Genomic DNA, 57,671 nt, shown 5'->3' on the forward strand with positions numbered 1-57,671 from the left:
ACAATCTTCATCCCATCAGGGAACTTGATGCTGATGGAGATCTTTTTGCTGATGTTAGCCACCCGGTCAGCAGGATACTTAAAGGGATGCCTTACAGGATCATGCACCTTACTCTCCTCACTAACCTTTGCTGCTTCTGACTGAATCTCCGCCTCTTCTTCAGCGGGCATTCCAGTCACAGTTATCGGATAAACATTCTTATGCGTCTTTCTGTACCACTTGTCGAAAGTAGGGAAGTCAACTCCGTGCTTTGTGCAGAATTCCTCTATCGAGATATTCTTCGGGAGGCCCTCAGCCTGGTACAAAAACCAAAGGCTCTCAAAATCTTTACTGCTATATACCATTTGTCTCATTCTTAAAACGAGCCCAAAGGTATCATTTTCCCATTTCATGCACAATACGTCAAAATTGACAGTTTACAGGTATTTAAATATTTATACATAATATTATATATTATAATATATAATATTATGTATAAATATCAATAGGCTAGTTTAACGCAAACTTTTGATTTTCGAAATGGTACGATGGTACGATGGTACGAAACCAGGACAAGGCAGGTGGCAAACACAAAAAGTGCTTATAGAAAAATACATCAAAATAATTACCAAAACATTTGCGTATCTCATATATTTTTTGTACCTTTGTATTGTCATTAAGAAATAGTAAATCATGAGTTTTCTAGGGGCAAATGAGCGCTTTTCTGAGGGCAAACGAATCATTAACTTTCTAACCATTAAAAACACACGAAAAATTATGGCAAAACTTAGAATCAAAAAGTATGTGAACCAGGTGAAGAACTCGAAGATGTTCGGTAAGTGGTACGGACGCGTGAACTACAACGAGACGCTCTCTACCGACGACCTGTGCCGCCACATCTCCAAGCACGGTACCATCTACACCTCCGATGTGGTGAAGGGTGTCATCGAGTGCTTCGTGCTCTGCTTCGAGGAGCTGCTGCACGAGGGCTACAAGATCAAGCTCGACGGTCTGGGCACGTTCTCGCTGAAGATGAGTACCTCGGGTGCTGGATCGGCGGAAGAGTTCGGAGTGCAGAACATCAGGCACCTGCAGGTGAAGTTCAACGGCGACAAGAAGAAGTTCTCGGAGTACGCTAGTCCTACGTTCATGAAGAACGCTCGCTTCGAGATTGTGCCGGATGCTAGCGAAAATGAAAAGGAGCAGGGGGAGAATGAGGACTAACAGACCTCTCCCCATCCCTCCCAAGGGGAGGTTTGGCCTGCTTCGCAGGGAAATTTTTCAAAATTGAAAACAAAATTTCTCATTTTTATTTTCTTTCTCGCCTGACACAAGCCGAAGGGATATAAATCTCTGTTTAATTTTGAATCAAATTTTGAATAATTTGACTTTCCCTGTCGGCCGTCGAGCTAAACCTTCCCGCCGCAGGCGGCCCCAAATCGTAATTAACCAAATTAACCGAATAATACTATGAAGAAACTGGAAACTTGGAAGTTCGTATTGCAAACTGTTATCGCCATCCTTACGGCGATCGCCACCAGCCTCGGCGTGGCTAGTTGTATGAATTAGGAACCCCTCCCCATCCCTCCCAAGGGGAGGGGAGTGGCTGCGGAGTCCTTGGATTTTCAACCGCACAGTACGAAAGATTCCCTTTTGAGGTATGTTCTATAAATTGCATATATCATCTGCTGAACTCCCCTCCCTTCAAGGGGAGGGGCAGGGGTGGGGTCTGTAACTTCATTGGCAGTTAGAACAATACTGACCCCACACCCCGACCCCTCCCCTACATGGGAGGGGAGCGGCTGCGCAAGGTTCAAGCTAAGGAATTACCCCCACCCCGACCCTCCCAAGGGGAGGGGGGAAGTAAGAAAAGTCTCCCCCTTGGGGAGATTTAGAGGGGGTGCTTTGCGCCGCAGGCGCACCACTTCTCACCTCTCACTTCTCACTTTAAACAATAAACAGCGCACCGATTCAGGGGTGCGCTGTTTGTTGTTTAGGAGGGGGAGGGGGTTAAGTCTCCCCCTCGGGGAGATTTAGAGGGGGTTGCTCTTTTTGGAAATTTTGACAATGAAGATACTGATTTCGTAGAGCAGGGCGATGGGAAGTGATACAAGAAGAAGGGTGAAGACATCGGTAGTGGGGGTGATGATGGCTGCCACTACGAGGATGGCGACGATAGCATGGCGACGATAGTGGGTCATCAGGGTGGGGGAAATGACCCCCAGACGACCAAGGATGGCACAGACCACGGGCAACTCAAAGACGGCACCCATGACCAGACTCATGGATACGAGCGTGTCGGCATAGCTCTGAAGTGTGAGCATGTTGTCAACATCAGGGCTGACCTGGTAGGTGCCGAGGAAACGCACAGTGAGAGGGAATATGAGCATGTAGCACACGAGTGTGCCCAACATGAACATCAAATAGCCAGAGAGCGTGATCCACAGCGCAGCACGGCGCTCGTGGCGGTAGAGCCCTGGTGATATGAAACGGAAAAGCTCGAAAAGCACGTAGGGCGCAGCACATAGCAAGCCGGCATACAAGGCCATACGCATGTGTGTCATGAATTGTTCGGTGAGCCCCGTGTTGATTAGGTGGAGCGCAAACGGCTCGGTGTGCAGCCAGCGAAATGTGACAAACTGGCTGTTGCTCGGTGCCAGCACCAACGCAAAGAGCCAGTCCTTTAGGCAGAAGGCCACCGTGCCCACTGTTACTACCACGGCTAGCGAGCGCAGGATGACCCAGCGCAGAATGTCGAGATGCTGCCAGAAGGTGGCTGCCTCGTTATTTTTCATCCTTCTTGGCTTCGTCTTCGATGTCGGCTTTCATGTCGCCCACTTCGTTCATGCCCTCTTTGAAGCTTTTCACGCCTTTGCCCAGGCCGCGCATCAGTTCGGGAATCTTAGAGCCGCCAAAGAGCAGCAGTACAACGAGGGCGATGAACAGCAGCTCTGGTGCGCCCAGTCCTAAGAGCAGTAATGTTTTTGTTGCTAACATAAAAATTATGATTTAAATCATCGGGACAAAGGTACACATTTTAATTCTTTTTTCGTAACTTTGCAACCAAATTTTTAAGCTTTTAATCATGGGATTCAGGAAAACATTGTTGGGTGGGGTCGACGAAACCCCCGAGGAAGATAAGAAAAACGCCGATGCCAAGCAGTTTGATCTGCTGAAATACGACGGTGTGAAGGCTATGCGCATAGGGCAGTTTGACTATGCCGTGAAGTGCTATCGCGAGGCGCTGAAGATACAAGACGACCTGGAGGTGCGCGACTACCTGTCGCAGGCACTCATCCGCCAGGGGCAGTTGGCTGAAGCCATCACCGAGCTGAAAGCCCTCTACCAGCAGACCCCCGACAATGTAGAGGTGCTGCTGCAGGCCGCCCATGTGGCCTATATGCAGGAAGACTACGACGAGATGGATACCCTCTGTCAGCAGGCGCTGCAGGTGGACGAGACCCATCCTCGCGTACATTATTTATATGCACAGGCCTGCGCTGGTCGTGGCGACATCATTGGCGCCATAGCTCGCCTGACCAAAGCCGTGGTGCTAGACCCCGACTTTGCCGATGCCCGCCTGCTGCGCGCCCAGGTGCTGACCAAGATGGGCGAGGTGAAGGGTGCCAAGGAAGACGTGGACTGGCTGATGGCTCGCCACGCCGACCACGAAGACGTGGTACTGGCTGCCGCACGCCTGGCACAGGCCGAGGGACAGGCCGACGAGGCACTGCAGCTCTACACCCGCCTGATAGACATGAACCCCTTCCACCTGGAGGCCTACCACGAGCGCGGCCGACTGCGCTATGAGGCAGGCGACAAGCAGGGTGCCGAGGAAGACATGCAGAAACTGCTGGAGCTGAACCCCAATGAACTAGCTGACGTCAGCGGCGACTATTCTGCCGAAGGCGTAGAACAGCACATGAAACGCGTCTATTCAGCCATAAATCCATTTGGATTGTAAAAAAACTCGGAAAAAGTTTGGCTGTTTGACGAATTTGTTATACTTTTGCACCCGATAATTACAATTAGTAACAAAAATGACGAATTTTAATGCATACTTCTATTTTTATTATTACTTTACAAGCAATTGTGAAGCGGGTAGTCGTATGTAAAATTAAATAATTGAAAAATTGAAAAATTAAATAAGGCCCCGCTTCACGAAGAGTGAAAGTGGGGCTTCCTTTTTAGAACATGAAAAGAATAGCGATACAAGGCATCACAGGGTCGTTTCACGACATCGCCGCCCATCAGTATTTCGAGGGCGAACAACTGCAGTTGATCTGTTGCAATACGTTTGAACAGGTGTTTGAGAACGTGCGACAAGACCCCACCGTCATCGGTATGGCTGCCATCGAAAACACCATAGCCGGTTCGCTGCTGCACAACTACGAGTTGCTGCGCGACAGTGGCACCACCGTGGTGGGCGAGCACAAGTTGCACATCACCCACTGCATCTGCTGTCTGCCCGAGGATGACTGGGACACCATCACCGAGGTACACTCGCACCCTGTAGCACTGATGCAGACGCGCCACTACCTGGAGCACCACCCGCAGCTGCGCATCGTGGAGGGCGACGACACCGCAGGCTCTGCCAAGATGATAGCTGAAGGCCACCATCGCGGATGGGCCGCCATCTGTCATGCCGAGGCTGCCAAGCTTTATGGGCTGAAGGTGCTGGAGAACGGCATCGAGGACAATAAGCACAACTTCACCCGTTTCCTGGTGTGCTCGGCTCCGCAGAAGGCCGACATGCTGCGCCCTCTCGTAGAGAGCAACAAGGCCAGCATCGTGTTCTCGCTGCCCCACGAGGAGGGTTCGCTCTCGGCTGTGCTCGCCATCTTGTCGTTCTACAAGATCAACCTCACGAAGATACAGTCGCTGCCCATCATCGGCAAGGAGTGGGAGTATCTGTTCTATGTCGATGTGACCTATAGCGACCTCACGCGCTATCGTCAGGCCGTGGATGCCATCATCCCCCTGACGCGTGACCTGAAAATCTTAGGGGAATATAAGGCGATTTGAAAAATTGAAGGATTGAAGGATTGAAGGATTGAAGGATTGAAGGATTCTTGGCAGAGCCAAGCGGCGAAGCCGAGCGGAAAAATTGAAGAATTGAAATAGTATATGGAAACAAAAGTAAATACAGGTAGTGAAGAAATTGGAAAGGAGAAGAGAACTTCAACTCTTCAATCTTTCAATTCTTCAATTTTACCAGCCGACAGGCTGAACTTAGTTCAGGAATACTACTTCAGTAGAAAACTGAAAGAGGTGGCCCAACTAAACGCAGAAGGCAAGGATATCATTTCCTTGGCTATCGGCAGTCCCGATATGCCACCTTCTCAGCAAACCATTGAAAAACTTTGTGAGGTGGCCAACGAACCCTCGGCCCACGGCTATCAGCCCACGATGGGCACGCCTGAACTGCGCGAGGCTATGGCCCGCTTCTATAAGCGCTGGTACGGCGTGGATATAGACGGCAAGACAGAGGTGCTGCCACTGATCGGTTCGAAAGAAGGCATCCTGCACGTGACGCTGGCCTTCGTGAACCCTGGCGACGAGGTGCTGGTGCCCAATCCTGGTTATCCCACCTATACCTCGCTGTCGAAGATACTGGGCGCCAAGGTGGTGAACTATAATCTCTGCGAGGACAACGGATGGCAGCCCGATTTCGACGAGCTGGAGAAAATGGATCTGTCGAAGGTGAAACTGATGTGGACCAACTATCCCAACATGCCCACGGGTGGACGCGCCCAGCGAGCCACCTACGAGCGACTGGTGCAGTTTGCCAAAGCCCATAACATCGTCGTGGTGAACGACAATCCCTATAGCTTCATCCTCAGCGAAGAGCACCTCTCGCTGATGCAGGTGCCAGGCGCCAAAGACTGCTGCATAGAGTTCAACTCAATGTCGAAGAGCCACAATATGCCCGGCTGGCGTGTGGGCATGTGTGTGTCTAACCCGCAGTTCATACAGTGGGTGCTGAAAATCAAAAGCAACGTAGATAGTGGCACCTTCCGCGGCATCCAGTTGGCAGCTGCCCAGGCTCTGGACAATGACGAGGCCTGGCATCGCGAATACAACATCGAGACCTATCGTCGCCGTCGCCAGTGGGCCGAGAAGATCATGGAAGCACTGGGATGCACCTACGACAAGAACCAGGTGGGCATGTTCCTCTGGGGGCGCATACCCGATGGCGTGCAGAACGTAGAAGACCTGACCGAGCGTGTGCTCCACGAGGCCCGCGTCTTCATCACCCCAGGCTTCATCTTCGGCTCTAACGGCAATCGCTACATACGTATCTCGCTGTGTGCCAAGGAGGAAAAAATTAAACAAGCATTGGAAAGAATCAAAAAAGCAATATAATTATGGAACTAGAATTATCACCATTGAATTTGCCTAGTGACAACGAACGTCCCTTCGTGATTGCAGGACCTTGCTCTGCCGAGACCGAGGAGCAAGTAATGACCACAGCTAAACAGTTGGCTATGAAAGGCTGCCACAACTTCCGCGCTGGCGTGTGGAAACCACGCACCAAGCCTGGTGGCTTCGAGGGTCATGGCGAACCTGCCCTGAAATGGCTGAAGCAGGTTAAAGAGGAAACCAAGATGCTGGTATCTACCGAGGTGGCTACGCCCGAGCATGTGGAGCTGGCTTTGAAATATGGAATCGACATACTGTGGATTGGTGCCCGCACATCGGCCAACCCCTTTGCCATGCAGGCACTGGCCGACTCGCTTCAGGGCGTCGATGTACCCGTGTTTGTTAAGAATCCCGTGAACCCCGACTTGGAGCTTTGGATCGGAGCTCTGGAACGTCTTAATCAAGCTGGCGTGAAGCGACTGGGAGCCATCCATCGCGGTTTCTCGTCGTACGACAAGAAGATCTATCGCAACATGCCTATGTGGCAGATACCCATCGAGCTGCATCGCCGCATACCCGAGCTGCCAATCATCTGCGACCCATCGCACATCGGCGGACGTCGCGAACTTATAGCACCGCTATGTCAGCAGGCTATGGACCTGGGCTTCGACGGACTCATCGTAGAGAGCCACTGCGACCCAGACAAGGCATGGAGCGACGCCGCTCAGCAGGTGACACCCGATGTGCTCGACTACATCCTCTCGCTGCTGGTGATTCGCGATGAGCACACCACCACAGAAGGCATCCAGCAGTTGCGCAAACAGATTGACGAGCTCGATAACCAGTTGATGGACCTGCTGGCCAAGCGTATGCGCGTATGCCGCGAGATAGGTCAGTATAAGAAAGAGCACAACATGACCGTGCTGCAGACCTCGCGCTACAATGAGATCTTGGCCAAGCGTGGTGCTCAGGGTTCCCTGCTAGGCATGGGTTCCGACTTCGTGGCCAAGGTTTTCGAGGGTATCCACGAGGAGAGTGTTCGTCAACAGATAGAAATTATTAACAAATAAAATTGAAAGATTGAAAGATTGAAGGATTGAAGTCCATGCGGCTTGAAAAACTTCAATTTTTCAATTCTTAAATTCTATTTCTTTTTTATGAAAATATTAGTCATGGGAGCAGGTAAGATGGGAAGTTTCTTTATCGACCTGCTGAGCTTCGACCACGAGGTGGCTGTATTCGAACGCGATGCCAAGCGCATGCGCTTCACCTACAACTGCCAACGGTTTACAACCTACGAGGAAATAAAGGCTTTCGAGCCAGAACTGCTGATCAATGCCGTCACGCTGAAATACACCATTCCAGTGTTCAAAGAGGTGATACCCTATCTGCCCAAAGAGTGCATCATCAGCGATATCGCCAGCGTGAAAACCGATTTGAAAGACTTTTACGAACAGACTGGCATGCGCTACGTCTCTACACACCCGATGTTTGGACCCACGTTTGCCAATCTGCAGCAGCTCTCTGAGGAGAACGCCATCATCATCCAGGAAGGCGACTGCATGGGGCGCTGCTTCTTCAAGGACCTGTATAACAAGTTGGGACTCAATATCTATGAGTACACCTTTGAGGAGCACGACAAGACGGTGGCCTACTCGCTGAGTATTCCTTTCGTATCTACCTTCGTCTTTGCAGCCGTGATGAAACATCAGGATGCACCAGGCACCACCTTCAAGCGCCACATGCGCATAGCCAAGGGCGTGCTGAACGAAGACGATTATCTGTTGCAGGAAATTCTGTTCAACCCCTATACCCACGACCAGGTGGCGCAGATACGCACAGAGCTGAAAGAACTGCTGGAGATTATCGACCAGAAAGATGCTGTCGGCATGAAGGCCTACCTGAACAAGATTCGTGATAATGTGCGAGGGGATATCGAGATAAAGCGATAGCTTTTTAACGCAAAATAGAATGAAAGATTCGTCGTGAATATGATGGGTCTTTCATTTTTTTTTAGTACCTTTGACTGCGTCTAAGGTACTTGCACTCGAAAGAAAAAATAAAAAGCGAGCTTTTATTTTGTTCTTTGCTCGTTTATTCGTACCTTTGACTTTGTCGAAGGTACTTGCATTCGGAAATGAAAAGAAAAACGAGTTTTCCTTTCTCATTTCACTCATTTTTTGTACCTTTGCAGCCGAATTCGAATTTAAACAATTGTTTTAGGAATGAATATTTCTTATAAATGGCTGAAAGAATACGTTGATTTCGACCTTTCGCCGCAGCAGGTATGCGATGCACTGACCTCTACGGGACTCGAAGTTGACGCTCTCGAAGAAGTACAATCCATACGTGGTGGATTGAAAGGACTCTATGTGGGCAAGGTGCTCACTTGCGAATTGCATCCCAATTCTGATCACCTTCATGTAACGACTGTTGACCTGGGCAAGGGCGAACCCTCACAGATTGTATGTGGCGCTCCTAATGTGGCTGCTGGTCAGAAGGTTATCGTGGCCGATCTGGGCTGCGTGCTCTACGATGGCGATCAGGAATTTGTTATCAAGAAATCAAAACTGCGTGGCGTTGAGTCTAACGGTATGATCTGCGCCGAAGACGAGATCGGAATCGGCAGCAGTCACGATGGCATCATTGTGCTGCCCGAGGATGCCGTGGTAGGTACACCAGCTGCCGAGTACTACAACCTGGAGAGCGACTGGCTCATCGAGGTAGATATCACTGCCAACCGTGCTGATGCACTGTCGCACTGGGGTGTGGCACGCGATCTCTATGCATGGTTGAAGCAGAACGGCTACGAGACAGCACTGCATCGCCCTGGCGTAGAAGACTTCGCAGTGGATAATAACGACCTGCCCATTGAGGTGGAGATTGCTAATACAGACGCTTGCAAGCGCTATGCTTGTGTCAGCGTGACTGGCTGCGAGGTGAAAGAGTCGCCCGACTGGCTGAAGAACAAGCTGACCACCATCGGTCTGCGCCCAATAAATAATATTGTGGACATCACCAACTATGTGATGATGGCCTACGGACAGCCTCTGCACACCTTCGATGCCGATATGGTGAAGGGCCACAAGATCGTGGTGAAGACTATGCCCGAGGGTACTCCCTTCGTCACACTCGATGGCGAGGAGCACAAGCTCTCTGACCGAGACCTGGCTATCTGCAACGCTGAGGAGCCTATGTGCATCGCAGGCGTGTTTGGCGGAAAGGGTAGTGGAACCTACGAGACCACTCGTAACGTGGTGCTGGAGAGTGCCTATTTCCACCCCACCTGGATTCGTAAGTCGGCTCGTCGTCACGGTCTGAGCACCGATGCTTCGTTCCGCTTTGAGCGTGGCATCGACCCCAATGGCGTCATCTATGCCCTGAAGCAGGCTGCCCTGCTCTGCAAGGAGCTGGCAGGCGGTAAGGTTTCTATGGAAATCTGTGATGTTTACCCAGAGAAGATAGAGAATGCTGTGGTTGACCTGCAGTATAGCTATGTGCACAATCTGGTGGGTAAGGACATCCCCGTAGAGACCATCAAGAGTATCTGTGACACACTGGAGATGAAGGTGCTGGAGGAGAATGCTGAAGGCCTGAAACTGGAAGTACCTGCTTATCGTGTGGACGTGCAGCGCCCCTGCGATGTGGTAGAGGATATCCTGCGCATCTATGGATATAATAATGTGGAGATTCCCACACAGTTGAAGTCGAGCCTCGTGATCAAGGCCGAGGAAGACCGCAAGCACAAACTGCAGAATGTGGTCTCTGAGCAACTGGTGGGTGCTGGCTTCAACGAGATACTGAACAACTCGCTGACCAAGACGGCTTACTATGGCGAGGACGAGACGGTGGTGAAGATCATGAACCCGCTGTCAAGCGATCTCGGCGTGATGCGTCAGACACTGTTGTATGGCGGTTTGGAAAGCGTAGAGCACAACGTGAAGCGTAAGAATGCAAACCTGCGCTTCTTTGAGTTTGGCAACTGCTACTTCTTCGACCCAGAGAAGAAGAACGAGGAGAACCCCATGCAGGCCTATAAGGAGGAGAATTTCATGGGTCTTTGGGTGACAGGTAAGCGCGTGGAAGGCTCATGGGCGCATCCTAACGAAGATACTACCTACTACGAACTGGCAGCACACGTGCAGAACATCCTGAGCCGCATAGGCATGAAGCAGGGATTGATGGTGCAGAAAAAGAGCGAGAATCCAAACTTCTCGGCTGGCATTGTGATCGAGAATCGTGGTGGAAAGAAACTCATCGAGATGGGTATCCTGTCGAAGAAGCTCCTGAAGCAGTTCGACCTGCAGCAGCCTGTCTATTTCGCAGAGCTCAACTGGACGCAGTTGATGAAGGCTACGAAGAAGAATGAGGTGACATTCACTGAGATTTCTAAGCATCCTGCTGTAAGTCGTGACCTGGCTCTGCTGGTAGATAATGCCGTTGAGTTTGCACAGATTGAGCAGATAGCACGTCAGACGGAGAAGAAGCTGCTGAAGAAAGTGGAGCTGTTCGACGTTTACGAGGGTAAGAATCTGCCTGAAGGCAAGAAGTCGTATGCTGTCAACTTCATTCTGCAAGACACAGAGAAGACAATGAACGACAAGCAGATCGACGCCATCATGCAGAAGCTGATTGCTCAGCTAAAGAAGCAGCTTGGTGCAGAATTGCGTTAACCCTTGTCCCCTAAGTTCTTTGCAAAAGCAAAGCGGCATAGCCGAGCGAGGGGACGACAGGGGTCTGAACGAGATAATTAATAGAATAATAATAACAATGGGGCAATGAACATGTGTTCAGACCCCCAACCCCCTAACTTAGGGGGCAAAAAAATATAAACAATGGGAAGAGCATTTGAATATCGTAAAGCTACAAAGCTGAAAAGATGGGGCCACATGGCCAAGACATTCACAAAGATTGGTAAGCAGATTGCCATCGCTGTAAAGGCTGGCGGTCCAGAGCCTGAGAACAACCCCGCACTGCGTGCTATCATTGCCAACGCTAAGCGCGAGAACATGCCGAAGGATAACATCGAGCGTGCTATCAAGAACGCTATGGGTAAGGACCAGAGCGACTATAAGGAGGTAACATACGAGGGATATGGCCCTCACGGCATTGCTATCTTCGTAGAGACACTGACCGACAACACCACTCGTACCGTGGGTGACGTTCGCTCAGTATTCAATAAGTTCAATGGTAACCTGGGTACCCAGGGCTCACTGAGCTTCCTCTTCGACCACAAGAGTGTGTTCACTTTCAAGAAAAAGGACGGACTGGATATGGACGAGATGATTCTCGACCTGATTGACTACGGCGTAGAGGACGAGTACGACGAGGACGAGGAGGAGAACAGCATCACTATCTATGCCGATCCTTCAAGCTTCAGCGCTGTGCAGAAGCACCTGGAGGAGAACGGTTTCGAGGTGACTGGTGCTGAGTTCACTCGTATTCCTAACGACCTGAAAGATGTAACACCTGAGGAGCGCGAAACTATCGACAAGATGGTAGAGAAGCTCGAGGACTTCGACGACGTTCAGACCGTCTATACCAACATGAAGCCAGAAGAGGCATAAGTGTTGAGCTAAGACCATAAAAATAGCGAAGCTTTTCTCAGAGCTTCGCTATTTTTTTATTTCAATTTTTTTCTATCTTTTTGTTTCTTATCTCTTTATTCCTGGCTGTGTTTTCTTATTGATAGTCTTCCTTGACGATCGTCGTTTCGAAAAGCACACTGTCAGGATTGTTCAAATGACGATAGATGTAGTGAAAGCTATAGCCCTTCTCGCGATGTGCTTTGTATTTAGGTTCTTGTCTCAACTCGCTGATCAGTGCCTGACGTAGCTGGTCAGTGGGAATAGCAAAGTCGTTGATACGGAAATACTGACTCTGGGTCAGTGTGGGAATGTCGAAAACTATGCTGTCTAGATACATAGTGCTTTCAGTATTCAACGGCATCGGACATTTTGTTTGGGTGAACTCTTTGTTCTCGCGAGCAATACGCTCTTCGAGCGACTCCTGACAAGACATCAGGATAAGGGCAGAAATAGCAAGTAATAGAAGATGCTTCATATTTGTAACTATTTTGAATTATTTTGCGTGCAAAATTACGAAAAAAAAGCAAAAATGCGGTTCGTTTGATGTTTTTTTTGTACTTTTGCAGTTTAAAGAGAAGAACATTAGAATGAAGAATATCCGAAATTTCTGTATCATCGCACATATAGACCACGGTAAATCAACCTTGGCCGACAGATTGTTGGAACGTACGAAGACCATTCAGGTGACAGAAGGGCAGATGCTCGACGATATGGACCTGGAGCGTGAACGTGGTATCACCATCAAGAGTCACGCTATTCAGATGGAGTATGAACGCAATGGAGAAAAATATATATTAAACTTGATTGACACCCCAGGACACGTGGACTTCTCGTACGAGGTGTCAAGAAGTATTGCAGCTTGCGAAGGCGCACTGCTGGTGGTAGATGCTACACAGGGTGTGCAGGCACAGACCATCTCAAACCTTTATATGGCTATCGATAACAATCTGGAGATTATTCCAGTTATCAACAAAATCGATATGCCTAGCGCTATGCCTGATGAGGTTGAGGACGAGATTGTAGATCTGATAGGTTGCGACCCAGAAGATATTATTCGTGCAAGCGGAAAGACTGGTGAGGGTGTTGACGAGATTCTAAATGCCGTCGTAGATCGTATTCCTCATCCTGTAGGCGACGAAAAAGCACCGCTGCAAGCATTGATATTCGACTCGGTATTCAATTCATTCCGTGGCATTATTGCCTACTTTAAGATAACCAATGGCGTTATCCGCAAGGGTGACAAGGTGAAGTTCTTTAATACCGGCATGGAGTATGACGCTGATGAGGTGGGCGTATTGAAGATGGATATGATACCTCGTAACGAGTTGCGCACTGGCGATGTAGGCTATATCATTAGTGGTATCAAGAACTCAAAAGAGGTGAAGGTGGGTGATACTATTACCCACGTAGAGCACCCCTGCGAGAAAGCTATCGAAGGATTCCAGGAGGTGAAGCCTATGGTGTTTGCCGGTGTTTATCCCATTGATCCTGCCGACTACGAGAACTTGCGTGCATCGTTAGAGAAATTGCAACTGAATGATGCTTCGCTGACTTTCCAACCAGAGTCTTCAGTAGCCCTGGGCTTCGGATTCCGTTGCGGCTTCTTGGGCTTGCTCCATATGGAGATCGTGCAGGAACGACTGGATCGTGAGTTCGATATGGATGTCATCACCACTGTGCCCAACGTGTCGTATATGTGCTACACCAAGCAGGGTGAGGTGAAAGAGGTGCATAACCCATCGGGATTACCCGATCAAACGCTTATTGATCATATCGAGGAACCATATATCCGCGCTTCTATCATTACGGCTGCAGACTTTATTGGTCCTATCATGACGCTCTGTCTGGACAAACGTGGCGAACTGCTTGATCAACAGTATGTCAGCGGAAATCGTGTGGAACTGCATTTTATGTTGCCTCTGGGCGAAATCGTTATTGACTTCTACGATAAGCTGAAGAGTATCTCTAAGGGATATGCTTCGTTCGATTATCATATCGATTCGTTCCGTCCGTCGAAGCTGGTGAAGCTGGATATCCTGCTCAACGGTGAGCCTGTGGATGCACTCTCTACGCTGACGCATCAGGACAATGCAGTTACTTTTGGACGTAGGATGTGCGAAAAGCTGAAAGAGTTGATACCGCGCCAGCAGTTTGATATTGCCATTCAAGCAGCTATCGGTGCAAAGATTATTGCACGCGAGACGGTCAAGCAGGTTCGTAAGGATGTGCTGGCCAAGTGCTATGGCGGTGACGTAAGTCGTAAGCGCAAACTGCTGGAGAAGCAGAAACGAGGTAAGAAGCGTATGAAGCAAATTGGTAATGTTGAGGTGCCTCAAAAGGCATTCTTGGCAGTATTGAAACTTGACTAAAGACTATCTACTAGAACTATAATTAAAGAAAGGAGTAAAAGAAACAATGCCAACGAACCTAAGTTTAACCACCAGAGACGTAGCTCGCGAGTTAGCACGTCGTTACAGTACGATGACCCACGATGAACTAGACATCCTGGAGAGTATCCTTGTGCCGATGAAGTTCTCAAAAGGAGAAAAGATTCTGGACGAAGGACAAGTGTGTCGTCATATCTTTTGGATAGTAAAGGGCCTTGTACGCCAGTTCTATTATAAGAACAATAAGGAACTGACCGAGTATATGGCCACAGAGAATACTATTTGTATGAGTATTGAGAGTCTTTTTAAAGAGGCTCCTTCTCTGCAGATTATTCAGGCTCTTGAACCAACCATTATCTTTGCTATTCCTATGCACGAGCTGGAGATGGCTGCCATGAAGAGCGTGAACATACAGATGCTATATCGTAAGATATTGGAGGAATCGCTTATCATCAGTCAGCAGCATGCGGATATGCTGCGTTTTGAGAGCGCACAAGATCGTTATCAGAAGTTGGTGAAGACTGCTCCACAGCTGGTGTTGCGTGCTCCTCTGGTTTATATCGCTAGCTATCTGCAGATGACTCCTGAAACACTGAGCCGAGTAAGAACCGCCACCCTGTTGAATGGATAAGCAGCACACCAGTGTTGCAATAAATAGCACTATAATCATCGCTATAATCAGTGCTAAAATTAGCTGTAATTAGTGCTATAATCAGTTGTAATTAGAGGCGCAATCAGCGGTATAATAAGCTATAACCAGCGCTATAAAATAGGATAGGTTCTAACAGAATTTAGAATGGTACCCTCAAAAAAATAAGTCCCGAAAGTAGTTGCGTAACTTTCGGGACTCTTTTTATCTCTGTTTGGCGCCTTTTATTTGTATAGGTATCGTTTAATACTCTTCTTTGGCGTCTTTTCAAACTCTTCTTCTCTGATCTCTACCTCGGCAATCTTCTCGTAGGCAGGCAATTGCTCATTGAGGGTCTGACGGTTTTGCTCCATAATTCCCATCAAGTCCTCCTTGGTGAAGTTCATTGCCTTTGCTTCTTCTAGATCGGGGTGTATCAATGCTACCAGTTTGGTATCGCGCTGAACGACGATGCTCTCAACCACCATAGTCATTGAGTTCAGCTTGTCCTCAATCTCCTCAGGGTAGATGTTCTGTCCGTTAGCACCAAGCAACATGTTCTTTGAGCGTCCGTTGATAAAGACATTACCCTCAAAGTCCATCGTGCCCAGGTCGCCAGTATGATACCAGCCGTCCTTGTCGATTGTTTCTGCAGTCGCTTCAGGATTCTTGTAGTAACCCAGCATAACGTTAAGTCCGCGAGCCAATATCTCACCAGGAATATGTTCTGGATCGGGAGAGTCAATCTTTACTTCCATGTGGAGTACGGCCTTACCGCATGAGCCCGGCTTGAAGTCGTGATAATCCTCGTAGCAGATGATGGGAGCACACTCTGTGGCTCCATAACCAACGGTGTAGGGGAAATTGATGCGCTTCAAGAACTGCTCTACTTCCTGATTGAAGGCAGCACCTCCAATGATAACCTCATACATCTCACCACCAAAGGCATTCACCACTTCTTTGCAAATCATGTCGCGTACCTTAGCTGAGATGATAGGCATCTGCAGCAGCAAGCGCATGCGGTTGTTCTGTATCTTGGGGAATACCTTCTTACGGATAATCTTTTCGATGACCAGAGGTACAGCAATAATGATCTTTGGCTTCACCTCAGCAAAAGCTTGTGCGATGATGGCAGGTGATGGCGTGCGATTCAGATAGAACACGTGGCAGCCGTGCAGGAATTCGAATAGGAATTCGAAAGCCATACCATACATGTGGGCCATTGGCAGGATAGAGATAACGTTATCTCCCTTCTTGATGGTGTTGCCCAGCACGTTTCCTGCGAAATCGTAGTTTGACCAAATGGCGCGATAGGGAATCATCACACCCTTAGAGAAACCGGTTGTACCGCTGGTATAGTTGATGAGAGCCAACTCGTCGCCATTCTCTTCGTGGTAATAGTGAATGTGCTCTTTGCGGAAATACTTGGGATATTTCTGTCCATAGAGTGCATTCAGGTTCTCGCGGGCATAGGTCAACTTTTCAGAACGTGATACGATGAGCGAGTAATCGGTGTTGCGAATAATACCTTCCAATCCGGGCATCTGTTCTGCATCAATCGTTCCTGCAACGTGGTCACCGGCAAACAAAAGTTTTGCATCCGAATGATTCACTATATTGTGTATCTGATCTGGCATGAATTCATGCAGAATAGGTACTGCGATTGCTCCATACGTTAGTGTGGCAAGGAAAGCTACAGCCCATTGGCTGCTATTGCGGCCACAGAGTGCAATCTTGTCGCCTTTCTTAACGCCAGAGTTCTCAAATAGTATATGAACCTTCTCAATTTTACGGGCTACATCATGATATTGCAGTGTCTGACCCTTATAGTCAGTAAGTGCATCAAGATCCCAGTTGTCCAGGATGCTTTTTTCAATCAGTTCGTTAAAACTTGGTATGTGTTCCATAATTGTATTTTATTCTTGGTAGAGATAGCGTTTGATGCTCTTCTTAGGTGTCTTCTGGAATTCCTCCTTGCGCAACTCGATGCTGCTGATGCGACTGAACGGAGGCAACTGTGCGTTGAGGTTCTCACGGTTCTGGTCCATGACAGCTTCCAGCTCTTCCTCACTGAAGTTTACTATTTCATCCTGATCGGGATATACGAGCGCAATGAGTTTTTCGTCTCTCTGGATGACAAGACACTCGCTGACCATTGGCATTGAAGAGAGCTTGTCTTCAATCTCCTCTGGATAAATGTTTTGTCCGCTTGCTCCCAGCAACATGTTCTTGATGCGTCCGCGAATGAAAATGTGGCCCTCTTCGCCCAAGGTGCCCAGGTCGCCTGTGTGATACCATCCATCTTTGTCGAGAGCCTGATTGGTTGCCTCCTCATTCTTGTAGTATCCCAGCATGACATTTTGTCCGCGTGTAATAATCTCACCAGGGGTGTTGAAGGGGTCGTCGCTCACGATACGCACTTCCATTCCGTCAACAGGTTTGCCACAAGAGCTGGGTGCAAATTCTTTCCAGTCGCAGTAGCTGATAAGTGGAGCGCACTCTGTGGCTCCGTAGCCTACGGTAATGGGGAAGTTGATGCTCATGAGGAATTCTTCCACTTCTTTCGAAAGTGCTGCTCCGCCCACAATCACCTCGTAGGCACGTCCGCCAAAGGCTGCATATACCTGTTCGTAGATGCGACGTTTTACCTTCTGCGATACGATGGGCATTGCCATCAGTAGCTTCATGCGGTTGGTCTGTATGATGGGGAATACCTTCTTGCGGATAATCTTCTCAATGATGAGTGGCACAGAGACAACCAGAGTGGGACGTATGTCTGTGAATGCCTTCGCGATGAGCGATGGTGAGGGCAGACGATTGAGGAAGAAGGTGTGGCTACCATTACAGAAGGGGAAGATGAACTCAACCGTCATTCCATACATGTGAGCCATTGGCAGAATAGAGAGCAATGGGTCTCCTGGCTTAATCTTGTCTCCCAGGTGCTTAATACAGAACACCATGTTGCCCATGATGGCGCGATAGGGTAGCATGACACCCTTTGAGAATCCTGTTGTTCCGCTGGTGTAGTTGATGAGTGCCAGTTCCTCGGGTTGGTCCTCGTGATAATGCACGTCTTCCTGTCGGAAAGCGCGTGGATACTTACTACCAAACATCATGTTCAGATGTTCGCGTGCGTAGGTCAGCTTCTCAGAGCGCGAGAGCATAAGTGAGAAATCGGGCAGGTTGACGATGCCTTCCAAGTTGGGCATCTCGTCGGGATTGATTTCCTTTGCCACGAAGTCACCTACGAAAAGCACGCGCGAACCAGAATGGTTCACGATGTTGTGAATCTGCTCAGCGTTGAACTCATGTAGTATGGGGACTGCTACTGCGCCATAGGTCAGCGTGGCCAGAAAAGCTACTGCCCAGTGAGCAGAGTTGCGACCGCAAATGGCTATTTTATCACCTTTTTGTATATTGCAACTCTCAAATGCAATATGCAATTTTTCTATCTTTCGAGCTACGTCGTGAAACTGTAGGGTGGCTCCTTGATAATCAGTTAAGGCGTCTTGATCCCAGTATTTGACGATAGTCTCTTGTAAGTATTTGTTAAAACTTGAACAGTTGTTCATTGCACAATTTTCAAAATTTTGTGCAAAGATACATCATTTCATGCACAATCCCAAATTTTTTGTGCAGATTTTTATATTTATGCTATTTTTATTTCCTTTAGGTGTTAAATCGACCAAATAATAGGAAATAACGAGTTTAATTCTTATTCGTATCTCATCGAGCGAGCTGGGTGAATTCTGGAAACAAGATAGCTGGGAGCTATCAGTACGAGAACGCTGATAATCAGTGTGCTCAGGTTGAGCGCAATGATGATGGGCATGTTGATTTCCATGGGTGCTTCGTTGACGTAGTAGGTCTGTGGATCGAGTGAAACGAGGCCCGTCTTCATTTGCAGGATTACGATACCTAGGCCAATGATGTTGCCCCAAAACAATCCTTTGCCGATGATAAAGGCCGCAAACCATAAGAAGGTGTGGCGGATGGTGTTGTTGCGTGCACCCAGTGCTTTTAGGATGCCTATCATCTGCGTACGCTCCAATATGATTATCAGTAGGCCGCTGATCATGGTGAAGCCGGCAACTGCAGTCATGAGAGCTAGGACAATCCATACGTTGATGTCAAGTAGTCCTAACCAAGAGAACACCTGTGGATAGGCCTGCATAATGGTTTGGGCAGCCAGTGTCTGCTCGTCCTTGTCGTGTGTCTTGTTGGCAATCTCTGCAATTTGAGGATAGATTTGCTCCAGCTGCGTAAAGTCGTTGATCAAAAGTTCTGCTCCAGAGCATTGGTCCGTGCGCCAACCATTCAGTTTGTTGGTGACATAGATGTCTGTCAGGCAGAAGATGTCATCAAAGCGCTTCATGTTTGTCTGGTAGATACCCTTGATGGTGAAGCGACGAGCCTTAATGTCGTCGTTGTTGATGAAGTAGGCAAACAGTCGGTCGCCAACTCTCAACTGTAGTTTGTCGGCCATCGTCTTCGATATTACCAATGGGTATTTCGAGGCGGAATCGCAGAATTGGGGCAGTTCTCCCTCTATCATACTTTCTTTCAGAAACTGCGTATCGTATTCAGCACCAAGTCCTTTCAGTACGACTCCCATGAAGTCATCGTCCGTTTTCAGGATGCCTTGTGTGTGGGTGTAGCGCTGGATATAGCGCACCTCCTTGACTTGTTTGAATGCAGTTGTCAAAGTGTCTCCAAGGCAAATGGGGAAGTTGCCTGCCTGTGTGTAGGCAAAGATGTTTTGTATTTGAATATGGCTTCCAAAGCCAGCCACTTTGTCGCGTATGGTATGCTTGAATCCCAACACTACGCTAACGGTCACAATCATGACTGCCAAACCGATGGCTACACCAATGGTGGCAATACGAATAGCAGGGCGGCTAACTTTTTTCTTGTCGCCCTTCTCGTCGTAGATATGACGCGCTAGAAATAGTGGAAGATTACTCATTCACTCTGCCAGGATAGGCTTCCAATGCCTTTTGTAGCACAACCAATGCCTTCGTCAGGTCTTCCTTCTTCAGTACGTAGGCTATACGTACCTGGTTGATGCCGGCACCAGGTGTGGTGTAGAAACCTGCTGCTGGGGCCATCATCACGGTGGCGCCTTCGTATTCAAACTCGCTCAGGCACCAACGACAGAATTTCTCGCTGTCGTCCACGGGCAGTTTGGCTACGGTGTAGAAGGCTCCCATGGGTATTGGAGAATAAACTCCAGGTATGCGGTTCAGTCCGTCTATCAGGCACTTACGGCGTTCTACGTACTCATCGTACACATCACGATAGTAATCTTCGGGGGCATCCAGCGATGCCTCTGCCACAATCTGTCCGATGAGGGGAGGTGAGAGGCGCGCCTGACAGAATTTCATGACGGCAGCTCTGACGTCTTTGTTCTTGGTGATGAGGGCGCCTATGCGGATTCCGCACTCTGAATAGCGCTTAGACACAGAGTCAATCAGTATGACGTTCTGTTCGATACCTTCCAAATGGCAAGCTGAGATATAGGGCGAACCAGTGTAGATGTACTCGCGATAAACTTCGTCGGAGAAGAGATACAGGTCGTATTTCTTCACCAAGTCACGAATCTGGTTCATTTCGCGACGAGTGTAAAGGTAGCCAGTAGGGTTGTTGGGGTTGCAAATCATGATGGCGCGTGTGCGCTCGTTGATCAGTTCCTCGAACTTCTCTACCTTTGGCAGCGAGAAGCCCTCTTCAATAGTGGTTGCGATGGTGCGTATCTTTGCGCCAGCAGAGATGGCAAAAGCCATATAGTTGGCATAAGCAGGCTCTGGAACAATGATTTCATCGCCAGGATTCAGACACGACATGAACGCAAAGAGTACCGCCTCGCTACCGCCACTTGTGATGATGATGTCGTCGGCAGTAACGTTGATGTTGTATTTGGCGTAATAGTTTACCAGCTTTTCACGATAGCTCTGATATCCCTGCGAAGGTGAGTATTCCAGGATCTCACGGTCGATGGTCTTCAGGGCATCAAGTCCCACTTGAGGCGTGGGCAGGTCAGGCTGACCAATATTTAGATGGTATACGTGTGTACCTCTTTTCTTTGCGGCAGCTGCCAAAGGAGCCAATTTTCTGATTGGCGATTCTGGCATTTCAAGTCCGCGTACTGATATCTCAGGCATTTTTTATCGAATTTTTTCTGTTTCAGAGTGCAAAGATACTAAAATAGTCCAAAAAACTTCATTCGTCAAGTGTTTTTTTGCGTTTTGATGAGCAAGTTTTTGCGAAATAGTTCGTTTTCGAATGCGTTTGGTGTGTTGTGGGCTACCAGCGAATGGCCTTTTGTAGGTAAAACGCTATGAATAAGCAAAATAATGCTCCGTTGGTGGTAGATGACGAGAATGCTGGTGTAAAACAATAGCTATTGCATTGTAAAAGTGCCAGTATTGCATCGTAAAAGCGCCAGTATTGCATTGTAAAAGTGCCTGAATTAAATCTTTAAACATAAAGACTTGCGAAACGAATAAAACCGTATCGGAAATTATTAGATAAAATTTGCTTATCTCGGATTTTATGTGTACTTTTGCGCAATCAAAAAACTTAAAGGTATGAACTTCGAAGAAATGCTTAATGCATCAGAAAAGTCGGTTGTAGGAAAAGAACTACTGCCTGTCGGCACATTGCGCAAACAGCAGATAGAGGGCAAGTATAAAAACATTGTGGCTATCAGGCAGGACTTGGCAGATAATAGCTCTTTCTGTGCTTCTTTGCAAGAAGATCAGCAGTACACCTCGAGGCTGAACATGGCGCAACAGATGCATTACGAGGTCACCTCAACGGTGTCTGGCAGCTGTGAGCTGGGGCTTGAGGCGGGTTCATATCAAACTTTGGAGCATGTTTTAAGAGATGATCCGTCTGTGGTTGCTCGAAAAGGTTTCATGGATGATTTCACCCAGCAGTTGATGGATGCAGCCAACCGACTGCATCAGGATGGCGTCTTCTATTGGTGCTTTGCTCCAAAGAATATCCTGTTGGCAAAAGGTAGTTCGCGTCCGATGTTGCTGTGCCACGGTTCGCTTTTCAAGCCAACCGATTTGGCCGCTATCTATCAGGGAATAGAGAATTTCGTAGCTCCCGAGGTGATGCAGACAGGTCGTGGCGATGCCCGTAGTGATGTGTATTCGCTAGGCATGTTGCTACAGAAAATCTATGAGAATGGTGATATGCCAATGGGGATGAAGGCTGTGGTGAAGAAAGCTGTGAGTGAAGATCCTAAAGCACGCTACGCTACAGTCGAAGCTATGTCGACCGACTTAAAGAAGCGCAATAGTATGCGTCAATCATTATTGGTGTCGCTGGCAGCCCTGGCTGTGACATTGCTATGCGTTGTTGTGTATTTCGATGTGACGCCACAAACGGAGAAAATAGATTTCGTAGAGCAGACCTCTCAGCAAGATAATGATGAAGACTGGTTTGGCGATGAGAACTTCGACCCTGAGGCTGAGCTTGCCGGAGATCCTGACTCGGCCAATGTGGATGGTGATACACTTTTTACAAAAGATGAGAAGAAACGACTCGATGAATATCAGGCTAAGGCCGAGGATATCTTTAAAAAACAGTTTGAACGTCAGGCCGACCGCATCCTCTCTAAGGTTTATAGCAATGAACGTATGGGTGCTGAGGAGAAAGTCTTCGTGGCTGGCAGCAAGCAATTGATGGAAGAACTGATACAACAGCAGACCAAACTGGGCGATGAGGCAGGATTGAGCCCTGAACGCACAGGTCAGTTGGCCAATGATATCATCAATCGTCTGACAAGAGAAAAGCAGAAATCCCTCTCGAAGAAGGGAATTCAAAAATAAACATTAACTTTATATATTGAAAAACAAATGGCAATGAGAAGTAGAACCGCTACATGGTTTGAGTGCAAAATACGCTACGAGAAAACTATGGAAGACGGCATGCAAAAGAAAGTTACTGAGGCTTATGTGGTAGATGCACTGAGCTTTAGCGAGGCAGAAGAACGTATCATCGAAGAGATGTCATCATATATCAGTGGTGAATTCACCGTAACCGATATCAAGAAGGCACCTTATGGCGAGATATTCTTCAGTGATCAGGAGATGGCCGACAAGTGGTATAAGGCAAAACTGCAGTTTATCACCATCGATGAGAAATCAGAGAAAGAGAAGAAATCTACCGTCAACTATCTGGTGCAGGCTGGTACTTTCAACGGTGCAGTGAAGAACCTCGACGAGGTGATGGGTGGTACAATGATTGATTACACCATTTCCAGCATCACTGAGACGCAGTTGATGGACGTCTATGAGCACACTGGAAAGACCAAGAAAGACGATAAACCCGAGTTTGAACAATAGTTTCATTGCTATGTATCCGGTAAAAGAAAAACTGAATGAAGTCCTCCAGTCGCTACCGAAAAGTGTGCGACTGGTGGCTATCAGTAAGTTTCATCCTGCAGATTTTATCACCGCTGCCTACGAAGAAGGACAGCGTGTGTTTGGCGAAAGCCACGAGCAGGAGCTGGCACAGAAAGTAAAAGAACTGCCTCAAGACATTGAGTGGCACTTCATCGGGCATCTACAGACTAATAAGGTGAAATATATTGCGCCTTATATCTCGATGATTGAAGCTGTGGATTCTCTGAAGTTGCTTCGCGAGATTGAGAAGCAGGCAGCCAAGTCTGATAGGGTGGTGAAGGTCCTGTTGGAACTTCATATTGCAGAAGAAGCCACTAAATATGGCTTAACACTCGATGCCTGTCGCCAGTTATTGGCCGACGGCGAGTGGCGACAGATGAGTCATGTTCAGATTTGCGGCCTGATGATGATGGCCTCAAACGTAGATGATGAAGAACAGATAGCACGTGAATTTGATACTGCAGCCAGCTTCTTCAACGAGGTAAAGGCACAGTATTTTGCCGATGATGACGCTTTCTGCGAGCGCTCGTGGGGCATGAGTGACGATTATCACATTGCCGTAGCCCACGGCAGTACGATGGTTCGCATAGGCACAACCATCTTTGGACCCAGAATATATTGATTGTTTTAATGGCAACACCTATTTATATTATAGAGGAGGCAAAGCTGAGACGCAACCTGCAGCTCATTGCCCATGTAGCAAAAGAGGCAGACGTTGAGATTATCCTTGCTTTTAAGGCTTTTGCACTTTGGAAAACGTTCCCCATTTTTCGTGAGTATATCAATAGCACTACAGCTAGCTCGCTCAGCGAAGCTCTGTTGGCATACGAAGAGTTTGGTGCTAAAGCACACACTTTCTCGCCAGCATATACCGATGATGAAATAGAACCTATCGTGCGATGCTCTTCGCATCTCACGTTCAATTCATTGTCACAATACGAACGTTATCACAAACGCGTGGCAAGAAAAGTCAGCATCGGTTTGCGTGTCAACCCCGAATATAGCGAGGTAGGCACACTGCTTTATAATCCTTGTGCACCTGGCACACGTTTCGGCGTGACTGCCGATAAATTGCCCGAGCAGCTACCTAGTGATATCGAAGGTTTTCATTGCCATTGCCATTGCGAGAGTGGGGCAGATGTGCTTGAGCGTACGTTGGTGCATATCGAGGAGAAATTCAGCAAGTGGTTCCCCCAGTTGAAGTGGCTCAACTTGGGCGGTGGCCATCTGATGACTCGCAAAGATTATGATGTTCCACACCTTATTAATATAATAAAGGGTTTGCACGAGCGCTATCCCTGGATGAAAATCATCCTGGAACCTGGCAGTGCCTTTGCTTGGCAAACCGGCCCCTTGGTGAGTCATGTCGTAGATGTGGTAGAGGATAAGGGTATCCGTACTGCTATTCTTGATGTCAGCTTTACCTGTCATATGCCCGACTGTTTAGAGATGCCATATTATCCTGACGTGCGTGGAGCAGAACATCTCAATCCAAAAGAAAGCATAGTTTGTGATGATTCTAAGCATTTGTCTGCATCAAAAACATCAAAATTTTGTTCTTCGACAACATCTGGTTACATCTATCGACTTGGAGGAAATAGTTGTTTGAGTGGTGACTTTATGGGAAATTGGTGCTTTAATCATGAATTAAAAGTGGGCGAAGAAGTGATTTTTGAGGATATGATCCACTACACAACCGTAAAAACATGCATGTTCAACGGCATCAGTCATCCAGCCATCGGAATGCTAAAAATGGACGGAAATCTCGAGATTTTGCGCCAATTTGGGTACGAAGACTATAAAAATCGCATGGATTAGCACTTTTTTTTTAAAAAAAATGCGGAAAAGTTTTGGCAGTTCAAAAAAAAGCAGTACCTTTGCAACCGCAATCGAGAGAGATATGCTAACACACTGAATTTAGTGCGATAAACAGGCGGAAATAGCTCAGTTGGTAGAGCACAACCTTGCCAAGGTTGGGGTCGCGGGTCCGAGTCCCGTTTTCCGCTCAACATATTGAACAAAAAGAGAGATTAGGGAAGGCCTTAATCGTAAATGCCCAGGTGGCGGAATTGGTAGACGCGCACGTTTCAGGTGCGTGTGCCGCAAGGCGTGCAGGTTCGAGTCCTGTTCTGGGCACTCTTTTTATTCAAATGTGAATCATGTTGGAGAGGTGGCGGAATTGGTAGACGCGCTACTTTGAGGGGGTAGTGTCAATTGCGACGTGGGAGTTCGAGTCTCCTCCTCTTCACCATTTTAAACCCTTCTTTGAAATTATGCGGAAATAGCTCAGTTGGTAGAGCACAACCTTGCCAAGGTTGGGGTCGCGGGTCCGAGTCCCGTTTTCCGCTCCTCTTAATATTACAGGAAAACATCTTCAAATCATGAATTTATACTTAAGATATTTTGATAAAGAGACACTTGTCTATAGTGTCGACGAAGCTATCGACTTTTTGAAAAGTATCGATGAAATAGGAATGAATCCTGTTCTTGAAGCCGATATCCGTGATTATGTCGATAGTGATGTCTTGTATCCTAAGCGTTATAAAATTCGTCCCCGTGTTTATTTCATTATTATAAAGACTGAAGCAGCGTCAATGGCTGACTTTAAGGAGAAGCGTGCGGTGCGTACGCCAGAGCCTCCTGTAGCAGCTCGTCAGGTTTCGCCCGTCATTATGAAGTTGAACGAGGAACTTGAGGGATGGTATGAAGGTGAAATTGACTTTAAGCGTGTTTTGATGGTGCCTGGCACAGGTAAGTTCCAGTATCGCGACACTCACTTCGTTGCACAGGTGAAGGCTATGTCTGGCATCGATTGCTATAATCGTATTGTCGATTACCTGCGTGAGCGAGTTGACAATCGCAGCCAGTTCCCTTCTGTAAAAGGAAAGAATTTCCATTTCCGCTTCTTAGGTAAGGCAAAGCCTCTTAACACTGAAGCCTAATACATAATTGTTTCATAGAACTTTTAATTCTTGAAACCAATAACCATTGGAAATTCAAATTCTTAGGAGCTTTAATTATTAAATAGATAATAAAGGTATGAACAAGGTGATGTTGATAGGCAATGTGGGCCGCGATCCTGAGGTACGCTACGTAGATCAGGGACAGGCTGTGGCACGTTTGACATTGGCAACCACCGAACGTGGCTATACATTGCAGAATGGAACCCAGGTGCCTGAACGCACAGAGTGGCATAATGTGATTCTTTGGCGTAAGTTGGCCGAGGTCGTAGAGCACTATGTTCATAAGGGCGACAAACTCTATATCGAAGGTCGTATTCACTATGCCTCTTACGATGACAAACAGGGCAAGCGACAGTTCTATACCGAGATATGGGCAGACAATATGGAAATGTTGACGCCTAAACAAGCTTCTTCTACTTATGGTGCTACTACTTCTGCAGCTGGTTCCTCTTCTTCTGTTGCTGCTGCTTCGAATAGTGGTGCAGGGCAAGGACAGACAACATCCGATGCTGGAACCGAAGACGAACCTTTGCCTTTTTAATCATTAGAAATGGACTATCTCCAAGAAATACTAACCGAAGTACATCTGAATCCGATTGGATTCGGAGCCTTTATCTCAGCCTTTTTAGCTTGTGTCTTATTGCTTTTCTCTGGATTCGCTTCGGGATCTGAGATTGCTTTTTTCTCGCTCTCTCCTACAGATCTTAGCGAGTTAGACGAGGAAAAGAATAAGCAAGATAAGAAAATTGTTTTTCTTCGCGAAGATTCAGAGCGCACACTAGCCACTATTTTGATAACCAACAATTTGGTGAATGTTACAATCATTATGCTTTGTAACTTCTTCTTTTCGTCTGTTGTACATTTCGGAAATGCTGTGTGGCTTGAATTCTTGGTTATCACCGTTTTACTGACTTTCCTTTTGTTGCTCTTTGGCGAGATTATGCCAAAGGTATATTGTTCGCAGCATGCCCTTGCTGTGTGTCGTATGTTTGCGCCCTCTATTATGGTGCTTCGTAAGGTCTTCTATCCTCTGTCCAGTATCTTGATTCGTGCAGGTGTGCTGGCCGAAAAAGTGGTGCAGAAAGAAAATCGAGTTTTGAGTGTCGATGATCTGGAACAAGCATTAGAACTTACAGATAAGGAAGACTTGAAGGAGGAGAAGAACATGCTTGAAGGCATTGTGCGTTTTGGCGACGAGACTGCCAAAGAGGTAATGACTAGTCGTCAAGACATTGTGGATTTAAATTTCCGCTCTACGTTCCCTGAAGTTATAAAGTGTATAGTTGAAAACAACTATTCGCGTATTCCCGTTTATCAGGATTCTGTCGATAACATACGTGGCATCTTGTATATCAAGGACTTGTTGCCTCATCTTGGCAAGCCATCTACGTTTCGTTGGCAGTCGCTGATTCGTCCGCCTTATTTTGTGCCGGAAACAAAGAAGATTGACGATTTGCTTCGCGATTTCCAAGAGAACAAGGTGCACATCGCTATTGTCGTCGATGAGTTTGGTGGCACCAGTGGTCTTATCACGTTGGAAGACGTGCTCGAGGAGATTGTGGGTGAAATTAACGATGAATACGATGAAGAGGAGAAGAGCTATACACGTATAAATGCCAACACCTATGTGTTTGAAGGAAAAACGCTCCTTACCGATTTCTATCGCATATTAGAGCTTGATGATGATGTGTTTGAAGAGGTAGAAGGAGATGCCGACACGCTAGCAGGCTTAATGCTAGAGTTGAAGGGCGATATTCCCAGCGAACACGAGCGTATAGACTATAAGAACTTCAAGTTCGAGATTGTAGAACTTGATGGTCATCGCATATCTAAGATAAAGGTGATTGTAAGCAAAGACAATGTCGCTGATTGAAATTCGTCAACTGTCTGATCATACCCGTCTGGGGCTCTGGCGCATGGATGAACCTTTCGATGGCAGTGCTCGCGAAAGGGAGCGTGATGCTGTACATCGGCTATTGCATGCAATGACGGGCGATGATACACTTTGCATAGGACATGAGCCAAGTGGCAAACCCACATTGCCGGGGTGGCATATCAGTGTCAGCCATACGCGAGGTTTTGCTGCACTCATTCTCTCTGACAGACAGGAGGTAGCAGTAGATATAGAGTATCAGTCCGACAGGGTGGGGCGTATAGCCAAGAAGTTTATACGCGATGACGAGCCGGTTACCTCAATCGAGGATATGTTGCTATTATGGTCGGCCAAAGAGACGCTCTACAAACTTCATTCTTCGGCACACTTACAGTATTTCGATATGCGCTTGCGCGAGATGAGCGACGCGGTGATGCTTCTCGAAGATATGAAGTTAAACCAGATTGTGGCGATACACTTTGAATGTTCTGCAGATTATGTTCTGACCTATTCTTTTTGAAGGTCTAAAGAACTTAAACCTGCAGCATAGTACCATTCATAGTTTTTGATATATTCTGCACAGACGTTGTAGAAGTTGGTGTTTGTGAGTTGTTGTGGCACATACATGCTAACACCGCCATATCTCTCTTCAGAGAGCATTTCGAAGACGCTGGTAGGTAGATAGATCGTTTGCCACTTGTCGTAAACGCGATAGACCACAGCACGATCGAATGCTTCTTTCCAAATTTTATAATCTTCCGTATCGGCCTTGTGAAGGAAGAAGTCGTTGATGTCATGGAATGTGTCAATCATCCTCATCTCTGGCAGATATTCATACTTTCCGTAATAAAGTAGGCCGTTCAGGTTGTAGCTGTTTTGCATATTAAGGTTGCCAATAATCTGTTTGGTAGCATTGGCCAGCGATAGCAGTTCGGAAGTTTTAATCACAGATAGTGCTACACGTGCCTGGTAAGATTCAGTCTTGTTGACTCTGATGCTGATGGTTTGATGGAAGTAGCTATCCACAATATCCTCGTAGAAATTAGTGGTGGTGCCAAACAATGTTGGTGTTAGCTGGTCATATGGTGCCCCAATACCAGGAATTTCTGCTGGCGATCCGATGATATAGTCGGCCACGTCTCTCAGTTCGTAGGCACTTTCTATGCATTGCGCATAGCAGCAGTCGTTAAGGATGAAACACAACGGATGGCCCCACTGTCGCAGTATTTCTGCCAGAGTAGGTATGTTGATCCATTGTCCCACGTCTGTATAAGCGTTGTTACCGTTGTCTATGCCGTATGCCCGTCTGCTGTAAGCTATTGAGTCTTCTTTCAGCCATCCACTGCCGTGTCCCCATAGCACAAGTCCATATTCGTTGGCAGGATAGCGGTGCGACACGTAGTTCAATACGTTGAGCATTACGTGTGGATCAGACGATAGCGAGTCGGCATCAAAGTCGTAACGGTCTGTCAGCTTTCCATTTGCGATTCTTGCCAGGAAAGGCGTTTCTCTGGTGCTGGCATTGTCCACATACACCACCAAAGCCTGACCATCGTTGAGCTTCTTTGAACCCTCATACATTTCTTTCAGTTCGTCATTGATAAATGTGCTGAGTCTGTTTTCGCCCGACATATAAACTAAGACGGTGCGCTGATACTCCCGATTAGGTCTAAACGGGTCGCCATCGTCCTCATCCTGACTGCAGGCGACGAATGCACAGATAGTGATTAAACAGATGAAATATCGGAAAAAATGTTTTCTCATTTTTGCTTTTCTCTTCTCATATGCAAAAATACATTATTTTTCGCACATATCTTATGGATTTCAAGAAAAAAAGCAGTATTTTTGTATCATGATTAAGGTAAAGCAGCGAATTACAATTCTTTTTACGATGTTACTTGCGTTGCTGGTGGTCTTACCCACCGATGCCACCGTGCGCCGTCATCGCAAGAGAGCTCGAACTCACCGAGTAGTCAGGAAACGCAGAGTAGTACGTCGAGTCGTGCCACCAACGATACACGAAAATCCACTTCTTTGTTGCGAGGATACTTGCAGTCATATTCATGGCATCGACCTGAGTCATTATCAGGGCGAGGTGTTTTGGAACACCATTGGTGAGCACACCAAGATGGCCTATGTCTATCTAAAGGCTTCTGAAGGTTCTGAGAATGTGGACCCTCTCTATGAGCGCAATATCGACCTGGCTCATCGCCACGGGCTGAAGGTGGGTTCCTACCATTTCTTCCGTCCTGCTGCCGATTTGCAGACGCAGCTTGAGAACTTTAAAGCCCAGTGTCTGCCTGGCGAGCAAGACCTTATACCGATGCTCGATGTAGAGACCGACGGCCGCTTGTCGTCAGAAGAGTTTTGTGACTCATTGCTCAAGATGTTGTCGTTGATGGAAGAGGCCTATCATCAGAAACCTTTGGTCTATACCTATCGTAATTTCTACAACAAGCATCTGCAGGGTAAGATAGACGACTACCAGTTGATGGTGGCTATGTATGCCGATGAAGAACCTGTGCTGGATGATGGGCGCGACTATACCTTATGGCAGTATTCCTGTCGTGGTCGCATCATGGGCGTCACGGGGTTGGTGGATAAGAGCCGCTTCATGGGCAGCCACGAATTGCGAGATATTCGATTCAGACATTAGGTTAGATATAAAATACAAGAGAGAGGATACGCACGTATCCTCTCTCTTGTGTTTATTGGCTAGAATGCGTTTATACATCCTGATTCTCAGGACGCAGCTTGCGAACGGTTTCGCCAGCACGCCACATCTCCTGATTGCGCATAGCTTCCAATTCCTTCTCCAGTCCTGCACGATAGTCGGGCTTTGAGTTGGCGTCGATGGTAATCTGTGCTTCGTTGCCAGTCTTTACTGAGTAATACAGCCACTCCATTACGGGCTTTATAGCATCGTGGAAGCGTGGAGCCCAATCCAAAGCACCGCGCTGGGCTGTTGTAGAACAGTTTGCGTACATCCAGTCCATACCTTTCTCGCCAAACAGCGGGCCAAGACTCTGAGTCAGCTCCTCAACGGTCTCGTTGAAGGCTTCAGAAGGAGTATGACCATTCTCGCGCAATACCTCATATTGTGCCAGCAGTAATCCCTGGATAGCACCCATCAGCGAACCGCGCTCGCCAGTGAGGTCAGATGTAGCCTCGCGCTGGAATGTGGTCTCAAACAGGTAGCCAGCACCGATACCGATACCGAAGGCCAGTGTCTTCTCCTTAGCCTTGCCAGACGCATCCTGATATACAGCGTATGAGCAGTTCAGTCCGCGACCCTCGCAGAACATAGTGCGCAGCGATGTACCCGAACCCTTTGGTGCAACCATGATAACGTCAACATCCTTTGGGGGCACAACGCCTGTGCGATCGCTCCAGTTAATGGCGAAGCCGTGGCTGTAGTAAAGCGTCTTGCCGGGCTTCAGATATTGCTTGATGGTGGGCCACTGCTGAATCTGTCCAGCATCGCTCAGAAGCATACACAGAATGGTACCTTTCTCAGCGGCCTCTTCAATAGAGAACAGCGTCTTACCGGGCACCCATCCATCGGCCACAGCCTTGTCGTAGGTCTTTCCCTGACGCTGGCCCACGATGACGTTGAATCCATTGTCGCGCAGGTTGCATGCCTGTCCGGGGCCCTGCACACCATAGCCGATAACGGCGATTACTTCATCCTTCAATACTTCACGTGCTTTCTCCAAAGAGAACTCCTTGCTGGTGACAACAGTCTCGATAACGCCACCAAAATTCATTTCTGCCATAATTACTAATTATGTTTAATGTGTTATACATATCCCTTTGCACTATGCCAGCCCTAACCCGAGAGCCGTCGTTTTGTCAGCACAATCGGCATCTGCCCGAGATACCAACGAGGGATTAACTTATAAATCGACTGCAAAAGTAGTAAAAAAACTACGAACTCGCAAGTTTTATCGCGATAATTTACGAAATTGTTATTGTTTACACTACATTCTGCGGCTGACCATCAATGAATGCGCGGACGTTGCTGACGGCGATGCTGAGCAGACGAAGGCGAGCTTCGCAAGTGGCCCAGGCAATGTGGGGCGTCAGATAGGCATGGGGCTGACAGAGTAGGGGATTGTCGGCATGGGGTGGCTCGTCGGTGAGTACGTCGGCACAATAGGCGGCAAGGCGTCCTGCTTCGAGAGCCTCGGCTACATCGGCGTCATTGACCAGGGGACCACGACCCGTGTTGATGACGATAGCCGTTGGCTTCATCAGGGCTAGGGTCTTGGCATTGATGAAGTGACGATTGTCGGCAGTCAGCGGACAATGCAGCGAAAGTACGTCGGACGAAGAGAGCAGTTCGTTGAGATTTGCTTTCTGGATGCCTGCGGGCAGCGCATCAGCTGCTTTGCTGGTGAGCGCTTTCACCTGCATGCCGAAGGCCAGAGCTATCTGTGCCACTCTGTTGCCTATGTTGCCAAGTCCCACGATGCCGAAGGTCTTGCCTGCGAGTTCCATCAGTGGCGTGTCCCAATAGCAGAAATCTGGATTCTGGCTCCAGCGGCCTTGGCGGTTCTGAAGGGCATAATGCTCCGTGCGGTTGGTCACAGTCAGCAGATGGGCAAATACCATCTGGGCAACACTCTCTGTGCTGTAGGCCGGAACGTTGGTCACGATGATGCCACGTTCGTGGGCAGCCTGTGTGTCAACCACGTTATAGCCCGTGGCCAGCACACCGATGTAACGTAGTTTTGGCAATTGTTCTATCTCTTTACGCCCAAGTACAACTTTGTTGGTCAGCACTACCTCGGCATCTGCAGCCCTGGTCACCGTTTCTTCAGGTTTTGTGCGGTCATAGATTGTCACGTCACCCAACTCTCGTAAGCCCTCCCACGACAAATCGCCTGGGTTTGCCGCATATCCGTCAAGAATGATTATCTTCATTTTTTCTTTTTCTATTTTTGTGTTTATTGTTGCATCCAATATTTCCGTTCAGTATCGTTCATCTTTTCGATGGCATAGCGCAGCGTGGTTCGTGGCATTTCGTGGACATGCTGGTGTAGGAAGTCGCGCAACAAGTCCATAGACACTCTCTTGCCCATCTCGCGAAGCATCCAGCCGACGGCCTTGTGCATCAGATCGTGCGGATGGTGCAGGTGTATCTCTGCATAGCGCAGACACCACGAAGCATCGCCCATCTGTGAGGTCTTCCAAGTGCAGACGATGCTCATGCGCTGCTTCCAAAGATTGGTGCTTGTGGCCAGTTCGTCGAGCACTTCCTTCTTCTTCTTTTCTTCTTCCTTTGAAGGTGCGGGGCAGGCAACCCATGCCCCCAGTATTTTAGGTGCCGACATATCAACCAAGTCCCAATTGTTTGCCTGTTCGGCATACTTCAAATAGAGTGTCAGTATCTCCTCACGTTTTCTGATAGCCTCAGCATCGTTAATGAGCCGTTTGGCTGTCAGTCGTTCGAAATGCCAGACGAGAATCAACAGTCCGCAGAGCCGCACCTCGTGCCAACGGCACATCAGTAATTCCGGAATCTCGCTGAGCGGTGTGTCTTTTGCAGCCGCCTTAACCACCTCGCGTGTCTTCGGCACCTTGATGCCCAGAAACTCATCGCCGTAGCCATATTCGCCAGGTGCAGTCTTGAAAAAGCGCATCAGCACCTGCCGCTGCTCCTCGTCGTGCAGCGACTCCATATACTGTATAATCTCTTTTGCAGTCATCTCGTCTTGATTCTTCGACTGCAAATTTACGAAAAAACAGTGTAAAAGTCGTATTTAATGCCTTTTTTCTTTTACGAATTAAAAGGTATGGTTTTAATGCACAATACTTGTGGAATTGAAGAATAAACCAGGTTTTTAAACAATATTATTTCTTTCTTTTTGTGGGTAGAGTGGTATCTGATTACAAATATTTTCGTATATTTGCACAAAAACTAATCAACATGTTTATGGGCATCCTATGCCATTTCTATTAACCATAAATATTAAGCGATGAACAAATCATTGAAAATGCTGATGGCAGCAGCATTTCTTTCTCTGCCAATAGTAGCAAACGCACAGACGGAAAATCCGCGTGGCATCTATAAGATGACAACTCTTACAGGTAAGATGGGCGAGGTGAAAGCTCCATTCGAGCAGTACAAAATCTGTACCGACAGTGTGACACTCATGGTATCGGAGCGAGCTGCATTCTTCAACATCTCCAACAACGACCATCGAGTGTTCAACTATACTGGAGAGCAGCCAACATCGGAAGCTGATAAGAGTCCACTTATCTACGACAGCAACGACAAGCAGTTCAAACTGAAATGGTGGAGTACTTATCCCAACCATATCCATTTCCCCAATAACGACTGGTGCATAGAGAAGTACGAATCGGGGAAGTACACAGAGAAGAGCAAGCCGTTTTTCGATGCAATTACCGGCGCCTCAGATGTGGATGCAAGCAATCCCCTGACAGGCACATGGCGCTTTATCGGCTATGTGGACGAACTGCGTGATGTGAAGAGAGAACTTCTCAAGTTGCATGAACAATACGATAAGAGTAAGTATTTCAACAGCTTTTTCGTCTTTGCACCCAAGTACCTGACGATGCTAATCCAAAATGGTGGAGTTGTTGATAAAATCTATTACAACGGAAAGAAGTCTTATAAGTGCGGCAACATGACCCGCCAAGTGAAATGGCTTTCTAAAGATCGCATCGCTGTAGAAGAGCATATAGACTATCGCACCGACTGGATGATTCTGGAGCGCGTGACCGATGGCACAACCCCATTGAGCCACATCGCTAGTCAGTTTGTTTCGAAAACACGGTGATGATGTGAGTGTAAAGCCCTGAAAGGGCGAATTTAGAATTGACATCTTCAGACTTTAGACGTGAATCAAACGCAATGCTTTCACGTTGCATAAGCATAACTTTTCTTCGTGAAAAGTATTACTTTTCGGTGTGTAAAGTACTACTTTTGATGTTTAATGCGTCACTTTTGCTATAAAACCTTCTTCTCTTTCGCATCGTGAAATAGAGAGAAACGATGAATTTGTTATCAAAAGAAGGGGTTTTCGCATCACTTTTGAGGCTTGAGAGAGCAGTAATTTAATGCATTCTGTACCTTTGCCGAGGTTTGGCATAGCGGGCGCAGTCGCTTTACTAATTTTGTATCTCATTGATAATCTGCTTTTTAGATGAAAATAAATGGTTGCTAATATGACCTCGTGTTCCAGTTCCAGTTGTTCCAGTTTTATTTTTGGCAGTTCCATTATCCCTATTTCTATATATAACTATCTATATATTAATTAGTTATGAATATATAATAAGGGGATTTGTCTCTCAAATTTTAATTGGAACAACTGGAACTGGAACAGAAGTGCTCTTAAATTACCTTCTCTCTACTAGGCATTCCAACGCCCACAGTAGTTCGTCGTAAGTGTAGATTTGTATTAAAGTGAAACAGAAATGGCTAATTTACATTGACGTACTCGCTTCGATACTTCCTGTCGTTTCGTCGTGCGGAGACGATGAAGAGGAGGAAATTGTTGTGGGTGGAAGAAACAATCTCTTTAAACAGATTATTGGAACGTGGAGGTGCATGGATAGCTATATTTTTTCGATGACATACAGCAGGAAATGATGGAAATGGATGTTATGTGGAATAAAAAAATTGAATTACATCGTGATAAAACATATTCTTCTGATTTTTCTGATTTTGGTGAAACTGGAACATTCGAATTAGGCGACAATACAATCACATTGAAAAGTGATGAAACAAATAAAAGAAGAGCGGCGCATCCGATGTGGGTGCGTCGCTCTTTGTATGGAAGGTAGTCAGCAGGGGAACTGCTGACCACACTTTTTCTTAGTCTTCCCAATTTTGACTTCGTCGAGATTGAATCTTCGCTCGGCAATGATTAAGCGAGCTTATCATTGCTCTTACTCAGTCCAATCTTCCTGAGACTTGCGGATGTAAGTCTTGTAGCGGAGCTGGGCCATCTTCTGAGCCTCAGCGAAGAGCTCTTCGGCCTCGTTAGGATAAGCCTTCTTAACTGACAGGTAGCGAACCTCGCCGAGCAGGAAGTCGTGGAAGTTCTCCCAGTTGGGCTCCTTAGAGTCGAGTGAGAATGGGTTCTTGCCTTCCTCTGCCAGAGCTGGGTTGAAACGCCACAGGTGCCAGTAACCGCACTCAACAGCCTTCTTCTCCTCGGCCTGGCTCTTACCCATACCGCCCTTGGCCTTCAAGCCGTGGTTGATACATGGAGCATAGGCGATGATGATTGAAGGTCCGTGCCATGCCTCAGCCTCGCGGATGGCCTTGAGGGTCTGTGCGTGGTCGGCGCCCATAGCAATCTGAGCTACATATACATAACCGTAGGTTGTGGCAATCATACCCAGATCCTTCTTGCGGATGCGCTTACCCTGAGCAGCGAACTGAGCGATAGCACCAAGAGGAGTAGCCTTAGAAGCCTGACCACCGGTGTTAGAGTAAACTTCGGTATCGAGTACCAGGATGTTTACATCCTCGCCAGAAGCAATCACGTGGTCGAGACCACCGTAACCGATATCGTAAGAAGCACCGTCACCACCGATGATCCACTGTGAGCGCTTAACCAGGTAGTGATCCAGAGTCTGGAGCTCCTTGCAAATCTCGCAACCCTTAGCGGCGCAAGCAGCAATCTCTGCGCGCAACTTTGGAGCAATCTCCTTGGTCTTGTCGGCATCATCCTTGTTGGCAATCCACTCCTCGGCCAGAGCCTTGTACTCAGGAGTTACGTCGCACTTCTCGCAAGCTTCAGCCAGCAGCTTAGCAACGCGCTCCTTCATCTTCTTGTTACCGAGAGCCATACCCAGACCGAACTCGCAGAAGTCCTCGAACAGAGAGTTGTTGAATACAGGACCCTGACCCTTCTCGTTCTTGGTATAAGGTGTAGAAGGAATAGAAGCAGAGTAGATTGAAGAACATCCAGTAGCGTTGGCAATCATCTGACGATCACCAAACAGCTGAGAAATCAGCTTAACGTATGGAGTCTCACCGCAACCAGAGCATGCGCCTGAGAACTCGAACAGAGGCTGAGCGAACTGTGAGTTCTTAACGTTACTCTTGATGTCAACGAGGTTCTGCTTGCTCTTGACGTTCTTAACCAGGTACTCCCAGTTCTTAGCCTCCTGAACCATATCGGCAGCATCAGGATTGAATGGAGCCATGGTGAGAGCCTTACCAGTCTTAGGATTGCCTGGGCAGATATCAGCACAGTTACCGCAACCCAGACAGTCGAGTACAGATGTCTCGATGCGGAAGTGCATGCCCTTCATGGCAGCAGGTGCCTTCATCTCGATAGTGTCATCAGCAGCAGCGAAGCCCTTCAGTTCCTCGTCGTCGAGAACGAATGGACGGATAGCTGCGTGAGGACAGATGTAAGCACACTGGTTACACTGGATACAGTTGTCCTTGTTCCATACAGGAACGAAGGCCTCAACACCACGCTTCTCGTAAGCGGCTGTACCAACCTCCCAAGAACCATCAACGGTGTTGTGCTTAACGAAGTCAGAAACCTTCAGCAGGTCACCGGCCTGAGCGTTGATAGGACGAACCAGCTCCTTAACGAATGCGGGAGCGTCGTCGGCCTTAACCTCATCATCAGGCAGGTTAGCCCACTCAGGCTTAACTGTGAGCTGAACATACTCACCACCACGATCGATAGCGGCATAGTTCTTATCAACAACGTCCTGACCCTTAGCGCCGTAAGACTTCAGGGCGGCAGCCTTCATCTTCTCAACAGCGAGCTCAACGGGGATAACGCCGGTGATGCGGAAGAATGCACTCTGCAGGATAGTGTTGGTACGGTTGCCCAAACCAATCTCCTGTGCAATCTTAGTAGCGTTGATGGTATAAACAGTAATGTTGTTCTGTGCGAAGTAGCGCTTTACCTTGTTAGGCATGAACTTCTCGAGCTCGTCGGCGTCGAAGATGGTGTTCAGCAGGAACTGACCATTCTTCTGCAGACCACGAGTTACGTCGTACATGTGGAGGTAAGCCTGAACGTGGCAAGCCACGAAGTTAGGTGTGGTTACCAGGTAGGTAGAGCGGATAGGTGTATCACCGAAACGCAGGTGAGAGCAGGTGAAACCTCCCGACTTCTTAGAGTCGTAAGAGAAGTAAGCCTGGCAGTACTTGTCGGTGTTGTCGCCAATAATCTTAACTGAGTTCTTGTTAGCACCTACGGTACCATCGGCACCCAGACCGTAGAACTTAGCCTGGAACATGCCCTTTCCACCGAGTGCAATCTCCTCAACCTCAGGCAGAGAGGTGAAGGTGACGTCATCTACGATACCAACGGTGAAGTGGTTCTTGGGCTCGGGCATAGCGAGGTTGTTGAACACGCTGATGATCTGAGCAGGTGTGGTGTCGCGGCTACCAAGACCGTAGCGACCGCCAACGATAACAGGACGATCCTGAACATCGTAGAAAGCATCCTTCACGTCGAGGTACAGAGGCTCGCCGTTAGCGCCTGGCTCCTTAGTACGATCCAGAACGGCAATCTTCTTAACGGTCTTAGGAACAGCAGCCAGCAGGTGCTTAACTGAGAATGGACGATACAGGTGAACAGAGATCATACCAACCTTCTGACCATTTGCGTTCAGGTAGTCGATAGCCTCACGTGCAGCATCGGTAGCCGAACCCATGAGGATGATCATGCGGTCGGCATCCTCGGCTCCGTAGTATGAGAACAGGTGGTACTCACGACCAGTGATCTTTGAAATCTCGCCCAGGTACTTCTCTACTACTTCGGGAACTGAATCGTAGTATGGGTTACAAGCCTCACGGTGTGTGAAGAAGGTCTCGGGGTTCTCGGCAGTACCACGAGTGATAGGACGCTCAGGGCTCATAGCACGATCGCGGAAACGCTTGATGTACTCTTCCTTAACCAGAGGACGGATATCCTCCATGTCCATCATCTCAATCTTGTGATACTCGTGAGAGGTACGGAAACCATCGAAGAAGTTTACGAATGGAACCATAGTCTCGAGGGTAGCCAGGTGAGGAACAGCGGTAAGGTCCATAACCTCCTGAACTGAACCTGAGCAGAACATAGCAAAACCGGTCTGACGGCAAGCCATTACGTCCTGGTGGTCGCCAAAGATACACAGAGAGTGTGAAGCCAGCGTACGGGCAGAAACGTCGAATACGCAAGGAATCAGCTCACCGGCAATCTTGTACATGTTAGGAATCATCAGGAGCAAGCCCTGAGATGCGGTGAATGTAGTGGTGAGAGCACCAGCCTGCAGCGAACCGTGAACGGCACCGGCAGCACCAGCCTCTGACTGCATTTCCTGAACTGAGACGTTCTGGCCCCACAGGTTCTTACGACCACGGGCAGCCCACTCGTCAACATGCTCCGCCATAGGCGAAGACGGGGTGATGGGGTAGATAGCAGCTACCTCCGAGAACATGTAGCTCACGTGAGCTGCAGCCTCGTTACCATCACAGGTGATAAACTTCTTTTCTTTAGCCATTTGTTTAGAATAGAATATAAAAATGATATGTTTTTTTGCTGTCTAGTAGAGGAATCCCAGCAACCATAGCGGGATTTGATTATCCTTTCCTATTTCAGTATTGTATCTAGCGTATATTGTGTCGGGGGTGTACCTCATCTTGCTGGATGTCTCGGCGTTGCAGACTTTAAACTTCAGCTTCTCGTCGATGAGATAGAAGTTGTCGCGTGTGCTTTGATTCACCTTGTGATCCTTCCAGAGCGAGTTCACAAAGAAGGTTTCCATTGCGTCTTGCTTCTCTACGTGAATGGGGTAGATGGCATAGAGCAAGTTGGAATTGTGAAGCATCACCTTGGAGGGCTTTTTGGGGAAGTCCTCTCCGATGGGGTAAATCATGTTGAGCAGACGTGCATCGGTGAGATACTTGATGTAATTCATCACGGTGGCACGGCTGGTTTCTATGTCTTGAGCCAGCTTCGACACGTTGGGAGCCTTGGGGCCCTCTTCGGCCAACTGGTAGAACAGTTTTTTAATCTTTGTCAGGTATTTCAGCTCTATCTGCTTGATGAGCAGAATATCTACCTCGGTCATCATGTTCATGGTCTTCAGCAGGTTCTCAGAGTAATTGCGCTGTTCCTGGAAGAATGGATAGAAACCGTGGTGGATATAGTCGTTGAAATAGCGGTTGGGCGAAACTTTTGGTAGTATCTGTTTGATGATACGCTCGTGGTCGCTGAGTATCTCTTCGAGTGTATATGGACGGAAATTATTGCCTGTCAGTAGATTGATGAACTCGCGAAACGAGAAACCGCGCAGGTTGTATGACTTCACGATGCCGTTCAGTTCAGGATTCTCGTCCTTCAGGCGCATCACGCTACTGCCCGTGAACACAATCTTAAGACCAGGATACAGGTCATAGCACTTGCGCAGCTCCTGCGACCAGTTGTCCTGTTTGAAGACCTGATCTATCAGCAGCACGCGACCTCCGTGATAGTAAAAGTCGCCAGCAAAGTCGGCAATGCCTCGTCCTTGAAAGTAGAAGTTGTTCATGTTGATGTACAGACATTGGCGGTCTTGCACATCAAAGTGCTCCTTGGCATATTGGAGCAGGAATGTAGTTTTGCCAATGCCACGTGTACCCTTAATGCCAATCATGCGATCGTTCCAGTTAATCTCGTCCATCAACGTACGACGAACTGGGGCATTGACATGCTCAACCAAGTACTTATGTGTTCTAAAGAAAGCTTCCATTCCAAACAGTTATAGTTTCAAAACGCGGGCAAAGTTACAAAGAATTATTTAATTTGCAAAGCAGAGATTACAAAAAAATACCTCGTTAAACAATTTTTGCAGTTAAAAAACAGGTCTCTCGCTGCTATCCCCCCTAAGGAATAGTTACGGGAAACCTGTTGTTTGGTACCGCTAAAGTACCTGTTTAGTACCGCCAAAGTACTGGTTTGACACCGCCAAAGCGGAGCATTTTTCGAGATTTTAGTTCTCGCTCAAGTCTATATAAGAATAGGTAACGGTGCTGCCTTTAGCATCGGTGAGCGAAAGTGATTTTCCTTCCTCGTATCCGCTAACGGTGAATTGCTCCTGAGAGCTGTCTCCATAGGTCAGGGTAAGCACATTGGCGTTTCCGCTTGTTGTGATAGCATAAGTGAACTCGGTAGTTTCTTCTGTGCTGTAAATGTAGAGTGCGCCAGAACCATCAGCTTCGAAGACCAGAGCGAAAGACTTGTCAGGCGACTGCCAGGCTGTACCAGCCAGCTCGTTGGAGTTCTGGAAGAAAATCATATCGACGATGTCGATGATGGTCTTGACGTCATCCTCGTCACAGCTAGTGAACGTGGTTGTGGGTACTGCTGCACAAAGCAGGAACGTGAAAATGCTTAAAATCTTTTTCATTACTTGTTTTGTTGTTTTTATGAATAAATAAAAGTTAAGAGAATACGACTGTAAGTCCTGCCATCACGATGCTGACCATCGACATGAGTTTGATGAGGATGTTCAGCGAAGGACCAGAGGTGTCTTTGAACGGATCGCCAACGGTGTCGCCTACGATGGTGGCCTTGTGAGCAAAAGAGCCCTTGCCGCCGAAATTTCCTTCCTCTACCATCTTCTTGGCATTGTCCCAGGCACCACCCGCATTAGCCATGAAGATGGCGAGGGTGAAGCCACAGGAGAGTCCGCCCACGAGCAAGCCCATCACACCAGCGATGCCAAGCACGATGCCTACCACGATAGGAATGGCGATGGCCAAGAGCGAAGGAACGATCATCTCGTGCTGAGCAGCACGGGTGGAAATCTCCACGCAAGAGCCATAGTCAGGTGTGCCTGTACCTTCCAGGATGCCCTTAATCTCGCGGAACTGGCGACGCACCTCCTCCACCATCTTCTGGGCAGCACGTCCCACAGCCTCCATCGTGAGTCCGCAGAACAGGAAGGCAGCCATAGCGCCGATGAAGGCTCCCACGAGTACGCGCGGGTTCATGAGGTTCACCTGGAAGAAGTTCATGAAGTCGGGGATGGTGGCGTTGATAGCGTCAATCTCGTCGCCAGCCAGATTCACGATGAAGTCACCAGAACGATGCATCGCTATCTTCACCTCTTCTATATAAGAGGCGAGCAGAGCCAGTGCCGTGAGAGCTGCAGAACCGATAGCGAAGCCCTTACCTGTAGCAGCTGTCGTGTTGCCCAGCGCGTCGAGCGCATCAGTACGATGGCGCACCTCTTCACCCAGTTCGCTCATCTCGGCATTACCACCTGCATTGTCGGCAATAGGTCCGTAGGCATCGGTAGCCAATGTAATACCAAGCGTAGAGAGCATACCCACGGCAGCGATACCAATACCGTAAAGACCCTGAGAGAGCGCCTCAGCCTTCAGGTCGATGACGAATCCGTTGGCAAACAAGTAACTCAGCATGATGGCTACGCCAATGGTTACCACAGGAATGCAGGTTGACATCATGCCTGTGCCGATACCCTTGATAATCACGGTAGCAGAACCAGTCAGACCAGCCTCGGAAATCTTCTGCGTGGGCTTGTAACTATGAGATGTGTAGTATTCGGTAGCCTGTCCGATGATGACACCAGCAGCCAGACCCGTGATGACGGAGAACGAGAGCCCCAGCCAGTTGTCTATCTGCAGGGCGTAGAGAATGCCAAACGTGGCAATGGCGATGAGCAGAGCCGACACGTTGGTTCCTACAGACAAAGAGTGAAGCAGGTTCTTCATGGTGGCACCTTCCTTCGTGCGAACCAGGTAGATGCCCAGGATAGACAGGAACACGCCTACGGATGCTATCAGCATAGGTGCGATGACAGCCTTGAGCTGCATCTCGGGAACCATAGCGAAAGCCACGGCACCAAGGGCTGCGGTAGAAAGGATACTGCCACAATACGACTCATAGAGGTCGGCACCCATACCTGCCACATCGCCCACGTTGTCGCCTACGTTATCGGCAATGGTAGCAGGATTACGCGGGTCATCCTCGGGGATGTCGGCTTCCACCTTTCCCACAATGTCGGCACCCACATCGGCAGCCTTTGTATAGATACCACCACCCACACGAGCAAAGAGCGCCTGCGTAGAAGCACCCATACCGAAGGTCAGCATGGTGGTGGTGATAGAGATAAGTCCTTCAGGGTCGAAGGCATTCAATATGAGAAACCAGATGGCAATGTCGAGCAATCCCAGTCCTACTACTGTCAGACCCATCACGGCGCCAGAGCGGAAAGCAATCTTCAGGCCGCCGTCCAGGCTCTTGCGTGCGGCATTGGCTGTGCGGGCCGAGGCATAGGTCGCTGTTTTCATACCGAAGAAGCCTGCCAGTCCGCTAAAGAAACCACCAGTCAGGAAAGCAAACGGTACCCATGGATTCTGCACGCCAAAGCCATAGGCCATCACTGAGAAGATGAGAGCCAGGATGACGAAGACAATTGTAACAACTTTATACTGTTGTTTCAGATAAGCCATAGCTCCGTCGCGAACGTAGGCGGCAATCTCTTTCATACGTGCTGTACCCTCGTCGGCTTTCATCATCGACCTGAAGAAGAAATAAGCCATACCAAGCGCTGCGACAGATGCAGCAGGCACTAACCAAAAAGCATAAGGAATGTTCATAACATAGATTAATTTAGAGGTAATAAATATGTTTAGGTATTGCAAAAGTAGAGAATATTTCTGAATAAAGCAAGAGTGTTCGTGTTTTTTTTAGTATCTTTGTCGGCAAAAAAATAACAGGAGATGACACTACATATATTTAATCCCGAACACGATATCGCCCTTGCTGCCAATCTTGAAAATTTTACTTCGCCTCATGCCGGTAGGCAACTGCGCTACGAGTTGGGCTATCTGCCTGCTCTCTGGGCCGAAGCAGACGACGTCGTCTTGGTAGATGATGTGCGAGAGGCTGAGAAGAATTTTCAGGTGTTTAATACTTATGTGAAACGCATGGGTATGCAATGCGAACATCTGTCAAAGCCTCAGTTCGTGACGAAGCGTGAGTTGGCTTCGCTGACAGGTGTGAGCAGGGTAGAACCCTGGGGATGGGATCTGACTGTCAGGAGTATGCTGGCCAAAAACGGAATCCCGGAGACCGTGCTTCTTTCTATGGATGATATAGAGAAGGTGAGACAATTGTCGCATCGACGACTCACAGCCAGGATGCTGCCTTTGATGCAAACTGACAGTACGCTGGGACAGGCTCATGAGTTTTTTGATAGCAATGCTTTGCGCAGTTGGCAACAGGCTCATGGCTCTATAGTCATCAAGGCACCTTGGAGCAGCAGCGGGCGAGGTGTTAGGTTCTTCAAGGACGCAGCGTGGAATGCCAACCAAGAAGGGTGGTTGAACAATGTGCTGAAAAACCAGGGCAGCGTGATGGCAGAACCATATTATAATAAGGTGAAGGATTTCGCCATGGAATTTGAATGCATCGCGGGTAAGGTGACCTACTGTGGACTTTCGCTGTTCGATACTGCCAATGGTGCCTATACCGGCAACATTCTGGCCACTGAGAAGACTAAAGAGCAGATGATCTGTCGATATGTGACAGAAAAGCACTTGCACGAAGTCAAAGACAAGGCTATCATGGCCCTGGAGCAGCTGCTGGGAACCGACTACGAAGGACCATTGGGCATCGACATGATGATTGTCAATGATGGTGAGGCGGGATTGAAACTGCATCCTTGTGTAGAGGTCAATCTTAGGTGCACCATGGGGCATGTAGCTCTCTATCTCAGCGAGTTCTGCAACCCCAATCACGACGATGAGTGGGTTCGCGTGATGAGAAATCAGGGAACAGGATTGAAGTTGAGGTTATTGTGAAATAATTATCGTTATTTTTTGCGGAATGTAATATTTTAATTATCTTTGCCACCTAGAAACTTATATAATACTACAAACATTAAAATAAAACTATGTCTAACGTCAAAGAAAAACTCTTTACCGAGTTTACGGCTCCAACCACACAAGAGTGGTTGGATAAGATCGAAGTGGACCTGAAAGGTGCCGACTTCCAGAAGCGACTCGTATGGAGAACGAATGAAGGCTTTAGTGTTCAGCCGTTCTATCGTCGAGAGGACCTGAAAGACCTCAAGGCCGTAGACTCTCTACCTGGTGAATTCCCATTTGTTCGTGGAAACAAGAAGGACTCTAACGAGTGGTATGTACGTCAGAACATCGAGGCTAGCGACCCAAAGGCCGCAAATGCTAAAGCTCTCGATGTGTTGAACAAAGGCGTGGATTCGTTGGGATTCCATATTCCTGGCCGTCTTGTGTCGATGGAAACCGTCAAGACTTTGCTCGATGGTATCTATTGCGATGTCATAGAGGTGAACTTCTCGACTTGTCAGCGTCATTCCCTTGAGTTGGCCGAGATCCTAAAAACCTATTGGCAGAAGACGGGCTACGATAAGGATAAAATTGTGGGTTCTATAGAATGGGATCCCATGAAGAAGATGTTGCTTAAAGGCAAGGATGTATCACCTGTATTGGCTTTTGGCCCCAAGTTGGCCGAGTCGCTCAAGGAATATCCGAATTTCCGAGGCGTAGTGGTTCATAGCGACACGCTCAACAATGCCGGTGCTTACATCGTTCAGGAGTTGGGCTATGCACTAGCCTGGGGTAACGAGTATCTGCAGCAGCTCACCGATGCAGGTGTGGATGTGGATACGGCAGCCAAGAGCATCAAGTTTAATATGGGTGTCAGCGAGAACTACTTCATGGAGATTGCCAAGTTTCGTGCCGCCCGTCTGCTGTGGGCTCAGATTGTGAAGCAGTATGAGCCTCAGTGCGATTGCGCCTGCAAGATGATTATCAATGCGACCACTTCTACATATAATCAGACCTTGTTTGATAGTTATGTGAACCTGTTGCGTTCGCAGACAGAGGCTATGAGTGCTGCGCTGGGTAGTGTACACTCGATGGTGGTAACACCGTTTGATGCGCCTTACGAGGAGGCTACCGATTTCTCAGAGCGTATTGCTCGCAACCAGCAGTTGCTCATCAAAGAGGAAAGCCACTTCGATCGTATCGTTGACCCATCAGCCGGTTCTTACTATATAGAACATCTCACTGATGCATTGGCTCAGGAGGCTTGGAAAATATTCCTGAAGGTGGAAGAGGAGGGCGGCTTCCTGGCTGCCATCAAGGCAGGAACTATCCAGGATGACATCAATGCTACCAATGTGAAGCGCCATGGCGATGCTGCCAAGCGCAAGGAGTTCTTGCTGGGTACCAATCAGTTCCCGAACTTCACAGAGAAGAGCGAGGGTAAGAAGGCCTACGAACATCATTGCGGTTGTGGTGGCGTGCACCATCATGGTGAAGATACTATTGCTTTCAAGACGATAGAATCCACTCGTTTAGCTGCTGACTTCGAGGACCTGCGTATCCATACTGAGGAAACCAAGGTGCCAACTGCCTTTATGTTGACTATAGGTAATCTGGCCATGCGTCAGGCTCGTGCTCAGTTCTCTTGCAACTTCCTGGCATGTGCTGGCTATAAGGTAATTGACAATCTGGGCTTCAAGACGGTAGAAGAGGGTGTTGATGCTGCGCTGAAGGCTAAGGCTGACATCGTGGTTATCTGCTCGAGCGACGATGAGTATGCCGAGTATGCTATTCCTGCCTTCAAGTATCTGAATGGTCGTGCTATGTTTGTGGTGGCTGGTGCTCCTGCTTGCATGGAGGACCTGAAGGCCGCTGGCATCGAAAACTTCGTTCATGTGAAGTGTAACGTGCTCGAGACACTTAAGGAGTATAATCAAAAGTTAGGAATCTAAAAGACCCTCTCCAACCCTCCCTGTAGGGAGGGAGTGGTTACTGGGATAAACATATAAAATAATAATATAATGTAGAATCCTCCCCACAAACATTCTACTCTCCCCCTTGAGGGGGAGCGGGGAGGGGGTCCGATTATGAGAAAAGATTTTAGCAAAGTACATATATACGATGGCATCAAGGCTCAAGATGGTGCCAAGTGGATTAAAGATAATCATATAGAGGCCAACTGGAAGACGCCTGAGCATATTGAGGTGCGCCCGGTTTATACGAAGGAAGACTTGGAGGGTATGGAGCACCTCGACTTTACGGCAGGTATCCCACCGTATCTGCGTGGCCCGTATTCGATGATGTACCCCTTCAAACCTTGGACCATCCGTCAGTATGCCGGATTCTCAACTGCTGAGGAGTCGAATGCTTTCTATCGTCGCAACCTGGCCTCGGGTCAGAAAGGTCTTTCTGTGGCCTTCGACCTGCCTACACACCGTGGCTACGACCCCGATAACGCTCGTGTAGTGGGCGATGTGGGTAAGGCTGGTGTAAGTATCTGCAACGAGGAGAATATGAAGGTGCTGTTCTCTGGTATTCCTTTGAATAAGATGTCGGTGTCGATGACCATGAATGGCGCCGTGCTGCCCATCCTGGCATTCTACATTGTAGCTGGATTGGAACAAGGCGCTCAACTCGAAGAGATGGCAGGAACAATCCAGAACGATATCTTGAAGGAGTTCATGGTGCGCAACACCTATATCTATCCACCTGCATTCTCAATGAAGATTATTGCTGATATCTTCGAATATACTTCGCAGAAGATGCCTAAATTCAATAGTATCTCTATCTCAGGCTATCACATGCAGGAGGCTGGCGCTACAGCCGATATCGAATTGGCATATACTTTGGCTGATGGTATGGACTATCTGCGCACGGGTGTGAATGCAGGTATCGATGTGGACGCTTTTGCCCCCCGACTCAGCTTCTTCTGGGCTATCGGTATGAACCACTTCATGGAGATTGCCAAGATGCGTGCTGGCCGACTGCTGTGGGCTAAGATTGTGAAGAGCTTTGGCGCCAAGAATCCTAAGTCTTTGGCTCTCCGTACCCACTCGCAAACTTCTGGTTGGAGTCTTACTGAGCAGGATCCCTTCAATAACGTAGGTCGTACTTGTATCGAGGCGATGGCAGCCGTCTTGGGTCACACCCAGTCACTCCACACCAATGCTCTTGATGAGGCGATCGCACTGCCTACCGACTTCTCTGCTCGTATCGCTCGTAATACTCAGATCTACATCCAGAACGAGACGAAGGTCTGCAAGCAGATTGACCCATGGGCAGGTTCTTACTATGTTGAGACACTGACTAATGAGTTGGTTCATAAGGCTTGGGAACATATCCAGGAGATTGAGAAACTAGGTGGTATGGCTAAGGCCATCGAGACTGGTCTGCCTAAGATGCGTATCGAGGAGGCTGCAGCCCGTACACAAGCTCGTATTGATAGTGGTGTGCAGACCATCGTTGGCACCAACAAGTATCGTTTGGAACATGAAGATCCTATCGATATCCTCGAGGTTGATAATACCGCTGTACGCAAGCAGCAGGAGGAGAACCTGAAAGAGGTGCGCAGTAAGCGTGATGAGGCTGCTTGTCAGGCTGCACTCAAGGCTATCACGGAGTGTGTGCGCGACTTTAATGAGGGACGAAAAAGCGAGAATAACTTGCTCGACTTGGCTGTCAAGGCTGCCCAGTTGCGATGCACATTGGGCGAGATTTCAGATGCCTGCGAGGAAATCGTAGGTCGTTATAAAGCAGTAATCAGAACAATTTCAGGCGTGTATAGTTCAGAATCAAAGAATGATAGCGACTTCGAGTTGGCTTGCAAACTGACAGATGAGTTCGCAGAGAAGGAGGGTCGCCGTCCTCGTATCTTCATTGCCAAGATGGGACAGGATGGTCACGACCGTGGTGCAAAGGTAGTGGCAACAGGTTATGCCGATTGTGGTTTCGATGTGGATATGGGGCCATTGTTCCAGACACCTGCTGAGGCTGCCCGTGAGGCGGTAGAGAACGATGTTCATGTGGTAGGTGCCTCTTCATTGGCTGCCGGCCATAAGACGCTGATACCTCAGCTCATAGAGGAACTGAAGAAGCTGGGTCGTGAGGACATCATGGTGATTGCCGGTGGTGTGATACCCGCTCAGGACTACGACTTCCTCTATAAGGCTGGTGTGGCAGCTATCTTCGGTCCAGGTACTTCTGTGGCTAAAGCCGCTGTCGAGATGATGAAGATTTTGCTGGATAAAGAATAGAAGTAACTTTATAACATTATAAAAGGAGGAGTCATCCTGTGTTGGATGGCTCCTCCTTTTATATTGTATGATAGTGAAATTACTCTTTGATGTTTGGCTCCTCAAGACCCAGATTCTTCTTCTTGTCAACAGCCTTTAGAAGAATACCCAGCAAGAGGGCTGCAACACCTAAAGAAGCCAACATGATGAGCGGAGCAGTATAGTCGAGCTCTGTAGCACTGACTCCCTCGGGGTTAGTGGCGTCGAGCACCTTACCGATGAGCATGGGGAATAGCCACAAACCGATGTTCTGAATCCAGAAAATCAGCGCATAGGCAGAACCGATGACCTTGGCATCAACCAACTTGGGCACTGAGGGCCACAATGAGGCGGGAACCAGTGAGAAAGAAGCACCCAGCACCAGAATGGTGGCATAGGCGATAATCACACCACCAACGGCACTGCCTTTGAAGAGAGGCAGAACAAAGGCGAAGGTGAGGTGACAACCAATCAGCAGCAGTGAGCCCAGTACGAGCATGCTGACTGCTTTTCCTTTGTGATCGAGATAGCTACCCAGGATGGGCGTGATGAGCACGGCCAGCAGGGGGAACACAGCGAAGATGCTCTCTGCGGTTTGGCGCATGAAGCCCATGTAGCAGTAAATGACGAGTGATACGATAGAAAGACACAGCAGACAGTAGCGGCGGGTCTTGTCTTTCTGGAAGTTGCTGGCAAAACCGGCGGCTGCAACCACCAGCATGATGACATACTGCCAGATAGTAACTGACTCACTAGCCCAGAAAGAACCGGCCTCTGGCTGAGTGAGGGTCAGGTTGCACTGCAACATGTTGACGGCATATTTCTGGAAGGGGAAGATAGCTGAATAGTAAAGTACGCAAAGCAGGGCTACAATCCAGAAACCGCTATCGGTCAGAATCTTGCCCAGGTCACTGATCTTGAAGGGGTCATCTTTTTCTTCAGCTTCACCGGTCTGTGCATCGAGCTTCTGGTCCATCACGAAATAAACAATCGTCATGATGACGGCAATACACATCAGTACAACGCCGAAAGCTACCGAACGGCTGACGCTCACTTCGCCACCCAAACGGGCAAAGAAGGGCGAGAAGATCATACAGGTGGCTACACCCAGACGAGCCAAAGCCATCTCTGAACCCATAGCCAGTGCCATCTCGCGGCCTTTGAACCACTTCACGATACCACGACTGACAGTGATGCCGGCCATCTCGCAACCGCAACCGAAAATCATGAAGCCGCAGGCGGCAAACTTAGCCGAGGCGGGCATACCCTCATAGAAGGGGCTGACACCCAGTTCGTCGAAGAGAGGAATGTAGTTCAGGTTGTTGTTAAACCAAGTCTCCAAAGCACTCCCAGCGAATGCTTCGCTTACGGCGTACCACTTGACGATGGCACCAACGAGCATGACAACAGTAGAGAGAAGCATGGTGAAACGAACACCCATCTTGTCGAGAATGATACCGGCAAAGATGAGGAAGAAGGCAAACACGTTGAGGAACACCTCAGAGCCTTGCATCGTACCGAAGGCGGTAGAGTCCCACCCACGGGTCTCTTGCATCAGGTCCTTGATGGGAGAGAGGATATCCATGAAAATGTAGGCACAGAACATAGCCAGTGCCAAGAGAAGCAAAGCGGTCCAGCGCATGGCAGCACTGTCGCGTAGAGTCTTTTGAATTGTTTGTGTCATATGTTTATAATTTATTTTTTCAACCATTTATCCAGCCACTCGAAGTAGGTGCGCTGCCACAGAATGCCGTTCTGAGGTTTCAGTACCCAATGGTTCTCGTCAGGGAAGATGAGCAGTTCGGCTTCGATACCGCGCATGCGAGCTGCATTGAAGGCACTCATACCCTGTGTGGCATTGATGCGATAGTCTTTCTCACCATGGATGACAAGAATAGGTGTATCCCACTTATCTACGAAACGATGGGGAGAGTTCTCGTAGGTTTTCTTAGCGCGAGGCGACTGGTCTTTGTTCCAGTAAGCATCGTCATACTCCCAGTTAGAGAACCAGTTTTCTTCGGTCTCGGTGTACATAGCCTCGAGGTTGAAAGCTCCATCGTGGGCAATGAAACACTTGAAGCGCTTGTCGTGATGACCAGCCAGGTAGTAAACAGAGAAACCACCAAACGAAGCACCTACAGCGCCAAGACGGTCGCGATCAACATACGACAGACTGTCGCAGGCAAAGTCGATAGCAGACAGATAGTCGTTCATACACTGACCAGTCCAGTCGCCACTAATCTCTTCGAGCCATTCCTGTCCGAAGCCAGGCAGTCCGCGACGATTAGGAGCAACAACAACATATCCCTGAGAGGCCATGATAAAGAAGTTCCAGCGATAGCTCCAGAACTGAGATACTGGACTCTGGGGACCGCCTTCGCAGAAGAGCAGGGTGGGGTACTTCTTGTTTTTGTCGAAATGAGGAGGCAGGATAACCCATGTGAGCATCTCCTTACCATCGGTGGTCTTCACCCAGTATTGTTCTACAGAAGGCTTGCCCAGTTGGTCAAGAATCTCCTTGTTGACCTCGGTAATCTGAGTAATCTTTGTGTCGCTGATGCTATCACCAGGAGTTACGGTATAGAGGTCGGCAGGCTCCAGATAAGAGTGACGCTCGGCCAGAATCTGCTTGTCGTTCAGCATCTGCAGCGAACCAAAGTCGGCCCAGTCTTTACTCAGCTGAGTAACCTCACCTTGAACGTTGGTGCGATAGAGATTCTCGGTGGCGTGCCATACACCTATATAATATAATGTACGTGAGTCAGGAGCCCAACAGAAATCGTCAACGCTAGAATCGAACGACTCTGTGACGAAGGTCTTGGCGTTGGCATGACGGTCTTTGGCAACGATGCTGAGATCGCATACGCAAAGGCGGTTGCGATCGCTCTCATAGCCATCGCGCTTCATTGAAAGCCAAGCTACATAGCGTCCGTCGGGCGAGAATTTGGGGTTGATATCATAGCCCACGTTGCTGTCTTTTACGTCAGCATGCTGGTTGATATACTGATTCTTCAGTGATTTTGTGGGATTGCAGATTCCGTCAGGAGAACCTACATATCCGCCATCTGACACTACTCCAAACTCACTACCTTTACACAGATTAATTGTCTTGTCTAAGTCGGCACTCTCCACGTCGTAAAGGAAGATGTCGCTATCCGTAGAGATGCTATAGCTGATGCCTGTCTTTGTGCGACAAGTGAAAGCGATGAACTTAGAATCGGGGCTCCAAGCCAACTGTTCCATTCCGCCGAAAGGTTCCATAGGACACTCGTAGGGTTCGCCTTCGAGGATATCCTTACCTTCGTTGGTAATTGTGAGGTTGTCGTTTACGTTGAAAACAAAGGGATGCTGAATGCTTTCTACATAGTGATCCCAGTGACGGTACATGAGGTCGGTAACCACGCGACCTGTGGTTTTGGGCAGGTCGGCAGGCTTCTCTTTGATAATCTCGTTGAAGGGAATGCTCTCCAGAACGATGACTCTTTTGTGGTCGGGCGAGAACTGGAAGCCCTCTGCCTTTCCTTCAGTGTTAGAGAGTTGCTTGCGACTAGAACCTTTGAGGTCCATTTTCCATACTTCGCCACCTTTCAGGAAGGCAATAGTCTCATTGTCGAGCCACTGAGCGTCAGTCTCATTATCAGCATCTTCGGTGAGCTGCTTTTGTTCTGAGCCGTCGGCATTCATCATCCAAAGAACTTGATGACTCTTGTTCTCTTCTACACTATAATAACCCATCTGGAATACGATATGTTTACCATCGGGCGAAGCCTGATAGCTACCAATTCGACTCATGGCCCAGAGTGCTTCTGGGGTCATTTGGTCGTTTTCCAACTGGATTGTCTGCTTTTGGATGTTCACTTGGTCGTTGTCTTTCTGTGTGCCACAAGCTGTCAGCATCATGACTGCTGCGGCAGTTGTTAGTATATGCTTCATACTCTATCAGATTTGGTCGTATGGTGTTGACTGTTTTTTTATTTCTTTCTAACAGGGTCGCAGGTGAGTCCACAGCCGAGTTTCTTGAATATCTTGCGGTCAACCTCGCTGAGCATCACGGTGCTGTGAACCTGACAGCCACGTAGCTGTGGCAGTTGCTCGAGTGCCTTGCGGCAGTTGTCGTCGTCGGGCGACAACACAGAGAGTGCCACGAGGACCTCGTCGGTATGCAGACGTGGGTTTTTGCCTCCCAGATATTCAATCTTGGTCTTCTGCACAGGCTCGATGAGACTCTGAGGAATCAGTTTTACCTCGTGGCCGATACCAGCCAGATGCTTCATGGCATTCAGCAACAATGCTGCGCTACATCCCAGAAGAGGACTTGACTTTGCCGTAATGATGGTTCCATCTTCCAGTTCCATAGCTGCGGCGGTCTGCTCGGTCAGCTCCTGTTTGGCTGCGGCAGCAACCGTCACGCGGCGATATGCGGTAGTGATCTTCGCCTGGTTGAACAGCATGAGAATCTTGTTGACCTCGCGTTCGTTGTCGATACCATCGGCCATCTTATTGGTGGCATCATAGTAACGGCGAATGATTTCGTCGCGGCTGGCCTGACAGCAAACCTCATCGTCGCTGATGCAGAAGCCAACCATGTTGACACCCATATCGGTGGGCGACTTATAGGGGTTCTCACCATAAATACCTTCGAACAATGCATTCAGCACAGGGAAGATTTCGATGTCGCGATTGTAGTTGATAGCAATCTTGTCGTAGGCATCCAGATGGAATGGGTCGATCATGTTAACATCGTTCAGGTCGGCCGTGGCAGCCTCATAGGCAATGTTGACGGGGTGCTTCAAAGGCAGGTTCCACACGGGGAATGTCTCGAACTTAGCATAACCGGCACGTACACCACGCTTGTTCTCGTTGTAAAGCTGAGAGAGACAAACGGCCATTTTACCAGAACCAGGTCCTGGTGCTGTGACGATGACCAGTTCGCGTGAGGTCTCCACATAATCGTTCTTGCCGAAACCTTCATCGCTGGCAATGAGTTCCACGTTGTGGGGATAGCCATCGATAAGATAGTGAACGTACGATTTGATGCCCATTCGTTCCAGTCGATGACGGAACTGGTCGGCAGCCTTCTGACCATTGTAGTGTGTGATGACGACAGAGCCTACCATGAAGTCGCGATTCATAAACTCTTCGCGAAGACGGAGCACATCCTCATCGTAGGTGATGCCGAGGTCGGCACGTACCTTGTTCTTCTCGATGTCTTCTGCGCTGACCACAATAACAATCTCCAGTTGGTCGCGCAGTTGAGCAAACATGCGCAGTTTTGAATCGGGCTTGAATCCTGGCAATACGCGAGAAGCGTGGTGGTCGTCAAACAGTTTGCCACCTAACTCCAGATATAGTTTGCCGTTAAACTGTGCTATTCGCTCACGAATATGCTCTGATTGTATCTTCAGATACTTCTCATTGTCAAATCCAATCTTCATTTGTTTGTGAATGTGTTTATGGTTTATTTCTTATATCCGTTCTGACGTTGACGCTGCAATTCCTCGGCCTGTTTCTGCATAGCCTCCAGGCGGGCAGCCAGTCCGCTTTGCTTCTTGGGATTGTTCTTGTTCTCCTTATAGCGTGCTTCAAGGATAGCCAGCAGTTTGGCATCGTCAGTTGTCTTGCGCAGTGTCCACATGATGGCTGCAGAGAAGAACAGAGAGATGAAGTAGTAGAAGTTCAGACCTGCAGAGTAGTCGTTGAACATGAAGAAGAACATGAGTGGCATGAGGTACATCATCCATTGCATCATCTTCATCTGCTCGGCCTGCTGACCTACCATCTGATCGCGCTGCTGACGCATGGTCATATAGCTATAAAGGATATTTGATACGCAGAAAAGGATACATGTCAGCGAGAGATGATCGCCAATGCCCCATATGTGGGTTCCCCATTCTACGATGGGGTCGTAGGTTGACAGATCGTTGATCCACAAGAAAGACTTGCGACGCAGCTGGATGGCATTAGGCACGAAGTTGAACATTGCAATCCAGATAGGCATCTGAATAAGCATGGGCAGGCAACCTCCAAGAGGAGAAACACCATACTGTGCGTAGAGCTGCATCATGGCCTGTTGCTTTTGCATCTGGTCTTCTGGCTTGTTGTATTGCTTTGTAGCTTCGTCGAGTTTGGGTTTCAGCACGCGCATCTTTGCGCTAGAGAGATAGCTCTTCTTTACCATGGGGAAGGTGATGGCCTTCAGCAAGAGAGTAATGAGAATGAGTACGATACCCATGTTGAATCCAAACTGGGTGAGGAAGTCGAATACGTAAAGTGTAAACCAACGGTTGATGATGCGGAAGAGGGGCCATCCCAGATATACAAGCTGTTCGAGGTCAAGGTCTTTGCCGAATGTGCTCTGCTCCTCGACGCTCTGAATCAGACGGAAATCGTTAGGACCGATATACATCTCAAACTCAGAAGCTTCCTGACCCGTGGGATCGAACTTTGTTGTCAGTTCTGCCTGATAGTGCTTCAGGAAACCAGTACCTTTCTCCTGTGGGGTGCTTACCAGATGAGCGCCTTTCTGGAAATCATCTTTCGCAATGAGAACAGCAGAGAAGAACTGGTTCTTGAATGCAATCCAATCGAGTGCTTTTTCTGTTGTTTCTTCATCTTCTGAAGTCTCGCTCAGATAGTCAGTATCACCCTCTGTCTCTTTGTAGGTTAGGGTAGAGTAGCGATTCTCGAACATGAAACCTGCTTCTTGCTGGCGGCATGAGTCCTGCCATAGGATGGTCATATCCTTCAGTGTAGAACTGAAGTGCTTGCTCATGTTCTGAGCCTGTACAGACATGTGGAGCATATAGTTAGGTCCCAACTCGTAGTTGATTTGCAATTGTCCACCGTCGTTGGTCTCTGCAGTCATCACCAGTTTCTGGTCACCTTCCTTATGAGCCGTGAAGTATAGGTTTTGTGTGTTGATATTGTCTTCCTTACCATCGATGACAAAGTTCATCTGCTGTCCTTCGCTGGTGAAGAGCGTTACGTCGGCGTTGTTGTCACGATCTTCGAAGTTCAAGATCTTGGCACTTGCCAGCGAGCCTCCCTTGGTGTTGAAGCTCAGAACCACCTTGTCGTTGCTGAGTGTCACAACTTCGTTCTTGCCATTCATGGCATTGTAGAACAGGGCAGCACTATCGACAACGGCTTCTGTTTTTGCAGCGTTAAGTGCTTCTTCTTTCTGTTGTTCTGCATTTGCCTGTATTTGCGCAATGCTATCCTGCTGTCTCTGATAGGCATCTATCTCTTCTTGAGTGGGTTGAGACCACCAGTTAAACAAAACTAATAAAACCGCAATAAGGGCAAATCCCGTAAGAGTGTTTTTGTTCATTTTTATTTGATATAATGTGATTACTTCTTATAAAACAAGGTGCAAATTTACAACTTTTTTTTGATAACTAATGTTTAATCATTTACTTTTTTGGAGTTTATAACATATTAAATGCAATGCATATTAATGGGGTAAAACATCTCTGCATTTATCTGACTTACAGAAAAGTGCCACTTTAGTCATGGAAAAGTTACTGTTTTCCGATGCTAAAGTGGCACTTTTATGGTGCAAAAGCTATGCTTTTACATAGGGATAGTTGTTATTTTATCAAGTCAAAGCTACGTTTCAGGAACTTATCCAGCGACTCGCCTTTCAGCATACCATTCTGAAGCAAAGCCAAGTCGATAAGCTGGTGCACGATGGTGTTCTTCTGAGCATAATCGCTGATAAGCTGTTCTTTCTTCTTTTTCAGATCGTCGATAGTGCTCTGAGTCTTGGTCTTGTCGTCTTTTTCTTCCTGAGTAATCTCTTCGGGCTTCTTCTTCTCAGTTTTCTGATTGAGTGCAGCCATACGCGCTTCTTGTCCTTTCAGCTCGCTCTCGATAGGATTGAGGTCGGCGGAGAGTGCAGATTGTGCCTCGTTGAGCACCTCCTTGATAAGGCGATGATCGCTGTTCAGTACCAGATTGAATGAGTCTGGCATCTGACCATAGAAACTCATACCACTCTGATAACGGCTCATTTCCTTCATGCGTCGCATCCATTCGTTTTGAGTAATAACTACAGGTCTCTGCTCCTCACCCAGGCTGTTGACCTCTACGAGGAACTCTGCTTTCTCCAGTTTTGGCATCTGTGACTGGAATACGGCTGTCAAATTGTCACGCTCGTTGTCTGCCAGAGTGCACTTGGGCGCGTCGTCTTTCTGAATCAGGTGATCCACGGTGTCTGCGTCCACACGAGTGAAGCGGCTCTTCTCGAATTTCTGTTCCAGGGTCTGGATGCAGGGAACGTCGAGCTGTCCGTCAAACAAGAGCACTGAGTAGCCCTTGTCTTGTGCGGCCTTGATGTATGAATACTGCTCGTTGAGATTGGTGGCGTAGAGATAAATCAGGTTGCCGT

47 protein-coding genes and 4 tRNA genes (1 of these 51 cut by a window edge) are annotated in these 57,671 nt (G+C 48.2%); 29 read left to right on the forward strand and 22 right to left on the reverse strand.

The genetic code is table 11. The features are described from left to right. A partial coding sequence (locus T433_RS16665; protein ID WP_162164208.1) for a hypothetical protein occupies positions 1-353 on the reverse strand: 353 nt, incomplete at its 3' end. Between the two features lie 403 nt (positions 354-756). Between T433_RS16665 and T433_RS16065 the strand changes: the two genes are divergently transcribed. Together T433_RS16065 and T433_RS16590 are read left to right on the forward strand one after the other, a co-directional pair. Beyond that, positions 757-1,203, forward strand: a complete 447-nt coding sequence (locus tag T433_RS16065) for an HU family DNA-binding protein (RefSeq protein WP_162164209.1) — start codon at positions 757-759, stop codon at positions 1,201-1,203. Between the two features lie 246 nt (positions 1,204-1,449). Further along, positions 1,450-1,548 carry a smalltalk protein gene (locus tag T433_RS16590; RefSeq protein WP_155808313.1) on the forward strand — a complete coding sequence of 33 codons (99 nt, stop codon included), beginning with the start codon at positions 1,450-1,452 and terminating at the stop codon, positions 1,546-1,548. A gap of 464 nt (positions 1,549-2,012) precedes the next feature. On the opposite strand, the gene tatC is transcribed toward T433_RS16590, so the two are convergent. Together tatC and T433_RS0112985 are read right to left on the reverse strand one after the other, a co-directional pair. Then, positions 2,013-2,774, reverse strand: coding sequence for a twin-arginine translocase subunit TatC (gene tatC / locus T433_RS0112980; RefSeq protein WP_027456097.1), 762 nt, complete (start codon positions 2,772-2,774; stop codon positions 2,013-2,015). Further along, the gene (locus T433_RS0112985; RefSeq protein ID WP_027456098.1) at positions 2,764-2,976 is read right to left on the reverse strand and encodes a Sec-independent protein translocase subunit TatA/TatB; all 213 of its coding nucleotides are present in this window, start codon (positions 2,974-2,976) and stop codon (positions 2,764-2,766) included. The genes tatC and T433_RS0112985 overlap by 11 nt, the downstream gene beginning before the upstream one ends. A gap of 88 nt (positions 2,977-3,064) precedes the next feature. Here T433_RS0112985 and T433_RS0112990 point away from each other — a divergent pair, with 88 nt between their 5' ends. From T433_RS0112990 to T433_RS0113025, 7 genes are all read left to right on the forward strand, one after another. Then, entirely contained in the window at positions 3,065-3,943 is an 879-nt protein-coding gene (locus tag T433_RS0112990) for a tetratricopeptide repeat protein (protein WP_044110009.1), read from the forward strand. Positions 3,944-4,173: 230 nt separating this feature from the next. Continuing rightward, positions 4,174-5,004 carry a prephenate dehydratase gene (locus T433_RS0112995; protein ID WP_027456100.1) on the forward strand — a complete coding sequence of 277 codons (831 nt, stop codon included), beginning with the start codon at positions 4,174-4,176 and terminating at the stop codon, positions 5,002-5,004. A 102-nt stretch (positions 5,005-5,106) separates the two neighbouring features. Next, the gene (locus T433_RS0113000) at positions 5,107-6,345 is read left to right on the forward strand and encodes a pyridoxal phosphate-dependent aminotransferase (RefSeq protein ID WP_081778502.1); all 1,239 of its coding nucleotides are present in this window, start codon (positions 5,107-5,109) and stop codon (positions 6,343-6,345) included. A gap of 2 nt (positions 6,346-6,347) precedes the next feature. After that, complete coding sequence (locus tag T433_RS0113005) at positions 6,348-7,412, forward strand: bifunctional 3-deoxy-7-phosphoheptulonate synthase/chorismate mutase type II (RefSeq protein WP_027449426.1); 1,065 nt, start codon at positions 6,348-6,350, stop codon at positions 7,410-7,412. Between the two features lie 87 nt (positions 7,413-7,499). After that, positions 7,500-8,294 carry a prephenate dehydrogenase gene (locus T433_RS0113010; protein WP_027449425.1) on the forward strand — a complete coding sequence of 265 codons (795 nt, stop codon included), beginning with the start codon at positions 7,500-7,502 and terminating at the stop codon, positions 8,292-8,294. Between the two features lie 273 nt (positions 8,295-8,567). After that, a complete protein-coding gene (gene pheT, locus T433_RS0113020) occupies positions 8,568-11,015 on the forward strand; it encodes a phenylalanine--tRNA ligase subunit beta (RefSeq protein ID WP_027456103.1) in 2,448 nt (815 codons plus the stop codon). A 162-nt stretch (positions 11,016-11,177) separates the two neighbouring features. Continuing rightward, positions 11,178-11,909 (forward strand): YebC/PmpR family DNA-binding transcriptional regulator, encoded by a 732-nt coding sequence (locus T433_RS0113025; RefSeq protein WP_027456104.1) that lies wholly within the window; start codon positions 11,178-11,180, stop codon positions 11,907-11,909. Positions 11,910-12,024: 115 nt separating this feature from the next. Here the strand turns inward: T433_RS0113025 and T433_RS0113030 are convergent, their stop codons facing one another. Then, positions 12,025-12,405: a hypothetical protein gene (locus tag T433_RS0113030; protein WP_027456105.1), complete on the reverse strand. Its 381-nt coding sequence runs from the start codon at positions 12,403-12,405 to the stop codon at positions 12,025-12,027. A gap of 112 nt (positions 12,406-12,517) precedes the next feature. Here T433_RS0113030 and lepA point away from each other — a divergent pair, with 112 nt between their 5' ends. Next, positions 12,518-14,299 (forward strand): translation elongation factor 4, encoded by a 1,782-nt coding sequence (lepA, locus tag T433_RS0113035; RefSeq protein ID WP_027456106.1) that lies wholly within the window; start codon positions 12,518-12,520, stop codon positions 14,297-14,299. 46 nt (positions 14,300-14,345) lie between these two features. Next, positions 14,346-14,948 carry a Crp/Fnr family transcriptional regulator gene (locus T433_RS0113040; protein ID WP_027449420.1) on the forward strand — a complete coding sequence of 201 codons (603 nt, stop codon included), beginning with the start codon at positions 14,346-14,348 and terminating at the stop codon, positions 14,946-14,948. A gap of 242 nt (positions 14,949-15,190) precedes the next feature. Here the strand turns inward: T433_RS0113040 and T433_RS0113045 are convergent, their stop codons facing one another. The 4 genes from T433_RS0113045 to T433_RS0113060 all read right to left on the reverse strand — a co-directional run bounded on the left by T433_RS0113045 (position 15,191) and on the right by T433_RS0113060 (position 21,106). Further along, on the reverse strand, positions 15,191-16,852 hold the full coding sequence (locus T433_RS0113045) for an AMP-binding protein (RefSeq protein ID WP_027449419.1): 1,662 nt from the start codon (positions 16,850-16,852) through the stop codon (positions 15,191-15,193). Between the two features lie 9 nt (positions 16,853-16,861). Then, positions 16,862-18,517, reverse strand: a complete 1,656-nt coding sequence (locus tag T433_RS0113050; RefSeq protein ID WP_027456107.1) for an AMP-binding protein — start codon at positions 18,515-18,517, stop codon at positions 16,862-16,864. A 143-nt stretch (positions 18,518-18,660) separates the two neighbouring features. Beyond that, positions 18,661-19,911, reverse strand: a complete 1,251-nt coding sequence (locus tag T433_RS0113055; RefSeq protein WP_027456108.1) for an ABC transporter permease — start codon at positions 19,909-19,911, stop codon at positions 18,661-18,663. Continuing rightward, on the reverse strand, positions 19,904-21,106 hold the full coding sequence (locus T433_RS0113060; protein ID WP_027449416.1) for a pyridoxal phosphate-dependent aminotransferase: 1,203 nt from the start codon (positions 21,104-21,106) through the stop codon (positions 19,904-19,906). The genes T433_RS0113055 and T433_RS0113060 overlap by 8 nt, the downstream gene beginning before the upstream one ends. Before the next feature lie 426 nt (positions 21,107-21,532). Between T433_RS0113060 and T433_RS0113065 the strand changes: the two genes are divergently transcribed. The 12 genes from T433_RS0113065 to T433_RS0113120 all read left to right on the forward strand — a co-directional run bounded on the left by T433_RS0113065 (position 21,533) and on the right by T433_RS0113120 (position 28,718). Next, on the forward strand, positions 21,533-22,786 hold the full coding sequence (locus T433_RS0113065; protein ID WP_027456109.1) for a protein kinase domain-containing protein: 1,254 nt from the start codon (positions 21,533-21,535) through the stop codon (positions 22,784-22,786). A 33-nt stretch (positions 22,787-22,819) separates the two neighbouring features. Continuing rightward, positions 22,820-23,302 (forward strand): DUF4494 domain-containing protein, encoded by a 483-nt coding sequence (locus T433_RS0113070; RefSeq protein WP_027449414.1) that lies wholly within the window; start codon positions 22,820-22,822, stop codon positions 23,300-23,302. Between the two features lie 10 nt (positions 23,303-23,312). Further along, a complete protein-coding gene (locus T433_RS0113075) occupies positions 23,313-23,984 on the forward strand; it encodes a YggS family pyridoxal phosphate-dependent enzyme (RefSeq protein WP_044110010.1) in 672 nt (223 codons plus the stop codon). A gap of 8 nt (positions 23,985-23,992) precedes the next feature. Next, a complete protein-coding gene (gene nspC / locus T433_RS0113080; protein ID WP_027456111.1) occupies positions 23,993-25,180 on the forward strand; it encodes a carboxynorspermidine decarboxylase in 1,188 nt (395 codons plus the stop codon). A gap of 115 nt (positions 25,181-25,295) precedes the next feature. Next, positions 25,296-25,368 (forward strand) — tRNA-Gly (locus T433_RS0113085). 48 nt (positions 25,369-25,416) lie between these two features. Next, positions 25,417-25,498, forward strand: a tRNA-Leu gene (locus T433_RS0113090). A 28-nt stretch (positions 25,499-25,526) separates the two neighbouring features. Beyond that, positions 25,527-25,613 (forward strand) — tRNA-Leu (locus T433_RS0113095). 24 nt (positions 25,614-25,637) lie between these two features. Beyond that, positions 25,638-25,710: transfer RNA gene (locus T433_RS0113100), tRNA-Gly, on the forward strand. 33 nt (positions 25,711-25,743) lie between these two features. Then, positions 25,744-26,304 (forward strand): hypothetical protein, encoded by a 561-nt coding sequence (locus T433_RS0113105; protein WP_027449411.1) that lies wholly within the window; start codon positions 25,744-25,746, stop codon positions 26,302-26,304. Between the two features lie 97 nt (positions 26,305-26,401). Then, positions 26,402-26,866 carry a single-stranded DNA-binding protein gene (locus T433_RS15555; RefSeq protein WP_081778503.1) on the forward strand — a complete coding sequence of 155 codons (465 nt, stop codon included), beginning with the start codon at positions 26,402-26,404 and terminating at the stop codon, positions 26,864-26,866. A 9-nt stretch (positions 26,867-26,875) separates the two neighbouring features. After that, positions 26,876-28,198 carry a gliding motility-associated protein GldE gene (gene gldE / locus T433_RS0113115; protein ID WP_081778504.1) on the forward strand — a complete coding sequence of 441 codons (1,323 nt, stop codon included), beginning with the start codon at positions 26,876-26,878 and terminating at the stop codon, positions 28,196-28,198. Then, positions 28,185-28,718, forward strand: a complete 534-nt coding sequence (locus T433_RS0113120) for a 4'-phosphopantetheinyl transferase family protein (RefSeq protein ID WP_027456112.1) — start codon at positions 28,185-28,187, stop codon at positions 28,716-28,718. The genes gldE and T433_RS0113120 overlap by 14 nt, the downstream gene beginning before the upstream one ends. On the opposite strand, the gene T433_RS16070 is transcribed toward T433_RS0113120, so the two are convergent. After that, a complete protein-coding gene (locus T433_RS16070) occupies positions 28,706-29,962 on the reverse strand; it encodes a clostripain-related cysteine peptidase (RefSeq protein ID WP_081778505.1) in 1,257 nt (418 codons plus the stop codon). The genes T433_RS0113120 and T433_RS16070 overlap by 13 nt on opposite strands. A gap of 88 nt (positions 29,963-30,050) precedes the next feature. Here T433_RS16070 and T433_RS0113130 point away from each other — a divergent pair, with 88 nt between their 5' ends. Continuing rightward, the gene (locus T433_RS0113130) at positions 30,051-30,854 is read left to right on the forward strand and encodes a glycoside hydrolase family 25 protein (RefSeq protein WP_248616532.1); all 804 of its coding nucleotides are present in this window, start codon (positions 30,051-30,053) and stop codon (positions 30,852-30,854) included. A 70-nt stretch (positions 30,855-30,924) separates the two neighbouring features. Here T433_RS0113130 and ilvC read toward each other — a convergent pair whose 3' ends face one another. From ilvC to T433_RS0113145, 3 genes are all read right to left on the reverse strand, one after another. Further along, a complete protein-coding gene (gene ilvC / locus T433_RS0113135; protein WP_027456114.1) occupies positions 30,925-31,974 on the reverse strand; it encodes a ketol-acid reductoisomerase in 1,050 nt (349 codons plus the stop codon). A gap of 199 nt (positions 31,975-32,173) precedes the next feature. After that, positions 32,174-33,124, reverse strand: a complete 951-nt coding sequence (locus tag T433_RS0113140) for a D-2-hydroxyacid dehydrogenase (RefSeq protein WP_027456115.1) — start codon at positions 33,122-33,124, stop codon at positions 32,174-32,176. Positions 33,125-33,147: 23 nt separating this feature from the next. Further along, the gene (locus tag T433_RS0113145; protein ID WP_027456116.1) at positions 33,148-33,909 is read right to left on the reverse strand and encodes a DNA alkylation repair protein; all 762 of its coding nucleotides are present in this window, start codon (positions 33,907-33,909) and stop codon (positions 33,148-33,150) included. 270 nt (positions 33,910-34,179) lie between these two features. Here T433_RS0113145 and T433_RS0113150 point away from each other — a divergent pair, with 270 nt between their 5' ends. Further along, positions 34,180-35,004: a hypothetical protein gene (locus tag T433_RS0113150; RefSeq protein ID WP_027456117.1), complete on the forward strand. Its 825-nt coding sequence runs from the start codon at positions 34,180-34,182 to the stop codon at positions 35,002-35,004. Between the two features lie 153 nt (positions 35,005-35,157). Here T433_RS0113150 and T433_RS16595 read toward each other — a convergent pair whose 3' ends face one another. Beyond that, entirely contained in the window at positions 35,158-35,445 is a 288-nt protein-coding gene (locus T433_RS16595; protein ID WP_155808518.1) for a hypothetical protein, read from the reverse strand. Between the two features lie 367 nt (positions 35,446-35,812). On the opposite strand from T433_RS16595, the gene T433_RS0113160 reads away from it, so the two are divergent. After that, positions 35,813-36,010, forward strand: coding sequence for a hypothetical protein (locus T433_RS0113160; protein ID WP_027456119.1), 198 nt, complete (start codon positions 35,813-35,815; stop codon positions 36,008-36,010). Between the two features lie 105 nt (positions 36,011-36,115). On the opposite strand, the gene nifJ is transcribed toward T433_RS0113160, so the two are convergent. The 4 genes from nifJ to T433_RS0113180 all read right to left on the reverse strand — a co-directional run bounded on the left by nifJ (position 36,116) and on the right by T433_RS0113180 (position 43,799). After that, a complete protein-coding gene (gene nifJ / locus T433_RS0113165; RefSeq protein WP_027456120.1) occupies positions 36,116-39,694 on the reverse strand; it encodes a pyruvate:ferredoxin (flavodoxin) oxidoreductase in 3,579 nt (1,192 codons plus the stop codon). Between the two features lie 42 nt (positions 39,695-39,736). Beyond that, positions 39,737-40,924: an ATP-binding protein gene (locus T433_RS0113170; RefSeq protein WP_027456121.1), complete on the reverse strand. Its 1,188-nt coding sequence runs from the start codon at positions 40,922-40,924 to the stop codon at positions 39,737-39,739. Positions 40,925-41,164: 240 nt separating this feature from the next. Then, positions 41,165-41,581, reverse strand: a complete 417-nt coding sequence (locus T433_RS0113175; RefSeq protein WP_027456122.1) for a hypothetical protein — start codon at positions 41,579-41,581, stop codon at positions 41,165-41,167. Positions 41,582-41,615: 34 nt separating this feature from the next. Then, a complete protein-coding gene (locus tag T433_RS0113180; RefSeq protein ID WP_027456123.1) occupies positions 41,616-43,799 on the reverse strand; it encodes a sodium-translocating pyrophosphatase in 2,184 nt (727 codons plus the stop codon). Positions 43,800-43,922: 123 nt separating this feature from the next. Between T433_RS0113180 and T433_RS0113185 the strand changes: the two genes are divergently transcribed. The 3 genes from T433_RS0113185 (at position 43,923) to scpA (ending at position 49,264) form a co-directional block, all read left to right on the forward strand. Continuing rightward, positions 43,923-45,005 (forward strand): hypothetical protein, encoded by a 1,083-nt coding sequence (locus T433_RS0113185; RefSeq protein ID WP_027456124.1) that lies wholly within the window; start codon positions 43,923-43,925, stop codon positions 45,003-45,005. 92 nt (positions 45,006-45,097) lie between these two features. After that, a complete protein-coding gene (gene mutA / locus T433_RS0113190) occupies positions 45,098-46,963 on the forward strand; it encodes a methylmalonyl-CoA mutase small subunit (protein ID WP_027456125.1) in 1,866 nt (621 codons plus the stop codon). A gap of 135 nt (positions 46,964-47,098) precedes the next feature. After that, positions 47,099-49,264 carry a methylmalonyl-CoA mutase gene (scpA, locus tag T433_RS0113195; protein WP_027456126.1) on the forward strand — a complete coding sequence of 722 codons (2,166 nt, stop codon included), beginning with the start codon at positions 47,099-47,101 and terminating at the stop codon, positions 49,262-49,264. Between the two features lie 79 nt (positions 49,265-49,343). On the opposite strand, the gene T433_RS0113200 is transcribed toward scpA, so the two are convergent. The 5 genes from T433_RS0113200 to htpG form a co-directional block, all read right to left on the reverse strand. Next, on the reverse strand, positions 49,344-50,966 hold the full coding sequence (locus T433_RS0113200) for an MFS transporter (protein WP_027449703.1): 1,623 nt from the start codon (positions 50,964-50,966) through the stop codon (positions 49,344-49,346). Positions 50,967-50,977: 11 nt separating this feature from the next. After that, positions 50,978-53,215: a dipeptidyl-peptidase Dpp5 gene (gene dpp5, locus T433_RS0113205; RefSeq protein ID WP_027456127.1), complete on the reverse strand. Its 2,238-nt coding sequence runs from the start codon at positions 53,213-53,215 to the stop codon at positions 50,978-50,980. Positions 53,216-53,253: 38 nt separating this feature from the next. Further along, positions 53,254-54,717 (reverse strand): DUF1846 domain-containing protein, encoded by a 1,464-nt coding sequence (locus T433_RS0113210; protein ID WP_027456128.1) that lies wholly within the window; start codon positions 54,715-54,717, stop codon positions 53,254-53,256. A gap of 23 nt (positions 54,718-54,740) precedes the next feature. Then, entirely contained in the window at positions 54,741-56,612 is a 1,872-nt protein-coding gene (gene yidC / locus T433_RS0113215) for a membrane protein insertase YidC (RefSeq protein ID WP_027456129.1), read from the reverse strand. A gap of 259 nt (positions 56,613-56,871) precedes the next feature. Beyond that, positions 56,872-57,671, reverse strand: the final stretch of a protein-coding gene (gene htpG / locus T433_RS0113220; RefSeq protein ID WP_027456130.1) for a molecular chaperone HtpG. 1,255 nt of this gene lie beyond the right edge of the window; the window shows 800 of its 2,055 coding nt (coding positions 1,256-2,055); its start codon lies off the right edge, out of view; it ends in the stop codon at positions 56,872-56,874.

The sequence above is a fragment of the Xylanibacter brevis ATCC 19188 genome (assembly GCF_000621725.1).
Lineage (GTDB): Bacteria > Bacteroidota > Bacteroidia > Bacteroidales > Bacteroidaceae > Prevotella > Prevotella brevis.

What these genes read in the sequence shown, in the direction of transcription:
- mutA (WP_027456125.1), top strand. Translation starts at nt 45,098, where the DNA reads ATGTCTAACGTCAAAGAAAAACTCTTTACCGAGTTTACGGCTCCAACC.
- T433_RS15555 (WP_081778503.1), top strand. Translation starts at nt 26,402, where the DNA reads ATGAACAAGGTGATGTTGATAGGCAATGTGGGCCGCGATCCTGAGGTA.
- T433_RS0113180 (WP_027456123.1), bottom strand. Translation starts at nt 43,799, where the DNA reads ATGAACATTCCTTATGCTTTTTGGTTAGTGCCTGCTGCATCTGTCGCA.
- yidC (WP_027456129.1), bottom strand. Translation starts at nt 56,612, where the DNA reads ATGAACAAAAACACTCTTACGGGATTTGCCCTTATTGCGGTTTTATTA.
- T433_RS0112985 (WP_027456098.1), bottom strand. Translation starts at nt 2,976, where the DNA reads ATGTTAGCAACAAAAACATTACTGCTCTTAGGACTGGGCGCACCAGAG.
- T433_RS0113200 (WP_027449703.1), bottom strand. Translation starts at nt 50,966, where the DNA reads ATGACACAAACAATTCAAAAGACTCTACGCGACAGTGCTGCCATGCGC.
- T433_RS0113030 (WP_027456105.1), bottom strand. Translation starts at nt 12,405, where the DNA reads ATGAAGCATCTTCTATTACTTGCTATTTCTGCCCTTATCCTGATGTCT.
- T433_RS0113160 (WP_027456119.1), top strand. Translation starts at nt 35,813, where the DNA reads ATGATGGAAATGGATGTTATGTGGAATAAAAAAATTGAATTACATCGT.
- dpp5 (WP_027456127.1), bottom strand. Translation starts at nt 53,215, where the DNA reads ATGAAGCATATACTAACAACTGCCGCAGCAGTCATGATGCTGACAGCT.
- T433_RS16595 (WP_155808518.1), bottom strand. Translation starts at nt 35,445, where the DNA reads ATGGAACTGCCAAAAATAAAACTGGAACAACTGGAACTGGAACACGAG.
- T433_RS16590 (WP_155808313.1), top strand. Translation starts at nt 1,450, where the DNA reads ATGAAGAAACTGGAAACTTGGAAGTTCGTATTGCAAACTGTTATCGCC.
- T433_RS0113025 (WP_027456104.1), top strand. Translation starts at nt 11,178, where the DNA reads ATGGGAAGAGCATTTGAATATCGTAAAGCTACAAAGCTGAAAAGATGG.
- T433_RS0113130 (WP_248616532.1), top strand. Translation starts at nt 30,051, where the DNA reads ATGATTAAGGTAAAGCAGCGAATTACAATTCTTTTTACGATGTTACTT.
- lepA (WP_027456106.1), top strand. Translation starts at nt 12,518, where the DNA reads ATGAAGAATATCCGAAATTTCTGTATCATCGCACATATAGACCACGGT.
- T433_RS0113145 (WP_027456116.1), bottom strand. Translation starts at nt 33,909, where the DNA reads ATGACTGCAAAAGAGATTATACAGTATATGGAGTCGCTGCACGACGAG.
- T433_RS0113120 (WP_027456112.1), top strand. Translation starts at nt 28,185, where the DNA reads ATGTCGCTGATTGAAATTCGTCAACTGTCTGATCATACCCGTCTGGGG.
- T433_RS0113040 (WP_027449420.1), top strand. Translation starts at nt 14,346, where the DNA reads ATGCCAACGAACCTAAGTTTAACCACCAGAGACGTAGCTCGCGAGTTA.
- T433_RS0113070 (WP_027449414.1), top strand. Translation starts at nt 22,820, where the DNA reads ATGAGAAGTAGAACCGCTACATGGTTTGAGTGCAAAATACGCTACGAG.
- gldE (WP_081778504.1), top strand. Translation starts at nt 26,876, where the DNA reads ATGGACTATCTCCAAGAAATACTAACCGAAGTACATCTGAATCCGATT.
- ilvC (WP_027456114.1), bottom strand. Translation starts at nt 31,974, where the DNA reads ATGGCAGAAATGAATTTTGGTGGCGTTATCGAGACTGTTGTCACCAGC.
- tatC (WP_027456097.1), bottom strand. Translation starts at nt 2,774, where the DNA reads ATGAAAAATAACGAGGCAGCCACCTTCTGGCAGCATCTCGACATTCTG.
- T433_RS0113045 (WP_027449419.1), bottom strand. Translation starts at nt 16,852, where the DNA reads ATGGAACACATACCAAGTTTTAACGAACTGATTGAAAAAAGCATCCTG.
- T433_RS0113065 (WP_027456109.1), top strand. Translation starts at nt 21,533, where the DNA reads ATGAACTTCGAAGAAATGCTTAATGCATCAGAAAAGTCGGTTGTAGGA.
- T433_RS0113005 (WP_027449426.1), top strand. Translation starts at nt 6,348, where the DNA reads ATGGAACTAGAATTATCACCATTGAATTTGCCTAGTGACAACGAACGT.
- nifJ (WP_027456120.1), bottom strand. Translation starts at nt 39,694, where the DNA reads ATGGCTAAAGAAAAGAAGTTTATCACCTGTGATGGTAACGAGGCTGCA.
- T433_RS0113075 (WP_044110010.1), top strand. Translation starts at nt 23,313, where the DNA reads ATGTATCCGGTAAAAGAAAAACTGAATGAAGTCCTCCAGTCGCTACCG.
- T433_RS0113185 (WP_027456124.1), top strand. Translation starts at nt 43,923, where the DNA reads ATGACACTACATATATTTAATCCCGAACACGATATCGCCCTTGCTGCC.
- T433_RS0113150 (WP_027456117.1), top strand. Translation starts at nt 34,180, where the DNA reads ATGAACAAATCATTGAAAATGCTGATGGCAGCAGCATTTCTTTCTCTG.
- T433_RS0113060 (WP_027449416.1), bottom strand. Translation starts at nt 21,106, where the DNA reads ATGCCTGAGATATCAGTACGCGGACTTGAAATGCCAGAATCGCCAATC.
- T433_RS0113140 (WP_027456115.1), bottom strand. Translation starts at nt 33,124, where the DNA reads ATGAAGATAATCATTCTTGACGGATATGCGGCAAACCCAGGCGATTTG.
- scpA (WP_027456126.1), top strand. Translation starts at nt 47,099, where the DNA reads ATGAGAAAAGATTTTAGCAAAGTACATATATACGATGGCATCAAGGCT.
- T433_RS0113105 (WP_027449411.1), top strand. Translation starts at nt 25,744, where the DNA reads ATGAATTTATACTTAAGATATTTTGATAAAGAGACACTTGTCTATAGT.
- T433_RS16070 (WP_081778505.1), bottom strand. Translation starts at nt 29,962, where the DNA reads ATGAGAAAACATTTTTTCCGATATTTCATCTGTTTAATCACTATCTGT.
- T433_RS0113170 (WP_027456121.1), bottom strand. Translation starts at nt 40,924, where the DNA reads ATGGAAGCTTTCTTTAGAACACATAAGTACTTGGTTGAGCATGTCAAT.
- nspC (WP_027456111.1), top strand. Translation starts at nt 23,993, where the DNA reads ATGGCAACACCTATTTATATTATAGAGGAGGCAAAGCTGAGACGCAAC.
- T433_RS0112990 (WP_044110009.1), top strand. Translation starts at nt 3,065, where the DNA reads ATGGGATTCAGGAAAACATTGTTGGGTGGGGTCGACGAAACCCCCGAG.
- T433_RS0113010 (WP_027449425.1), top strand. Translation starts at nt 7,500, where the DNA reads ATGAAAATATTAGTCATGGGAGCAGGTAAGATGGGAAGTTTCTTTATC.
- T433_RS0113000 (WP_081778502.1), top strand. Translation starts at nt 5,107, where the DNA reads ATGGAAACAAAAGTAAATACAGGTAGTGAAGAAATTGGAAAGGAGAAG.
- T433_RS0113050 (WP_027456107.1), bottom strand. Translation starts at nt 18,517, where the DNA reads ATGAACAACTGTTCAAGTTTTAACAAATACTTACAAGAGACTATCGTC.
- T433_RS0113210 (WP_027456128.1), bottom strand. Translation starts at nt 54,717, where the DNA reads ATGAAGATTGGATTTGACAATGAGAAGTATCTGAAGATACAATCAGAG.
- T433_RS0113175 (WP_027456122.1), bottom strand. Translation starts at nt 41,581, where the DNA reads ATGAAAAAGATTTTAAGCATTTTCACGTTCCTGCTTTGTGCAGCAGTA.
- T433_RS0113055 (WP_027456108.1), bottom strand. Translation starts at nt 19,911, where the DNA reads ATGAGTAATCTTCCACTATTTCTAGCGCGTCATATCTACGACGAGAAG.
- T433_RS16065 (WP_162164209.1), top strand. Translation starts at nt 757, where the DNA reads ATGGCAAAACTTAGAATCAAAAAGTATGTGAACCAGGTGAAGAACTCG.
- pheT (WP_027456103.1), top strand. Translation starts at nt 8,568, where the DNA reads ATGAATATTTCTTATAAATGGCTGAAAGAATACGTTGATTTCGACCTT.
- T433_RS0112995 (WP_027456100.1), top strand. Translation starts at nt 4,174, where the DNA reads ATGAAAAGAATAGCGATACAAGGCATCACAGGGTCGTTTCACGACATC.